The sequence below is a fragment of the Actinoplanes sp. KI2 genome (assembly GCF_025630775.1).
Taxonomy (GTDB): domain Bacteria; phylum Actinomycetota; class Actinomycetes; order Mycobacteriales; family Micromonosporaceae; genus Actinoplanes.
Window position 1 is genome coordinate 1 of sequence record NZ_JAOSZE010000048.1, and the last position, 57,671, is coordinate 57,671.

Below are 57,671 nucleotides of genomic sequence, written 5' to 3' on the forward strand. Positions count from 1 at the left end.
GTAAGCACCTCGTCCATACCCGGCAGGTGGTCCCAAGAAGGCAGTTGCCTTTTCGGGACCACCCGCCGGCCAGGGTTATTGCGTGAAGGTGCCGCGGTGAGGCCACGCCGCGAGGGATGAATTGAGCGGTGGACGATCCTGGGAGTTGCAATGATGCTGCCGTGACCGTCGTCCTGACCCGTTCGCAAGTGGACAGCCTGGTAGATGTGAGTCAGGTAATGGAAATCCTGCGCGAGGGCTTCACCGCACCGGTCGCGCAGCAGCCACCGCTGCGTATCCGCACGGACCTTCCCGGCCCGGGGACCGCGACCTGTCTGATGCCGGGCCTTCTGCCGGGCATAGCGGCCTACACCGTCAAGGTGAACGCCAAGTTCCCTGACGCCACGCCGGCGTTGCGCGGGGTCGTCTGCCTGCATGACCTTCGGTCCGGCGAGCTACTCGCCCTGGCCGACTCCTCCTCCGTCACGGCGTGGCGCACCGGCCTGGCCGCCGCGCTGGGCACCCACCTGCTGGCCACGCCCGGCGCCGACACGCTCGGCCTGGTCGGAACCGGCGCTCAGGCCACCAAGACCCTGGCCGGTCTGCGGTACCTGCGCAGCTGGCGGCGGCTGGTGGCGTGCGATCTGGACCCGGCCCGCGCGGCCGACCTAACCTCGTACGTCGTGGGCGACGCCCGCGAGGTGTGCGCCCAGAGCGAGGTCGTCGTCCTTGCCACCTGGTCCCGGCAGCCCCTACTGAACGCCTGCGACGTGCTGCCCGGACACCACCTGACGACCCTCGGCGCGGACGAGCCGGGGAAGATCGAGCTCTCCGCCGACCTGCTCCGCACGGCGCGCGTAGTCGTCGACGACCTCAATCTTGCCGCCACCTCCGGCGCGCTGGCCAACGCCGGCCTTGAAGTCAGCGCCGCGGCCGGAACACTCTCCGACGTTCTGCAGGGCAGGATCGCCGGCCGGGACGCTGAGGATGCAGTCACGGTCTATGCGCCGGTCGGACTTCCGTGGCAAGACCTCGCACTGACCTGGGCACTGTACTCACGTGCGACAGCCCCGGATCAGACGACTATTGATCTTCTCGCCTGACGCGAAGTTTCGCACCTGCGCCACGCAGAGCGCTGGCTTCATCAGTGAGTTAGGGGCGATCCTGGACGGACATCCGCCCCCGACCTGGGCGGCGGCGTGCAGATCGCTCGAGATGCGGTCGCACCGGTGACCTGGTTGACAGCCATTCCATAGGACCACGATGCCTGCTCGATTCACGATCGTCGTAGACTGCAGAAATCCTGAACCGCTTGCCCGCTTCTGGGCGGCCGCCCTGGACTACGTCCTCGAGCCGCCTCCGGAAGGATTCGAAACCTGGGACGACTGGCGGCGCGATATCGGGCTTCCCGAAAGTTATCTCGGAGTCGGATTCGACAGTATTGTCGATCCGCGCGGGGAGGGTCCGCGAGTCTGGTTCAACGTGGTGACGGAAGCCAAGGTGGGCAAGAACCGCCTCCACTTCGACGTACACGCCAGCGGCGGCAGCCCGACGGCGAGCAGCGACGTCCCGCTCGCCATCCGTAAACAGCGAATCGACGCCGAAGCGACGCGATTGGCCGATCTCGGTGCCACGATCACCGGGGCTCTGACTCCCGAGGGATCCGACCACTACGCGATGGGAATGAGGGACCCGGAGGACAACGAGTTTGACATCAACTGACGGAAGGGAAAGAGTGCGCCGATTCTCGCGGCAATGTGACCAGGCCTGATCGATGCGGCGAGGATAGCGCCGACGGTGTTGAGAACGTGGGCGCGCCGTGTCGGTGATAAACGACGCACCGGGCTCCGGACCGCGCGGTCGGTTGCGGCAGTCGTGGCGACGAGAAGAGGACGCGTGTAACTCCCAGGCGTATCTGTCACCGAGCCGAAATTCGATTCTCGGAGGTACGACATGTCAGGAGTACAGCGCAGATCCCTGCTCCTCGCCGGTGGCGTGGCCGCATCGCTGCTGGCTACCGGCACTTCGGCGCAGGCAAGCGATGCCCAAGAGCACAACCCGGGCCCCCGAGGCCCGATGAACGCCGACGGTCGGATCGTGGTCGAATGGAACAAGCTCTTGCTGACGATCGTCCGCACGCCCGGATTGCAACCGGCCACCGTCCACCCAACCCGCAGCTTCGCGATGACGCACCTCGCGATGCGCGACGCGATCCTCTCGAGAGACCGGCGGACCTCACCGGTCGCAGCAGCGGCACAGGCGGCCCATGACGTCCTCGTCGCGCTCTATCCCAGCCAGGCCGGCGATCTCGACGCTCGACTCGTCGCGAACCTGATCGGGATTCCCGACGACGCCCGCCGGCGCGGCATCCGAGCCGGGATGCTCGCGGCTGCCGCGATCCTGCGCGCCAGGGCCGGCGACGGCTCGGACGTCACGCCGCCGCGGCATCCGGCCGGCACCATGCCCGGACAATGGCGGCCGGCGCCGCCCGCCTTCGCCGCGGCCGCCTTCACCCACTGGCCGGCGGTGAAGCCGTTCGTCATAACGTCGGCGCAGCAGTTCCGCCCCGCCGCGTATCCGTCGCTGAACAGCCGGATCTACGCGGCGGCCACCGATGAAGTGCGGCTGCTCGGCCAGGACACCAGCACCGCGCGTACCCCCGAGCAGACGCAGCAGGCGAAGTTCTGGGCGGCACCGATCTGGAACTACTGGAACGAGATCACCCAAGGCCTGACCACCCGGCACAACCTCGGCGTAGATGCCGCTGCACAGGTGTTCGCCAGGCTCGGCGTGACCCTGGCCGACTCGGTTGTCGCGTTCTACGAGGCCAAGTACCACTACTCCATCTGGCGGCCGGTGACCGCCATCCAGCAGGCGGTGGCCGGCGGTGACCCGACGTGGCTTCCACTGGCCAACACGCCCGCCGACCCGTCGTACCCCGGTGCGCACAGCGTCGTGAGCCAGGCCGCGGCAGTCGTGCTCTCCAAAGAGTTCGGCTCGCACCCGTCCGTGACCGTCACCTCTGAAGCGCTGCCCGGCATCACCCGTTCGTTCGGGTCACTCCAGAACATCGCCGATGAGGCCGGCCTGAGCCGGATCTTCGCCGGCGTGCACACCCGACTCGACCACACCTCCGGCCAGACACTGGGTCAGCGCTTGGCCGTGTTCGCCGAGCGGCACACGAGATGAACGAGGCGGCGCAGCCGGATTGACACGAGATGAACGAGGCGGCGCAGCCGGATTGCCGACAACCGAGCGGTTGTGGCACCGCAGGCCACCGATTCGTTCCGCCGTCGGGCTTGGCCGCCCGACGGGAGAGTATCGGTCACCGGTAGATACAGAAGGGGTTACCGCGGACCGACGGCTCCACGTGGCGTGCCCGACGCCGGGTGCGGATCGCGCCGCACCTCCCGGCGGCGGGCCATCCGGACCCGGCGGACGACCGAGGGCCGGTTCAGACCGCGCCGACGGTGGCGGCCGGGATCGGGGGTGCGTCGATCGGGCGCGGCATCCGGCGATCGCGAACCAAATCCATGGTCAGGAGTGCCAGGTTGCCGCCGAGGACCGCACCGACCAGCGTCGTCAGCGCGCCGGTCAGCCCGTCAGCGGCATGGCCGGCGGCCCAGCCGCCGAGCAGCGCTCCGGTCACAGCCACGAACAGGCTCGCGTAGCCGAGTCGGCGCGTCCAGTCGCGCCGGGTCCTGGCGAGGTGAACGCACAACCCGACGGCGATTCCCGTCGACGGCACCACGACCGCCGGGCTGCCGATGAACAGCGCCGGCCACCCGGTCATCGCGATCAGGACAGCCAGGAACCAGCCGCCCAGACCCACCGGCACCGCCGCCGCGCTCCGCAGCCATGCGCTCGCCGTACGGCCGAAGCCGCCCCGGCGCCGCACCCGCAACGCCATCCAGCCGAGCATGGCGACGGCGAACAGCGCGCCGCCGAGCAGCGCACCGAGGAGAATCTTTGCCATCGCCGGCATGGTCAGGGCGCCGGCGTCGAAATTCGCCTTCTGCACCCGGAAGCCGGACGTGTCGACCTGGCCGCGGTCGAAGAACGCGGTCACGAGTTGCTTACCGGCGTCCGGCTGGTAGCTCCAGAAGTCGGGGACGTGCCCGTACTCGGCCAGCACGACCTGATGACCGTTCGGCATCGCCGGCAGCGCCTCGGTCTCGGCCGCCTGCGCCGGGGTGGAGAAGTCGACCGTGCCGCCGATCAGGAGCGTCTCGACGTCGGTCGGCCGCATCCGGCGGTATCCGTTGTAGTCGGGGCTGACCGGCCACGCCTTGGCGAGTTGTCCGCCGCCCCAGAGCAGATCCGAACCGGCATTGCGCAGGATCGAGCCGTGGTCTCCGCCGGCGGCGTAGTAGGCGTCGACCGCGTCGGCGTCGATCATGCCGGCCCCGGCGAACTCGCCCCAGGTAAAGGCGGTCGGCATGAACAGCTTCATCAGCGTCGACACGGCCCACAAGCCGCTCGGATCGCCGGCCGCGGCGGCCTGCCACGCGTCGATCATGGTCGGGGCGTTCAGCGGCGCGGCCGAGGGTGTGGTGTTGAACAGGCCGAGGAACGTCCCCGCCCGCACGTTGCCCGGTTCGATCGGCAGGAACCCCCACCTGCTCGGCATGTGCGCCGAGGTCGCCCGCATCGCGGTGGTGAGATCGCCCGTCCGGGCGGCGCACCGCTCGTCCTGGGAGCACAGCTCGCCGTAGTGATCGAGTTGGGCGTCCGTCAACGCCGGATCCCACAGGTAGTGCCCCGGAGGATTCACCCCGATCATGACCGATCGCTTCACCGCATCCGGGTGGCGCCAAGCGTAGATCATCGCGGTGCGTGTCCCCGCGCTGTAGCTGATCAGGTCGACCTGCCGGTAGCCGAGCGCCTGGCGTGCGGCCTCCATGTCCTCGACCTGCTCGGGCTGGGAATAGCCGGCCAGGTCGACGCCCTGCCCGGCCAGCCGGTGCGCGCAGGCGGCGAAAGCTCGGCCGTAGCGTCGGTAGGAGGCATCGCTCACCAGCTCGGCCGACTTGCGCAGCGCCGAGGTGACCTCTGGGCAGTTCAGCACCGACGATCCGTCGACGCCGCGATAGCCGACCAGGACCACATCGTGGTGATCGGTCAGCCGATCCGCGGTCGGGAAGGTCATGTTCGTCTGGCCCGGTCCGCCCGACAGCTGGAAGATCGGCTCGGCCGGACGACTGCCGGTGGCCCGGATCCGGACCACCGGCAGCCCGATCAGCCGCGACGGTGGGCGCCGGCGGTTCTCCGGAACCACCAGGGTGCCGCAGTCGGCGGCGAGGTGCTTCGCCCCGGTGTCGAAGGTGCACGTTTGCAGCCGCAGGTCGCCGGCTCGCGCACCGGCCGGCACCGACGCCTGCGGGTCGGCGGGCCGGCCCACGTACACCAAACCGAGAGTGATCATTGCGATTGCTGTCAGGGCCGCGATCCGGCCGCGGGTGAAGCCCCGTGATCTCGTATGCATGGTCTCCCGCCCTCCCAAGGCGTCTTCCTTCACCTGAGCCGAGTCTGTTCGCGGGCACCGCCGAATTCGCTGACGCCTCCCGGTGGATATCCGGTAGGGCTAGCCGCAGGGAGGGCCCGGCGTGCGGATTCGAGCGGCTTTCAGGGCCCATGCAATGGACGTACCGGCAAGGTGTCCGATGTGTCCACTGCGCCGACGGCGACAATGGCGGGCCGCGCCGACCACGTACGGCGGATGGGAAGGTGATGTGGGAGGAGTCGCACAACCTCCAGGGCCACCGCTCCGAAGGCACCTCCCTCGTTCAGGACCTGGCCAGTCACGGGTACGTCGTGGTCACCGTCGACCACGTCCACGACGCGTTCGCCGTCGAGCTGCCCGCCGGCCGGCTCGAGGGGTCCTTCATCCCCGATCCCTCGACCGACGAGATCCGGGTGACGAGCGAGATCGTCGTGTCGCGGGTCGCCGACGTACGGTTCGTCCTCGACCAGCTCCGATACTGGACGGCTCGAAGCACCTCACGTTCACGGACTTCGCCACCCTGGTACCGCAGATCGCGCCGATCATCGGCGAGGGGCCGGAATGGATCAACCAGGGGGTAGGGACGATCGACGGGCTACGGGCCGTATCGATCGAGCGCACCTACCTGGGCGCCTTCTTCGGTCGGTACCTCCGGGGTGAGCCGAGCCGCCTGCTCACCCGTCCGTCACCGCGCTTTCCCGAGGTCACTGTCACTCTGTGACCCCGCAACCAGTTTCCCCTGGCGAGGGCGGCTCACTCCGAGTGTGATCGGAAGGTTCCGCGGTACGCCTGAGGGGTGGTGTTCAGCCGCTGGGTGAAGTGGTGCCGCAGGGTGGCTGCGCTGCCGAAGCCGGCCCGCTCGGCGATCGTGTGCATGCCGAGGTCGGAGTCCTCGAGCAGCCGGCGGGCGAGCAGCAGCCGCTGGTGGGTGAGCCAGTCGTGCGGGGTCGCGCCGGTCTCGTTGCGGAACTTGCGGGCGAAGGTGCGCGGCGCCATGTGGGCGAACTGGGCCATCGTGTCGACGCTGTGTGGCTGGTCGAGCGTGCCGAGCACCTCGGTGAGCACCGGCTGCAGGGTCTCGCACTGTACCGGCTGCAGCGGGGTCTCGATGAACTGTGCCTGGCCTCCGTCGCGGTGTGGCGGCACGACCAACCGCCGGGCGAGGTGGGTGGCGATCGCGGTGCCGTGCTCCTCGCGTACGAGATGGAGCCCGGCATCCAGGCTCGCGGCCGTGCCCGCGCTGGTCAGGATCTTGCCGTCCTGGACGTAGAGCACGTTTGGGTCGACCTTGGCGGCCGGGTAGCGCTGGGCCAGCTCGTCGGTGTGCAGCCAGTGCGTGGTGCAGCGGCGGCCGTCGAGCAGGCCGGCCTCGCCCAGCGCGAACGCGCCGGTGCACACGCTCATCACCCAGGCGCCCCGCTCGTGCGCCCGGCGCAGCGCGTCGCTGACCTCGGGGTCCACCGCGTAGCCGTGGTGGTAATAGCGTGCGACGGCGACCAGGTCGGCCGCCTCCACCCGGGACAGGTCGGCCCGGACGCTGAGGTCGAAGCCGGTGTGGGTGGGCACCGGGCGGCCGTCGAGCGAGCAGACGGCGAAGTCGTAGGCGGGCAGGCCCTCGTCGCTGCGGTCGTAGCCGAACAGCTCGCAGAGCACGCCCAGCTCGAAGGCCGCCACCTCGGGGAGGGCGATCACGGCCACGTTGCGGAGCATGTGACGCAGCTTTCCGCCGGTTGGCAGGATTTTGAAGGAGTATGGCATCTCTGCCACTGTCTGACCATCGGTGATCGGACGAACACTTACTGTCATGCTATTCGCAATTCTGCTCTTCTTCCTGCTCATCGCCCTCGCGTCGACGGCCGGCAAGGTCGCCTTCCGGACCGAAGGGCTCGGCGATCTGATCACCGCAGGGGTCGAGCGCAGCGTATTCATGGGAGGGGAGCCGATGCCGGCAGAGTCTGAGAGTCTTGGTGACTCCGGCGTTGCGCCGCCGCGCCTTCCGGCCGTGCTTGCCGCGGCGTTGGAGGCCTATCTCGCCTTTGACGCCACCGGGCGGGTGCTCGCCTGGAACCCCGCTGCGGAGACGACGTTCGGCTATACCTCAGCGCAGGCGTGCGGCCGGTCCGTGGTAGAGCTGATCATGCGGCCAGAAGCGCGGGCCGCCGGCCGTGCGGAAATCGCGGCACTGGCCGGCGGGCTGGCCGGGCAGTCGCGGGGCCGGCGGCTGCAGTGGGCCGCCTGGCACGCCGACGGTCACGAGGTACCGATCGAGATGACGATGACTGCCACCGACGAGCCCACCGGCCGGGTGTTTCACGTCTTCGCCCACGACATCACCACCACCCAGCGAGCCGGCCGCTTCGCCGCCACCGAAGCCGCCGTCGCCCGCGGCCTGGCCGAAGCCGACTCCAGCACCACCGCCGCGGCCCGGGTTGTCGAGGCCCTCGGCGTCAAGATGGGCTGGCCGGTCGCCGAGCTGTGGGTCGTCGACGACGACCGGCAACTGCTGAACTGCACCGCCCGCTACACCCATCCCGGCCGACGGCTGCACGACTTCGCCGTCGACACCTTGGAACCCGGCATCACGCTGCCCGGCCGGGTCTGCGCCGAAGGCGCGGCACACTGGATCCCCGATCTGGGCGCTGACACCGGATCCCCGCGCAGCCGGGCCGGCGCCCGGATCGGACTACGTGTCGCCATCGGCGTCCCACTGTGCGCGGCCGGCCGCGCCATCGGCGCGCTGTGCGTCTACGGTGACCGCGTCGAAGACCCGGAAGACACCCAGTTGGGCCTGTTCAGCGGCCTCGCCGCCCAGATCGGGCAGTACGTGGAACGGCGCCGCGCCGAAGAGCTCGCCATCGAACTGGCCCGCACCAAGGACGAGTTCCTCGCCATGGTCACCCACGAGCTACGCAACCCACTCGCAGCGATCACCAGCACTGCCACGCTCCTGCAAGAGGCGCCCGACGACCTGACCCACGACGAACAACAGCACTACCTGCGCGTCGTCACCCGTAACGCCGAACGACTGTCGGTCATGGTCGACGATCTGCTCGACCTGGCCCGGCTGGAGTCCGGGCATCTGGCCATCAACCCCACCAGCACCGATCTGTGCGCCATCATCCGACAAGCGGTGGACGCCGCCTCACCGGCCGCCGAAAAAGGCCTCACCATCACCACACAGCTGCCGGAACATCTCGAGGTGCACGCCGACCCGGACCGGCTACGCCAAGTCGCCGACAACCTGCTGTCAAACGCGGTCAAGTACACGCCGGCCGGCGGCACGATCACCATCACCGCCGCCCTCGACGACGCCGGCCGGAACATCACCTGGTCCGTCGCCGACACCGGTATCGGGATCCCCGCCGCTGAACGACCCCGCCTCTTCCGCCGTTTCTACCGCGCCTCCAGCGCGCTCGAACGACGCATACCCGGCACCGGCCTCGGCCTGGTCATCGCCCGCACCATCATCGAACGCCACCAAGGCACCATCGCCCTCAGCGACCACGACGGCCCCGGCACCACCTTCACCATCGAAATTCCGATCAAACCGAAATAGCGGATTCGGGCGTCGGCCTGCTGCGGGTTTAGGCGGTTTCGTGGGGGTATTCGGCCCGGCTATGCAGACCCCAGCCCGAGCCCGGGCGGAGGGAGGCATCTACCACGAGGGGGCAGTCGTGAAGGCAGTGGTTTATGAGGGGCCGCGGCAGGTCAGCGTCAAGGATGTGCCGGACGCGCGGATCGAGCGGCCGACCGATGTTCTGGTGCGGATCACGTCGGCGAACATTTGCGGTTCGGACCTGCACATGTACGAGGGCCGGACCGATTTCGAGCCTGGCCGGTGGTTCGGGCACGAGAACCTGGGTCAGGTGGTCGAGGTCGGCGCCGGGGTGGACAAGGTGCGGGTGGGCGACTGGGTCGTGCTGCCGTTCAACATCGCGTGTGGGCATTGCAAGAACTGTGAGCGTCAGCTGACGAACTACTGCCTGACCGCTCAGCCGGAACCGAAAATGGCCGGCGCCGCGTACGGCTTCGCCGACATGGGCCCGTACGGCGGGGGACAGGCCGAGCTGTTGCGGGTGCCCTGGGGTGACTTCAACTGCCTGCGGCTGGACGAGGATGCCCAGCAGCGCCAGAGCGATTATGTGATGCTCGCCGACATCTTCCCGACCGGTTACCACGCCACCGAGATGGCCGGCGTGCAGCCCGGGGATCAGACGGTCATCTACGGTGCCGGCCCGGTCGGTCTGATGGCTGCGCTTTCGGCGACCATCCGAGGGGCGAGCAAGGTGATGGTCGTCGACCGGCATCGCGACCGGCTGCGGCTGGCCGAGTCGATCGGCGCGATCGCCATCGACGACTCGAAGGTCGATCCGGTGCAGGCGGTCCTGGACGAGACGATGGGGCTGGGCGCGGACAACGGCTGCGAGTGCGTGGGCTATCAGGCGCACGAGCCCGACGGGCAGGAGCGGGCCAACCTGACGATGAACCGGCTGGTCGCCTCGGTGCGGTTCACCGGCAGAATCGGTAACGTCGGTGTGTTCGTGCCGCAGGATCCCGGGGCCGGCGACGAGCTGGCCAAGCAGGGCAAGCTTGCCTTCGACTACGGCATGTTCTGGTTCAAGGGCCAGCACATCGGCAGCGGTCAGGCCCCGGTCAAGAAGTACAACCGGCAACTGCGTGACCTGATCGCCGCGGGCAAGGCCGAGCCGTCTTTCATCGTGAGCCACGAGCTGCCCCTCGACCGGGCACCGGAGGCCTACGAGCACTTCGACAACCGCGACGACGGCTGGACGAAGGTCGTCCTGCACCCGGCAATGGCAGGGGCCGGTGCCTGACAGGGCGGTCTGTGAGGTTTCGTAGCGACATTCTCGCTCCCATTCGCTTGGGTCAATAGGCTGTGATCGTTCCGAGTCACTCCCGGAAAGGGAACGAGCACACGATGCGACTCCCAAGAATGGCGGGTGCCACGGCGCTCCTGCTGATGGCCGCCCTGACCCCGCAATTGGCCCCGACCCCGGCTACCGCCGCAACCCGGACCACCCCGTGCAGCAACGACCCGGCCGCCCACCTCGGCACGGTGCCGAGCCCGGAGACCTTCCTCGGCTTCCCGCTCGGCCTCGGCCAGCAGCGGGTGGTCACCAACGCCGAGATCCGTGACTACCTGAGCGCGGTGGACAAGGCGTCCGACCGCGTGGTCAGCGGCACGCTGGGCACCAGCGTGCTCGGCCAGCCGCTGCCGTATGCGGTGGTGTCGAACAAGCCGGGCGCCGTCGACCACCTCGCCGCCGAGATCCGGGGCCTGCGGGATCCGCGCACGATGCGGGTCGACCGGGCGCGCCGGATAGCCGCCGACCGGCCGGCCATCGTCTGGATCGCCGGCAATGTCCACGGCGGCGAGAAGAGCGGCGCCGACGCCTCCCTCAAGACGCTGTACGAGCTGGCCGCCGGCCTTTCCTGCGCGGTGCGGCAGCGCAATGACAACCTCATCACGGTGATCCTGCCGACCCAGAACCCGGACGGCCGGGACGCCGGCCGGCGACAGAACGAGTTCGGCTTCGACCTCAACCGGGACTGGTTCGCACGTACCCAGCCGGAGACCGACGCCAAGATCGAGCTGCTCCGGAAGTACCCGCCGCAGGTCTTCGTCGACGCCCACGAGATGGGCGGCCAGAGGTATTTCTTCCCGCCGAACGCCGACCCGATCCATCACGAGATCGCCGACGCGCCGGTGGACTGGATCAACCGGATCGGCGCGGCGAACAAGGCCGGATTCGGCTACAACGGCGCGTGCACCGACACGGTCACGACCGAGTGCTACTTCAACTACGACACCTACGACCTGTTCTACATGGGATACGGCGACACGGTCCCGGCCACCGGGTTCGGCGCGGCCGGCATGACGTACGAGAAGGGCAGCGCCTCGGCCGTCCAGGACCGCGTGCAACAGCAGTTCAACACGCAGTGGTCGACTCTGGGCTGGGCCGCCGCCAACAAACGTGAGGTGCTGACCAGCTACTACAAGATCTGGGCGGACGCGCTCGCCGAGGGCCGGGCCGGCGCGCTCGAGCCCAACGAGGTGGTGCAGCCGACCAACGAGGTCCAGTTCCCGGTGCCGGACGTCACGATCAGGTCGTACTTCCTGATGCCGAACCGCCAGCTGGCGGACGTGCGCCGGCTGGTCGAGCGGCTGCGGCGGATGGACGTCGAGGTGTACGAGGTGAAGAAGCCGCTCACCGTACGGAACGCCCGGATCTTCGGGGGCCGCAGCGCCCGGAACGTCACCGTGCCGGCGGGCGCGTACTGGATTCCGATGGACCAGCCGCAGAAACACTGGATCCAGGCGACCCTGGGCGAGGACCCGTACGTGCCGTTCCCGTACTTCTACGACGTCTCGTCGTGGAGCAATCCGCTGCTGATGGGCGTCGACACCATGTACACCGGCGACGCCGTACGGCCACGGGCCGACCTGGTCCGGCGGATCGAGGGCGGCATCTTCTTGGCAGCGCCGCCGACTGGCTCGTACACGTACCCGCTGGACTCGGCCTCGGCCGCCCAGCTGACCTTCCGGCTGCTCGGCCAGGGTGTCGCGGCCGTCCGCGCCGGCGATGCGGTGCGGATCCCGGCCACCGCCGGCACGCCTGCCGTTGACCGGCTCGCCCGGTCGCTCGGCGTCACGCTGACCCCGCGCCTCCGCCCCGCGACCGGGACGGCGATCGAGCTGCCCGACGTCGGGCTGTTCCGGGGCACCGGCATCTCCACCACCTCCGGCTCCTACGGCGAGGCCCGGTACGTGCTCGGCCAGCGCTGGGGCCTGACGCTCTCGCCGGTGACCACGGCCGACATCAACGACAACACGCCGGCGTTCACCGGCCGGACGGTGCTGCTCGTGCCGGACGGCGGCAACGCGACCGGCGGGCTCACCGCGACCGGCCAGGCCAACCTCCGGAACTGGATCGCCCAGGGCCACACCTACGTCGGCCTGCGCAACGAGGGCACCCGCCTGGCCCGGGCCGCCGGGCTGACCTCCACCACGGAGAAGCCGAAGCCGGACGACTACCTGGTGATCGGCTCGCACCTGCGGGTGAACACGGACGCAAACAGCCCGGTCGCGGCGGGCCGGCCGGCCGAGGACTTCGAGTTCAACAACGACGACCCGATCCTCAACCCGAGCACCACCGGGGTCAACGTCGCCACCTATTCGAGCGGCGACACGTTCTGGTCCAACGGCTACACCGTGCACGCCGACGTCCTGAAGGGGACGGCGACCGTGGTGGACGAGCCCACCGGCTCCGGACACGCGGTGCTGTTCGCGTACAACCCGCTGTTCCGGGCGTACAACGAGAGCGGCCTGCAGCTGCTCGCCAACGCGCTGCTCCACCCGGGGTCCGACGCCCAGGCCCGGCTCAGCACGCCCGGCGTCGACCCGGCCCGGGCGGCCGCGGCGGCCCAGCCGGCGCCGCCGAACCTGGGCGGGGAGTGGCGGCCGAGCCGCATCGAGGTGGCCGCCGGTGACCTGGCCCGCACCCGGAGCCTGGTCGACCGGTACACCTCCGCCGCGACGGTCGCGGTGGTGGGCGATTCCGCGTACGTGACCATCCCGAACCCGCTGGGCCTGCCGTTCGACGAGCACCCGTTCCTCCGGGACCTGGTGGCCGACCTGCGGACGGCCGGGATTCCGCTGCGCTCGGTCGTCGGCTGACGGTGTTTGAATGCAGGGATCCGAGGTCACCGAAGGGGAGTGTTTCGATGAGCCGACGCGCACGCGCCCTGCTGCTCGCCGCCCTCGCCGCCGCGGCCACCGCCACCGCGATGTGGCTGGCGTCGGCAGCTCAAGCCGGCATTCAGGGCTCGGGCTTCACGCACTGATCGCACGCCGGCTCGCCGGGTTCGCTCGTCCGGCGAGCCGGCCGGCAACGGGGAACAGCGTCTGGTGGGTGGCGACGCCGGCGGTCCCGGAGGGCTGCCGCTGGGGTGAGCGGTCCGTTGCGGGCCATCCTGCGGGGGCCGGGCGCCGACCTCGGTCATCACCGACGCCGGCATCGCGGCCAAGCTCCTGGACGAGGAGCCGCCCGCCACGCGGCGGCGATGACGATCAGGCCGGGCTTTTGCTCACCTGTCGGCCGATTGGTGGGCGGCGGTCTCGTCGACGAGTCTGCCGGCGATGTTGGTGAGGGCGTGGTGGATCAGGGCCCGGTCGTCGGGATCGGTCATGGTGATGTCGTCGAGGTGGGCGTCGAGCCATTGCAGCCAGGCGTCTTGGACGCGGTCGAGCTGTTGCTGTCCGCTGGGGGTCAGGGTGACGAGGTCGTCGGCCTGCTCGGCGTAGCCGGACTGGCACAGGTCGGTGAAGACGGGTTGCAGTACCTCGTGCGGCAGCCGGTGCGTCCGGGCGATCGCGGTCAGCTCGGCCCGGCCTTTCGTGCTGGTGTGCAGGTGGGTCTGGCCGATCGCCCAGGCCTGCGCGGTGCTCAGCGCGCCGCCGGCGCCGGCCACGACGTGGTCGAGGACGACCCGGGCGCCGGCCTGGCGCATGATGTCGCTGACCTCTCGTTCGAGTTGGGCGACGCGGTCGGCGGGCGTGGGGGCGGAGAAGCCGTCGCCGACGTCGGTGGCGGCGGCTCGGGCGCTGCCGCGCAGCGGCACCTCCTTGAGGAAGCAGGCAACGATCAGGCCCAGCAAAGCGACGGGCACGACCCAGCGGAAGACGTACTGGAACTCGACATGTCGGAAGTCTCGCCCACGACGCCGCGCGGCGTCGCCAGTACCGGAAATCTTGCTCCGGCACGACCCTGCCGCGCATCGACGACCCTCGGCTGACCAGCGATTCGTGCGGCCGACGCTTCTCCGGGGTCTGCCTCGGCCGTGTCAGAGCTACAGCGTGGAGACCAGCTGTGCGGTCGTCGAGCCGGTGGCGTACTTGCTGTAGAGAGCCTGCAGGGTGGCCTGGCTGATCGAGTTCCAGCCGGTGGTACCGCTGCCGGAGCCGGTGCTCTGCTGGTCGAACATCAGCCGGGCGAACTGCCCGTCCTGCTGCCGGCGCTGGGCCGGGCCGGCGATGATGTGGTCGGCGATCGAGTCGGCCCGATCGGGGGTCAGCGCCGAGTCGGCCTTGGCCAACGCCGTGGTCAGGGTGGTCTTGAGGGTGTCCGCGTCCATGCCGTGCGCGGCCGCGACGTCGGTCAGGCTCTGCCCGCTCTGCAGGCTGGACTTGAGCTCGTCCGTGCTGATCCCGAGCGTGCCGGCCAGCGAGTCCATCGCGGCGCCCAGCGGCGGCCGGCCGCCCTGGCCGGCGGGCGGCGGCCCGTCCGGGCGGCCCGTGCCACCGGCGGGCGGCCCGGCGACGATCCGCTGCGCCATCTCGGTGGCCTGCTCGCTCGACAGCGACGAGTTCGCGCCGCTGATCGCGCTACTGATCGCGGTGGTCAGGGTGTCGGTGTCGACGCCCTTGCTCTGCGCCAGCTCGGACATGCTCTGCCCGCTCTGCAGCGCGCTGCGCAGGTCGCTGCCGCTCATCCCGAGGGTCTGCGCCGCGGCGTCGAGCGCCTTGCGCATCGCGGCGCGGTCGCCGTGGCCGTGGCCGGTCTTCTGGGTCTGCCAGGTCGTGCTGCTCTGGCTGGTAGCGCTGAGGGCGGTGATGCTCATGTCAACTCCAAGGGCTGGTCGTTCTTGTCGGTCGCCCTCACCCATCGGCGCGGCACCGGCCGGCCCCGCGTGATCCACAGGAACGCACAGCAAGACACAGGTTCCTGACAGATTGGCCCGGCTCGGGCTCACGGCGCCCTGGCGAGGCGCAGGAGGCGCCGCGCACGCCTGGTGGGCAGCCCTGGCCATCCTCGAGCCGCTGCACCACCCGGAGGCCTCCCCGGTGCGCGAACGCCTCGACGCGCGGCGGCCCTGCCTCGGCTGCTGATCCGTTTCAGCGGCGCGTCAGCTTCGTTCCAGGCCCCGATGGCACCGTACGCCGATGGCTGGCGGCAGGACTGGCTCTACTCGGTGGCCGTGACCACCGGGCCCACCGTCTTCGCCGCCGGCACCCGCTGGGACCTCAACGAGACCGGCTCGCTGAGCGACCGCACCCTGTCGATGCGCGGCACCGGAAGCTGAAAGGAAAAGATCAATGAGACGTACGCTTCTGAACGTCACCGGATCGGCGGTGGTCGCCGGCGCGGTCATCGCCGGCGGCGGCCCGGCCTGGGCCGCGACCGTCACCCAGGTCCCGGCGGCCTCGGCCGGCGCCATGGGAGGCTTCGCCGACGCGGTCGCCGTCTCGGCAACCGACGGCTGGGCGGTCGGCGGCAACGGCAGCGGGGTGATCCAGCGATTCAACGGCGCCCGGTGGAACCTGACGACGATTCCCGACCTGCTCAACGGCGGCGCCAACAACTGGGCATATCTCGCCGGCGTCGACGCGACCTCGGCGGGCAATGCGTTCGCCGTCGGCCAGTCCACCGCCGCGACCGGCGGCGCGAAGACGGCCGTGGCCCTGCACTGGAACGGCACCGCGTGGAGCAAGCAGGCCACGCCCAAGCCGGGCGGCAACGACACCGAGCTGACCGCGGTGAAGGCGTTCTCGGCGAACGACGCGTGGGCGGTCGGCCAGCAGGCCACACCCGGCTCGACGTTCCGTAACACCCTGGCGATGCACTACAACGGCACCGCGTGGTCCGCCGTGCCGACGCCGAGCCCCGGCACCCGCACCAACTTCGTCACCGGCGTGGACGGCGTCGCCGGCAACGACGTCTGGCTGGCCGGTTACTCGCTGAACCTGCCGTACGGCAACCGGTTCCGCGAGTCGCTGATCGAGCACTGGAACGGCACGGCCTGGACCCAGGTCAGCACCCCGAACAACGGAAGCACCTACCTGTACGACGTCTCGGCCGTCTCGGCGACCGACGCCTGGGCGGTGGGCTACGGCTCCACCGGCGGCGCGTTCGTGATCCGCTGGAACGGCACCGCGTGGAGCTCGGTCGCGGCGCCACCGCTGGCGTCGCTGCAGAGCGTGGCGGCGCGGTCCGGCACCGACGTCTGGGTGGCCGGCTCGGACGCCGCGGGCGCGGCCGCCCTGGCCCACTGGGACGGCGCGACCTGGACGGTGACCCCGGTGACAGCCAGCGGCGGCGTGGCGACGCCGACACTCGGCGCGGTCACCCTGGCGACCGCATCCACGGAGTGGGTGGTGGGCTCCCAACAGGACGCCACCACCGGCCAGTCCTCGTTCCTGGCATACCGAGTGGGCTAGCCCCCGAGGGCCCGGCGGCGAGACGGGACCCGCCGCCGGGCTCTCGGTAGGGTGCTGCACCCGAAACTCCGGGCCCCCGGAGGACCCGTTCTCGGTCATGTCATAGCGTGTGGAACCGATGTCGACTGCCTCGAATCCCGACCCCTTGGCAGTATGTTCCGGCCACCACGAGATCGTCTGGGCGGTTGCCTTCGACCACGCTCCGGACGGCCGGCGGCTGCTCGCGACGTCCGGCTGGGACGGCTCGGTGCGGCTCTGGGATCCCGCGGCCGGCACCTGCCTGTGGGCGGCGGAGTTTCCCAGCCCGGCGCTTTCCGTCTTCTCGGTCGGCATGGACGCCGGGCTGCTCGCCACCGGCAGCGCCGACGGCCGTACGTCGGTGTGGAATCTGACGACCGGCGACCAGCTCTACGCGATCACCGGCGAGCCCCCGGTCCTGTCCGTCGCACTGGGCGCCGGGCTCCTCGCCACCGGCGGCGCCGACGGCCACGTCAAGTTCAAGGACCGGGCCGACGGCACGGTGCTGCGGGAACTGATCGGCCACACGGGTCCGGTCTGGTCGCTCGCGTTCGCCGGCGACACCCTGCTGGCCAGCGGCAGTGCAGATCGCACCGTACGAGTCTGGGATGTCGCCGGCGGCGAATGCCTGCGCGAGCTGACCGGCCACCGATCCACCGTCGGTTCGGTCGCCTGCCACACCTTGCCGGACGGCACCGTCCTGCTCGCTTCCGGCAGCGCCGACGCCGGCGGCCGGATCTGGAACGCAACCACCGGCGAACTCCTGCACACGATCTCCCGGCACACCGCCTGGCTGCGCTCGGTGGCGTTCGCGACGCTGCCGGACGGCACCGCGCTGCTGGCCACCGCGAGTGACGATCACACCGCGGTCGTGTGGCAGGTGGCCACGATGACCGAGGTAGCGGTCTTCGAGCACCCGTCCGGGGTGAACGGTGTCACGTTCGGCAGCCTCGAGGACGGCCGGCAGGTCCTGGCGACCGGCTGCACCGATCGCCGAGCGTACGTCTGGGGTCTCGACATCGATTAGCCGCGGCTGCCTGCGCCGGCCGACGCACATTGGACGCTGAGCCGACACCTCCTCAGCGCCGTCAGCAGGGCAGTGAGCAGACCGGCGCCTGGCCGGTCGGTTCGGCCGGGTCGGTTCGGGTGCCCGTTCGTGCCTTCTTCCCGGGCAGTTAACAAACTTCCTTGACAGTTAACAATGCTGTCATGAAAATCCGAGCTTGAGAGCGCTCTCTCACCCCCTTCTCTGCTCGTTCCCCTGCCGTCCCATCCCCCTGGGCGGACCGGTGCCGGCTTCCCGCTGTCAACTCGGCCGTCCCTGCTGTCCGGCCTCGTCCCCCTGCCGGGCAGGTACAAGAAAGTAGGGAAGCACATGAATGCTGTTCCCCGATGGCGTCGCCGCGGGTTGCTCGCGGCGCTGGTGCTCACCGTGGTCGCCGCACTCGGCGTCTTCGGTACCACTCAGTTCGCCTCAGCCGCCGCCATTGTCGGTAACACCATCGCCGGCCCGGCCGGCAAGTGCGTCGACGTCAGTGGCGACGACACCGGTGTCAACGGCACGGCGGTCCAGCTCTGGGACTGCCAGACCAACAGCGCGGATCAGCACTGGACCTGGAGCGGCACCGCACTGACCACCATCGGCCGCTGCCTGGACGTGACGAGCGGCGGCACCGCGAACGGCACCCAGCTCCAGCTCTGGGACTGCAACGGAACCGGTGCGCAGCAGTGGGTTCAGCAGGCCAACGGCAGCCTCAAGAACCCGCAGTCCGGCCGCTGCATGGACGCGCCGGGCGGCGCCACCGCCAACGGCACGCGATTGCAGATCTGGGACTGCAACGGCACCGGCGCTCAGACGTTCACGGTCACGACGGGTGCGACCGGCACCTGCCCGACCTACTCCGACACCCCGGACTTCGGGCCGAACGTCCACATCTACGACCACTCGATGTCGGACGCCGCCATCCAGTCCTCCCTGGACAGCATCTTCAACGCGCAGAAGGACACGACGTCGGCGCAGTTCGGAACGCGCCGGGACGCGGAGATCTTCAAGCCGAGCACGACGCCGTACAACGTCGGCGCGAACATCGGTTTCAACACCTCGATCCTCGGCGTCGGGCAAAACCCCGATGACGTACGCATCAACGGCGCCGTGACGGTGGACGCGTTCAACGCCAGTGACGCCGGCAACGCGACCCAGAACTTCTGGCGGTCGGCCGAGAACCTGTCGATCAACACGCTCGGTGGCACCGACCGCTGGGCCGTCGCGCAGGCCGCGCCGTTCCGCCGGATCCACGTGATCGGCGGGCTCAACCTCTTCCCGGCCAGCTACGGCTGGGCCAGCGGTGGCTACATCTCCGACTCGAAGGTCGACGGGACCACCGAGTCCGCCTCTCAGCAGCAGTGGTACACCAAGGACAGCACCCTGGGCGCCTGGAGCGGCTCCAACTGGAACATGGTGTTCTCGGGCGTCGGCGGCGCCCCCGCGACGAACTTCAACACCGCCGCGGCCGGACCCCGCTACACGACTCTCGCCACCACGCCGGTGTCGCGGGACGTGCCCTACCTCTACCTCGACTCGGCCGGAAAGTACCGCGTCTTCCTGCCGTCGCTGCGCACCAACGCCTCCGGGCCGAGCTGGGCGGGCGGGAGCACCCCCGGCTCCTCGCTGCCGATGAGCAACTTCTACGTCGCGCACGAGGGCGACTCGGCAGCGACGATCAACGCCGCACTGGCCAACGGGTGCAACATCTTCTTCACGCCCGGCATCTACCACGTCAACCAGACCCTGCACGTCACCAAGGCCAACACGACCGTGCTCGGCATCGGCTACCCGACCATCATTCCGGACGGCGGTGTCAACGCGATGGACGTCGCGGACGTCGACGGCGTACGGCTGAAGGGTCTGCTCTTCGATGCCGGCACCACCAACAGCGACACGCTGCTCAAGGTCGGCACCGCCAAGTCCGGGGTGTCGCACGCGGCCAACCCGACCACGGTGCAGGACGTGTTCTTCCGGATCGGCGGCATGGTGGCCGGCAAGGCCACCAACAGCCTGGTAGTCAACAACAACGACACGATCGTCGACCACACCTGGGCCTGGCGCGCCGACCACGGCGCCGGGATCGGCTGGACCGTGAACACCGCGGACAACGGCCTCACCGTCAACGGTGACAACGTGCTCACGACCGGCCTGTTCGTCGAGCACTACCAGAAGAACGAGGTCGTCTGGAACGGCGCCAACGGCAAGATCGTGTTCTTCCAGAACGAGATGCCGTACGACCCGCCGAACCAGGCCGCCTGGATGAACGGGTCGCAGAACGGTTACCCGGCGATCAAGGTGGCGTCCGGGGTCACCACGTTCGAGGCCTGGGGTCTCGGCAGCTACTGCTACTTCAACGTCAACCCGGCGGTCGTCTCGCTCCACTCGTTCGAGGTGCCCGCGGTCGCGGGAGTGAAGTTCCACGACATGGCGGTCGTCTCCCTCGGCGGCGTCGGCACCGTCTCGCACATCATCAACAACACCGGTGGCCCGGCGAACTCGACCACCAACAACGCCTACCTGGTCTCCTTCCCGTAGGCCGCGCCGGCGCCATCTGACCTGCCGGTGGCCGGCCCAGAACGACGGGGCCGGCCACCGGACATCGACCAAATGCGATGCTAATCACCGCGGCCGGCCGATCGGACAAATTGAAGCGCGACTTGGTGAGGGGCTAGGGTGATCTTACCGACCACATGAGATGGACGGTGCCGGCGACGATTCCGCGACGACCCGTAAATGACGGACCGAAAAGGGGCCCGATATGTCGTCGAAAGTAATCGTCGTTTAACCTCCGCGAAAGGAACATCCGGCATGCGTACGCGTCGCGGCCTCGGCGCCTTCGGGCTGCTGTCCGCATTGCTCCTGTTCGGCACGGCGGCCACCGGCCCGGCCGCCGCAGCGGGCAATGCCGGGCACACGCAAGCCGGCGACCACGTCCACGTGCATGCTCACGAGCATGCCCACGGGCACGACGACTCACCCGAGCACATGGCCCAGGACCTGGTGGGAACGCCGATGCGGGTCATCGAGCAGCAGACCGCCGGGAACGCGGCCCGGATCCGGCGCGCGACCGGGTTGCGCCCCGGATCGACGCGCACCAAGGCGGCGGTGGTCACGGACCCAGGGCGGTGGGGATCGTGGAGCCAGGTCGTCGACACGCCCGTCGTTCCGGTATTCCAGGCCGTGCTGCCGAATGGCAAGGTGCTGATCTGGGACTCCGTCGGCGACAATGCGGCCGAGAGCTATCCCGATCACAGCTTCACCCGCGCGATGGTGTGGAATCCGGCGGACAACACGTACAAGCGGGTCGACCTACAGGGGTCCAACCTCTTCTGCGCCGGTTTCGCGCATCTCGGCAACGGAAACATTCTGGTCGCCGGCGGAAACGCGAACGCGGCACTCGACGGCACGGTCCGGACCCACATCTTCGACTGGCAGACAGAAACGTGGACGCGGGGCAATGACATGGCCGGCGCGCGCTGGTATCCCTCGGTCGCCGAAACGGCGAACGGCGAGGAGGTGATCATCGGCGGAGGTCCGGCGACCGCCGAGGTCTACCAGACCAACGGCGCCATCCGGGCTCTCAACGGCTTCACCCAGTACAACGCACGCATCTATCCCTTCCTGGGCTCTCGCCCGGACACCCAGCTCGGGCTCTTCGGGCCGTACGACGCCGGATACACCATCAACACCGCCGGCGACGGCGTGATCACGGCAACCAGCACCCGCGACGGGCTCGCCCGGGAGTACGGGAGCTTCGCCACCTACAACATCGGCAAGTCCCTCGTCGTCGGGGGCGGCAAGACCACCGAGGAGGGCATCGCCAACGTGCCCACCCGGACCGCCGTCGTCGTGGACAGCGGGACCGGGCAGAACCTGTCGATCGCCGCGACCGGCTCCATGGCGACCGGCCGGCGGCAACTCAACGCGACCCTGCTCGCCGACGGCTCGGTGCTGGCGACCGGCGGCATGACCAGTGCCGCGACCTCGGACCTCGTCGACCTGAACCACGCCGCGACGGCGGCGGAACGCTGGGATCCGGTCACCGGCCGCTGGACGCTGCTCGCGAACGCCGGCCGCATCCGGCAGTATCACTCGACGGCCTCGCTGTTGCCGGACGGCCGGGTGATGACCGGCGGCGGCGGCGTCTGCGGCGTCTGCATGGACGCCGGTTACCTCGAGAAGAACATCGAGTACTTCACCCCGCCGTACCTCTACAAGCAGGACGGCAGCGGTCAGCCGGCGGCGCGGCCGGTCGTCGCCGCGGCACCGGCGAGCATCGACATCGACACGACGTTCACGATCTCCTCGCCGCAGGCGGCGAACATCAAGAAGGTCGCGCTGGTCGGGCTGAGCGACGTGACCCACGGCGTGGACCAGGGGCAGCGGTACGTGCCGCTGACCTTCTCGGCCTCCGGCACGACACTGACGGTCACCGGCCCGCCGACCGGTGGGGTGGCGCCGCCCGGCTTTTACATGCTCTTCGTTATCGACGCCGACGGTGTCCCCTCGGTCGCCAGGACGGTTCAGGTCGCCAAGAGCCCCAACCCGGTGATGAGCCCCGTCAGCAACAGCACCGGCCGGTGTGTCGACGTGCCGGCGGCCACCACGGCGATCCGCACCTATCTGCAGACGTACACCTGCAACAGCACCAAGGCGCAGGCGTTGACGCGGCTGCCCGACGACAACTCGCTGCGCGTGCTCGGCAACTGCGCCGACGTGCCGGGCAGGAACTTCGCGGCGGGTCAGCAGATCTGGACCTACACGTGCGACAGCTCCGAGGCGCAGACCTGGCAGTTCGACCCGGACGCGACGATCAGGCCGATCGCGAATCCGGCGCTGTGCCTCGCCGCGGATTCGCCGGAGGAGTACGCACCGATCAGGCTCGCGACGTGTGACGGCAACCCGCTCCAGAGATGGGCGTGGTAGCGGGGCGTGCCGCCACGCATTGCTCGAGATCCGGAACTCTGGCTCCAGAGGTTCGGTAAAGCACCTCGTTCCAGAGTGGACGCCGTGTTCCGGCCCTGGACGCGGGTACGGTCAAATTCCGTATCGCAATGAGAATTGCCGAGTACGGGGGACCTGTGATGCCAAATATGCAGGATTCGAGACAACTTCTGGTCGAACAAGTCGAACCGCCGCCTGCCGGGGGTGCGGTGGCCGGCCCGCCACTGATCGTCGGATGAGGTTCACCGCGCCGCCGGCGGCGCTCGGCGGGCATGCGCTGCTCGTCTTTCTGGTCGCCATGGTGACGCTGCTGCTGGTCGCCCGCCTCCTGGCCGCGTTCGCGGAGCGGGTCGGCCTGCCGGCCATCGTGGGGGAGCTGGCCACCGGCGTCATCCTCGGACCATCGCTGTTGGGTCACCTGCTGCCCAGCCTGACCGGCTGGATCTTCCCGCGGGCCGCCGAGCAGATGCACCTGCTGGACGGCATGGGCCAGATCGGCATCCTGCTTCTGGTCGGACTCACCGGAACGCACCTGGACGTGGCCATGGTCCGGCGGCGCAAGGCCACCGCGGCCCGGATCAGCGTGGGCGGCATGCTGGTGCCGCTCGCTCTCGGCCTGGTCGTCGGCTATCAGATGGCAGCCTGGATCAACGGCACCCCGGCCCGCAATCGGCTCCTGTTCGCCGGCCTGATCGGCGTGGCGATGTGTGTGACCGCCATTCCGGTGATCGCCAAGACGCTCTCCGACATGCGGCTGCTGCACCGCGACATGGGCCAGCTGACGATGGCGGCGGGCACGATCGACGACGCGGTCGGCTGGTTCCTGCTGTCGGTGGTGTCGATGGCCACCGTGGCCGGGCTGAGCATCGGGCACGTCGTGACGGCCGCCGCCTACCTGCTCGGCTTCGTGGTGCTCGCCGTGCTCCTGGGCCGGCCCCTGGTCCGCCGGGTCATGCGCCTGGCCGACCGGAGCGCGGCGCCCGGCCCCAGCATCGTGGCCGCCGTCGTGATCGTGCTGACCGGAGCGGCGATCACGCAGGCCCTGGGCATGGAGCCGGTCTTCGGCGCCTTCGTCGCGGGCATCCTGGTCGGGCTGCCCCGGGCCGCGAACGGCGCGAAACTGGCGCCCCTGCGCACGGTCGTGCTCAGCGTGCTCGCGCCGATCTTCCTGGCCGCGGCCGGCTTCCGGATGGACCTGACCGCGCTGGCCCAGCCCAGGGTCGCGTTCGCCGCGCTGGTCGTGCTGACCGTGGCGACCCTCGGCAAGTTCGCCGGGGCGTACGCCGGTGCCCGCCTCAGTCGGATGAGCCGGTGGGAGAGCCTCGCCATCGGCGCGGGCATGAACTCCCGCGGCGTGGTCGAAGTGGTGGTGGCGCTCACCGGGCTGCGGCTGGGCATCCTGAACACCGGCAGCTACACGATCATCGTGTTGGTCGCCATCGTCAGCTCGGTGATGGCTCCGCCGATCCTGCGCTACGCCTGCGCCCGGATCACGGAGAACGAGGACGAGCGTCTTCGCAAGATCGACCACGACACCTGGAGCGGTGTCCCCGCCGCCCGGCATTCCCCGTCGAACGCGGAAGAGTCCGCATGACCCGCACCGCGAAGCAGGCCCGACTCGATCCCCGGAGACGACACGGGCTGCCTCACCGGGGCCGGTGAAAGTCCGATCGGCAAGCCGACGCAGTACGGGTGCCGGACTTGACGTAGTTGCGGCCAGTCTCGACCCGGCGATCTGATTCGCGTTTGCTCGTGGGTAACGTCCAATTTGTTTTGATTTTCGCGCCATCGGAGGACGAAGATGCCCACTGCTATCGAGCTCGCGCAGGGCTGGGTCGACGCTGCGAACAACGCCGACCGCGCCGCGTTTCGTGCCCTGTTCGCCCCCGACGCCGTGGTGGTCGACACGGGACGGGAATTCGAGGGGATCGAGGCCATCGTGGGATGGTCGGATCGGGAGTTCATCGGCGCCGGGATGCAGATCGAGGTGCGACGCATCGAGCCCCGGCCGGACGGCGCGCTGCTTCGGTCGAAGGTGCACTCCACCGGGTTCAACGGACGCGCCAAGGTGGAGTTCACCGTGCGCGACGGGCTCATCCAGCACGTGCGCATCTGACGGCATGGTTTCCGAGGGAGCTGACTCATGACCAAGCCGCTCTATGTCGCCGCCGACGACTCTCCGAACGCCCGCTGCGTCCACCTCGGGCAGGCCCGGGCGGTCGAGCCGTCCACCACCGACGGCTGCGAGGACTGCCTGCGGGAGGGCACGATCTGGATGCACCTGCGGGAGTGTCTCGTCTGCGGTCACGTGGCCTGCTGCGACAACTCGCCGCGGCGGCACGCCACCCGGCACTTCCACGAGACCGGCCACCCGCTGGCCCGGTCCTTCGAGCCCGGGGAGGATTGGGCCTGGTGCTACGTCGACGAGCTCTTTCTGCTGCCCGCGGGGCAGCGATGACGGCACCGGCGGTCCGTGACTGGTGCAAAGTGCTCGCCTCCGTCGTCGACGGGGCACCGCTCGGCACCCGGTACGCGCGCCTGCTGCCCGATCTGCCGCCGCTCGTCGTCGGCGACGACGTGCTGCGAACGCTGGGAGAGGCCGGCGGGGTGTGTGACGCCGGGCCGGCAGCGGCCTGGGTGGACGGGTCCGACGACGGTGCGGAGGCGGCCGGCTGGCCGTTCTTCGGCCAGTTCGTCGCGCACGACATCACCGCGGACCGCTCGCCGATCGGCACCCGCGCGGATCTCGCCGGGCTGCGTAACGCACACAGTCCGTGCATCAACCTGGAGGCGCTCTACGGAGCCGGGCCGGTCGGGGCGCCGTACCTGTTCGACCGGAACGACCCGGCGAAGCTGCTGCTGTCGGGGAGCGGAACCGATGTGCCCCGCAATGCCCAGGGGGTCGCGGTCCTCGGCGACCCTCGCAACGATGTGCATCTGTTCGTCAACCAGCTGCACGTGGCGTTCCTGCATGCGCACAACGCCCTCGTCGACCGGCTCCGCGCGGACGGGATGGGCGAGGACGACCTGTACGTGTCGGCCCGTCGTGCGCTGCGATGGCACTACCAGTACCTGGTGGTGAACGACTTCCTGCCGAGGCTGGCCGGTCCGGATCTGGTCGCGGAGTTGCTGCGCGACGGCCCGCAGCTGTTCCGCCCGCCGCCGGGAGGCGTGTACCTCCCGGTGGAGTTCGCGCACGGCGCCTACCGATACGGCCACGGGCAGATCCGCCAGCTGTACCGCCTGCGCCTCGGCGGCCCGCAGTACCAGATCCTGCCCGACCTCATGGGGTTCGGGCCGGTCGGCCCCGAACACGCGGTCGACTGGGCGGAGCTGTTCGACTTCCCTGGTGCGGCCCGCGCCCAGCGGACGAGGAAGCTGGACGGGCGGTTGCCCTCGAGCCTCATCGGCCTGCCGCACGAGGTGACCGGGAACGTCCCGGTCGCGGCGTACCAGTCCCTGGCCGTTCGGGACCTCGAGCGTGGCGCCGCGCTCGGGCTCCCGTCCGGAGAGGCGGTCGCGCGGGCCATGGGCCTCGAACCGCTGGACCCGTCCGAGGTAGGCCTGCCGCGCTCGGCCGGCGGCACTCCACTGTGGTTCTACGTCCTCAAGGAGGCGCAGCACAGGGCGAACGGCGACCGACTCGGGCCGGTCGGCGGCCGGATCGTCGCGGAGGTGCTGATCGGCCTCGTGCGGGCCGACCCGGACTCGTACCTGTCGGTGGACGACGGCTGGCGGCCGACGCTGCCGTCGGCGAGCCCGGATCGGTACACGCTCGTGGACCTGCTCGCGTTCGCCGGCCGCGGTGCGACGGTGCCGGTGGCCGGCTGAGAGACACCGCCGCACCGCACCCGACGCGGGTCATCCGGCCCGCGTCAGCACGACTACCGGAATTCTCCGCGTCGTCCTCGACTGGAACGACGCGAAAATGGGGGCGCGCGCGACCTGGCGGGCGAAGAGCCGGTCCCGCTCGTCGCCGGTGGCGACGTTCGCGACGACGTCGAAGCTCTCGGTGCCGAGCTCGACGAAGGCCCGTGGGTCGGCCCGCAGATTGTGATACCACGCCGGATTTCCGGGGCCCCCGAAATTGGATGCGAAAATGACGATCCGGTCGCCGTCCCGCAGATATGTCAGCGGCGATGTGTGACGGCGGCCGGTTTTCGCTCCGGTGTGGGTGAGTAACAGCAGCGGCACACTTCGAAAATCGCCGCCGACCCGGCCGTGATTCGCCCGGAATTCTTCGACGATCGCGCGATCTGTGTCCAATCGGCCAGTCATCTCGTCACGATAATCGTCGTCGGGAGGATCCGGTGCCGGCGCGGACGGAACGCCCGGTACTTGTACAAGTAATGGAGCTCACCGCTGGAGGTCGACGGCGATGGCCGCGCCGAGCAGGACGAAGCAGAGGTTCCACCCGGCGATTGCCGGGTAGCTCGCCCCGCCCGCGAGCGTCTCGGCCGGGTACAGCACCGCGAAGACGTACAGCCCACAGAGGAGCGGTACGAACCGGCGGGGGCCCGACCAGCGGCCGGCCCGCAGCACGCCGACGCCGCCGAGGACCAGGCCGACGCCGGCCAGCGGCGTGCCGATGCCGAAGAACACCTCGCCGAGGTCGAACGCGAACCGCAGGATCAGCTCCGCGGCTGCGATCAGCAGCGCGCCGCCGGCGGCGACCAGCAGACCGATCCGCGACAGCGGCCCGGAGCCCGCGACCCCGCTCCGGGCCAGCGCGAGGATGCCGGCGAAGACGAGCAGGTGACCGGCGACCAGGACGATCCCGCTGTAGCGAAACGCCCAGGTGCCGGGGCGGCCGAGGCTGTCGTCGAGCACGGTGATCAGGCTGACGACGACCATGACGGCCGCTCCGGCGGCACACCAGAGCCCGGCCGGGCGGACGAGACGTGGGGAAGCGACAGTGGTCATCCCCCGATTCAAGACGCCGCGGCGGCCGCATGGGCCGGTCGCGCGGCGACCGGCCGTGACTTGCCGGGGAACCGGCCGGTACTTCCCGAGGTCGCGTGGTCCTCCCGGATCGGCTTCCGCCGTGCGGGTGAACGGGGGACTGCCGGGCACGACTTGACGAATTCCGGCCGTCAATGCCTTGCCATGCGCGCCGGGAACGGCCACGCCATTGACCGCTTCACCCGCCCGTGGTGACGATCCATTTTGAATTTCCCGTGGTACGCAGAAATCGGGCCGGAGGCGAGAATGGTTGATCACGCGTTGTATCTCGGCCGCGAGTGGAATGTCGAGCACGACCGGCGGGCCAAGGTCGACAATGCCGAACTCAGGTACGCGGTGCTGGGCAACGGGGAACCGGTGTTGTGCATTCACGGCACCAGCGTCGCCGACAGTCTCATCACCCCCATGAAGTTCTTTCCACCGCTGCTGGACGAATACCAGCTCATCAGCTACTACCGCGCCGGGTACAACGGCAGCACCCTGGACAAGGACTCCCTCAGCATCGAGGAGGGCGCCGACCACGTCCGGCAGCTGCTGGATCACCTCGGCATCGACAAGGCGCACATCCTGGCCTTCTCCTTCGGCGGGGTCATCGCGTTCCAGTTCCTCCTGTCCTACCCGGAACGGGCGCACTCCGCGGTGCTGCTCGAGCCCTACCTGCCCCGCGAGGAGCCGGCAGCGGTTCAGGCGAACATCGACGCGTATGTCAACGCGATGAAGCTGTTCGAGAACGGCGACAAGCTCGGCGCCGCATTCCAGTACATGGAGGCGGTGTGCGGGCCGCGCTTCCTCGGCGCGGTGGAGATGACCGGGCCGCTGGACGTGTGGCAGCGGGTCGAGCAGTGCGTGGACACCACGTTCCAGGTCGACTTCCCGGCGGTCGCCTCGTGGGGATTCAAGATGTCCCAGGCCGACCAGCTGGTGGACCGTAAGCCGGGGATGCCGGTGCTGGCGGCGATGGGCCTCGACAGCGAGGCGGCCATGCCCGGCTTCCGGGAGACCCAGCGGTTCCTGATGAGCTGGTTGCCGCAGGCGGAGCGGTGCGGCATCCCGTTCGCCACGCACGGCATGCAGAGCATGAACCCGGTCGCGGTGGCCGAGGCCGCCTACACCTTCTTCAAGAAGCACCCGATCGGTTAGGGGCGACGCGATGGCCCAGCAGGACTTCGTCCGGCTGCTGCGGGACGCCCGCTACGACCGGGCGACTCTCGCCCGGTACAGCCGGCGCGACCTGGCGCAGCTCGTGTTCCACGCCAAGAACGACGGTTACGACTTCACCCCCGACGAGGTGGCGGACGTCGTCGGCCGGCTGGAGGCGAACGTCATCGTGAACAAGGACCAGGACGCCTTCGACGGCGGTAGCCGGCTGTGGCGCCAGATGTGGGGGCGGTATCACTTCGAGTACCTGGTGGAGTGTTGTGTGTCCAGGCACACCGACGAGGAGCTCGCCGCGCTCGCCGCGGGTGAGCCGACGTGACCGCGGCAAATGTCATCGAGTTCCTGCGTAAGGCGGCCGCCCGTCCCGATGTCCTCGACTCGCTGAAGACGAGGAGCAAGGACGAGGTCATCGACGCGGCCATCCACTTCGGATACCCGTTCACCGCGGCCGAGTTCGACTCGGTCGTCTGGGATCTGGAGGCGAAGCTCGCCGAGACGCGGGGAGAGCCGTTCGACCCGCGTTTCGGCCTCTGGCAGACGATGTGGGGCAAGTACTACCTCGAGTATCTGGTCGTCGACCTGGTTCCCAGCTTCGTGGAAACAGGTCTGGTCTAGCAACGGAAGGGCGTACGAGATGGACACCTTCAACCTTGGCGACTTCACGCTGCGAAGCGGCGTCACGTTGCCGAACGCAAGCTTGGCGTACACCACCTTCGGAACGCTCAACGCGGCCCGGAGCAACGCCATTCTCTTCCCCAACTTCCTCGGGGGCGCCCCGGAGGCGCTCGAGACGTGGATCGGCGAGGGCCGCCCGCTGGACCCCGCCGAATACTTCATCATTCTGCCCGGCCATTTCGGGCTGTTGCCCTCGTCGTCGCCCAGCAACACGCCGGCGCCGTTCGACCGGGGCGCCTTCCCGGCGGTCCATATCGCCGACGACGTCATCGCGCAGCGCCGGCTGCTCAGCGAGCAGTTCGGCATCGACCAGCTCGAGCTCGTGCTCGGCTGGTCGGTCGGTGCCCTGCAGACCTATGAGTGGGCGGTCCGCTACCCGGAGGTCGTCAAGCGCGTCGCGTCCATCGCGGGTGCGCCGCAGCCGTCGCCGTGGACCCGGTTGTGGCTGCGCAGCGTCCTGGAGGAGCCGCTGACCGGCGATGCGGCCTACCACGGCGGCTTCTATCCGGACGCGCAGTCGATGCAGGCCGGGGTGCGGCGGATGGCGCACGGCACCGCGGTCACCCTGCCGCCGCTCGGTTTCTACCGCGAGGGGGAGGAGGCCTGGAAGGGTCTCGGCTTCTCCTCGATGGAGGACTTCATCATTCGCTTCTGGGAAGCGTTCTGGCTGCCTCACGACCCGAACGACATCATCGCCCAGGCGCGCAAGGCCCGGGCCGCCGACCCGTCCGGCGGCGGGGATCTCACCGAGGCACTGGGGTCGATCAAGGCCCGTACGGTCGTGGTGGCCTTCACCGGCGACCCGATGTTCCCACCGGCGGAGTGCGCCCGTGACGCCGAGCGGATTCCTGGCGCGCTGTACCGCGAGGTCGTGAGCAACTTCGGCCACCTCGCCACCTTCGCGCTGTCCGAGGCGGATGTGAAGACCGTGGACGGCATCCTGCGGGACCTGCTGGCCACCTGAGCACGACCGAGGAGCGCCGAGATGGACTTCGCAAGCAGTTACGACTACGTCGTGGTGGGCGCCGGAGCGGCCGGGTGTGTCGTGGCCCGGCGGCTGCTGGACCGTACCGACGCCTCGGTCCTGGTGCTCGAGGCGGGCGGCACCGACGACCGGGACAGCGTCCACCACACGGACATCGCCTCGATGACGTCGATGTGGGGCGACCCCACCGTGACCTGGCCGTACGAGACGGCCGCGCAGCCCGCGCTGAACGGCCGCACCGTGCACCTCCCGCAGGGCCGCCTGGTCGGCGGCGGCACGTCGGTCAACGCGATGATGTACGTGCGGGGCAACCGCCGGGACTTCGACCACTGGAACTTTCTCGGTAACGAGGGGTGGAGCTACGAAGACGTCCTGCCGTACTTCCGGCGCTCGGAGAACTATCACGGCGCTTCCTCGCTGTACCGGGGCGCCGATGGCCCGCTTGATGTCGTGCCCTACCCGGCGCCCTCGGAGGCGTCGCTCGCCTTCCTGGATGCCGCCCGGGAACTCGGTTTCGACGGCGGCGCCGACTGGGACTACAACGGCGAGCGCCAGGAGAACGCGGCGTTCCTCTACCAGTCCACCCGGACGCCCGGCGACCGCCGCGCGAGCACCGCTACCGCGTTCCTCGACCCCCTCCGGGACGATCCCCGGCTGACCGTCCACACCGGTGCGACGGCGACCCGGGTGGTGCTTTCCGGAGGGGTGGCGGTCGGGGTGGAGTACGTGGCGGGCGACGCCCGCCACGTCGTCGGCGCGACCTCGGAGGTGGTCGTGTGCGCCGGCGCGCTCGCCTCACCGAAGCTGCTGATGCTCTCCGGGATCGGCCCGGCCGCGGAACTGGCCCGCCACGGCGTCGACACCGTCGTCGACCTGCCGGGGGTCGGGCGCAACTTGCAGGACCACCTGCTGTTCGGCGTGGCGTATCAGAGCCTGCGGGATCTCGCGTTCCCGCAGCTGCTCTCGGAGGCGGGAATTTTCGTGCACACCCGGGAGGGATTGCCGGCCGCCTCCCCGGACCTGCAGTACTTCTTCGGCCCGGTGCAGTTCGTCGACGACCGGTACCGGGTCGACGGGCCGGGATTCACCTTCGCGCCGATCCTGGCCCGCCCGCACAGCCGGGGCACGGTCTCGCTGCGGTCGGCCGACCCGCTCGACCTGCCCGTGGTCGACCCCGGCTATCTGACCGCCGAGGCCGACGTCGACGTGCTGGTGCGCGGCATCACCCTGGCGCGCGAACTGGTCGAAACGTCCGCCTTCTCCGCGCTGCGGGGCCGCGAGCTGGCCCCGGGCGGTCACTTGACCGATCGCAAGGATCTGGCCGGCTACGTGCGGGAGTCGGCGTCCACGGTCTGGCACCCGGTCGGCACCTGCCGGATGGGTGCGGACCGCGACGCGGTGGTCGACGCGCGGCTGCGCACCGTCGGTGTGGACCGGCTGCGGGTGGCCGACGCGTCCGTCATGCCGACGATCACCGCCGGCAACACCAACGCGGCCACCATCATGATCGCGGAAAAGGCGGCGGACCTCATCGTCGAGGCCGCCGGCTGAGGCCGGCCCGCGGAAGGAGCGACAGACATGCCTGACACGTACGATTTCGTGGTCGTCGGCAGCGGCGCGGCAGGTGCGGTGATCGCCAGCCGGCTGAGCGAGATGCCGGACGCCACGGTCCTGCTGCTGGAGGCCGGCCGGCCCGACATCACCGACGCGGTGGTCAGCCCGTCCCGCTGGAACGAGGTGCTGCTGACCGACCTGGACTGGGCCTACATGAGCGAGCCGCAACCGGGGCTCGACGGGCGCCAGGTCTACAACGCGTCGGGCCGCGGGCTCGGCGGCACGTCGAACATCTATCACATGATCCACACCTGGGGCCGCCCGGCGGACTACGACTCGTGGGCGTACGGGGGCTGCGCCGGCTGGTCCTACCCCGACGTGCTGCCGTACCTGCGGAAGCTCGAGAACCAGAAGGACGGCACCAACCCGGACGCCGGCCGGGACGGCCCGATCACCGTCGTGGACGCGGCGGACACCGGCAACCCGATCTCGGAGACGTTTCTCGAGGGCTGCGCCGAGCTGGGCTACCCGAGGGTCGCGGACTTCAACGCCGAGGCGTTCGGGGCGGGCTGGCACCACGTCGACATCCGGGACGGGCGGCGGTGCGGTGTGCGCGCCGGCTACCTCGAACCGGCACTGGGCCGTCCGAACTTGACCGTGCTGACCGGCGCCCTCGCGACCGGGCTGGTCCTGGACGCCTCGCGGTGCACCGGCGTCACCTACCTGCGGGACGGCCAGACCCACACGGTCGGCGCCACCCAGGAGGTGATCGTCAGCGCGGGCGCGGTGCAGTCGCCTAAGCTACTGATGCTCTCCGGCATCGGCGACCCGGAACATCTGCGCGAGGTCGGCGTTCCGGTGGCGGTGGACCTGCCCGGCGTCGGGCAGAACTTCCACGACCATCCGCTGATCATCGGCCCGATCGGGTACATGTCCAAGCCAGGGGAGGACCCGCGGGGCAACGTCACCGAGGTGGCGCTCTTCTGGGGCTCCCAGCCCGGGCTGCCCGTGCCCGATCTGGAGATCTGCCTGGTGCACCGGGCGCCTTTCGGCGACCAGTTCTTCGCCAACGTGATCCGGCGCGTGCAGACCGGGCAGCCGGTCGCGTCGGTGCACGAGCTCGTCGACCCGCACGTCATCCTCGCCCTGCCGGGCCTGGTCCGCCCGCTGTCCCGCGGCTGGGTGCGGCTGGCCGGGACCGACCCGACCACGTACCCGAAGGTCAGCGCGAACTACTTCGGTGAGCGGTCCGACCTGGAACGCACGACGACCATGGTGGAGATGACGCGCGAGATCTACCGTACCCGTGCCTTCGTCGACGGGTGGGGGGTGTCGGAGATCGCGCCGGGGCCGGCCGTCGGCACCCGCGACGAGCTGCGGACCTGGGTTCTGAACAACGTCGGTTCCTATTACCACTACGCCGGTTCCTGCAAGATGGGCGTCGACAGCCTCGCCGTCGTCGACGAGCGGCTGCGGGTGCACGGCGTCGAAGGGCTCCGGGTGGCGGACGCTTCGATCATGCCGTCGATCGTCTCCGCCAACACGCACACCACGACGGTCATGATCGGTGAACGGGCCGCCGACTTCATCAAACAGGATCTCGCGGCGAAGACGGCGGGAAGGAGCAGCACAGGATGATTCACCAGTTTATTTTCGCGGCGCCGAAACCGGAGTTGAGCGACGCGGAGTTCCAGGATTACTGGGTCCACGTCCATGCGGTGAAGTACGCCAGCCGGATATCGCAGATAAAGCGGTACCTGATCGACACGAGAATCCCTTTCGAGGGCGATCTGGGCAAGTCGCTGCTGCCGCATCAGGGAATTGCCGAGATCTGGCTGGAGAACGACACCGAACAGCTGGCGTCTTTGCGTAGTGAAGAATTTCTGCAGGGTGCCCGGCTGGACGAGCCGAACTGGGCGGCGTTCTGGCTGACCATCGGGATCGACACGGAGGCCCACGAGATCGTGACCGGGCCGCCGCTGTCGGCCACCGAGCCCGGTGGGGTGAAGCTGACCGTGCTGATGAAGCGGCGCCCGGGGCTCGACCTGGCGACGTACCGCCGGCTGACTCTCGATCTGTACGCGCCGATCGTCGCCGGCCTGCCCGGCCTGCGGCGTTACCTGCACTGCCACACCCGCGACGGGTTCTACACGTTCGGCGAGGCGGGTTTCGACAGTGTCGAGCAGCTGTGGTTCGACGACGTCGACGCGCTGCGCGCGGCCCTCGCGTCGAGCCATTACGGCGACCGGGTACGTCCCGCCCAAGAGGCCGTCGCCGACCCGGCGCACCTGTTCTCGATGACCGCGAAGGAGCATTGGATCATCGGGCCGCAGCCGCGCTGAACCGATTCGTGCCGCCCTCCATTGTGGGAGGGGAGCGTCCCCCGCGCTCTCCTCCCACATTTTTTTGCGAAATAGCAGAAACAACTTGACGAATACCGGCCGCTCATTCCCCGCCGTGCTCGGTGACCGGCGGGCGGTCGTTGACTCGTATACGAATCCGGAATCATGATTTTCCTGTAAACCCGTCGGCTCTCCCGGAGGAGGGATCATGACTAGACGAGTCCTGGTCGTGTTGTCGGAGTACGGATATTGGGGTGAAGAACTCGTCGGGCCGTTGAGTTGTTTCGACGAGAACGGCTATACGGTGGTCTTCGCGACGCCGACCGGAAAACAGCCGCACGCGCTGCCGCCGAGCATGGACCCGAATTACCTGGATCCGCCGCTCGGCCGTTCGGTCACGTCGCCGGAGGTGGCCAAGCTGACCCGCGCCCTCGACGAGTCGGACCGGATGGCCACCCCGGTCAGCCTCCAGGCCTGGCTCCCGGAGCGTCCGTACACCAGTGACGACAACTATCTGCGCCGGCTCGAGGCGTACCACCGTGAGCTCGACAAGGTCGACCTCGACGTCGCCGACTACGACACGATGCTCATCGTCGGTGGCAGTGGCCCGATCGTCGACCTGGCCAACAACGAGCGGGTCCACGCCCTGATCCTGGCGTTCCTGCGGGCCGGCAAGCCGGTCGCGGCCGAATGCTACGGCGTCGCCTGCCTCGCGTTCGCCCGGGACTGGGAGGACCGCAAGAGCATCATCTGGGGCAAGCACGTCACCGGGCACTGCAAGGAGTACGACTACAAGGACGGCACCGGCTTCCTCGGCGTACCCGACTTCGACATGGGCCCGCCGCCGTACCCGCTGGAGTACATCCTGCGTGACGCGACCGGCCCCGAGGGCCGCTATCACGGCAACTTCGGCAAGGACACCTCGGTCATCGTCGACTACCCCTTCATCACCGGACGGTCCACTCCGGACTCTTTCCTCACCGGCCAGAAGATCGTCGATGTCCTGGAGAAGGACCTTCGCCGGTTCGGCTGGTGACCGGCCCATCCGCGTGGAGATCAGGAGGCTCGGCACATGGTCAGGCAGGGCAAAGCGGCGATCATCGAGCAGTTCCTCGCCGACGGCTTCGGCTACATGTTCGGCAATCCCGGCACCGTCGAGCAGGGCTTTCTCGACGAGGTGGACCGGCACGACGGCTTCCAGTACATCCTGGGGCTTCAGGAGACCGTGGCCGCCGGGATCGCCGACGGGTACGCCCGGGCCAGCGGTGGTCCGGCGCTGCTCCAGCTGCACAGCGGAGTGGGCCTGGGCAACGCGATCGGGATGCTGTACCAGTCCAAGCGGGGCCACACGCCGCTGGTCGCGATAGCCGGTGAGGCGGGGCTGCCGTACGACGCCATGGACGCGCAGATGGCCGCGGATCTGGTCGCGATGGCGCGGCCGGTGACGAAGTACGCCACCCGCGTGGTCGACCCGGGCTCGGTGCTGCGGGTCCTGCGCCGGGCCGTGAAGATTGCGATGACGCCGCCGCGGGGACCGGTCTTCGTGGCATTGCCGATGGACGTGCTCGACGCGCCCAACGACGAGCCGGTGGTACCCACGTCGATCCCGCAGGCCGCGGCCGCCGCCGTCCCGGAGCTGGTCGACCGGGCCGCGTCGCTGCTCGCCGGCGCCGTCCGCCCGATCGTCATCTTCGGCGACGGGGTGGTGGTGTCGGGCGCGCAGCAAGCGCTGACCCGCGTCGCCGAGCGGCTCGGCGCCGACGTCTGGGGCGCCGACTCGTCGGAGGTCGCCATCGACGGCCGCCACCCGCTCTACCGTGGGCTGCTCGGGCACATGTTCGGCGGCGTGAGCACGGCCGCGGTAGCCGACGCCGACGCGGTCCTGGTGGTCGGGACCTACCTGTTCCCCGAGGTGTTCCCGGCACTGTCGAGCCCGTTCCGGCCGGGCGCCCCGATCGTCCACATCGACCTGGACGGCTACGAGATCGCCAAGAACCACCCGGTGACGCTCGGTCTCGTCGCGGATCCGAAGGCGACCCTGGACGCGCTGGCGGACGCGCTCGATCGGGTGACCACCCAGGAGGGCCGGGACCGGGCCGCCGCCCGCCTGGAGTCTCGCCGGGCGGAGCAGCCGGGGACGCCCGTGGACGACGGCACGATTCTCAGCGCCTTCATGAGGGCGGTGGCCGAGCGGGCGCCGGACGATCTGGTGGTCTTCGACGAGGGGCTCACCTCGTCGCCGGCCATCGGTGCGCACCTGCCGCCGCGGCTGCCGGGACATTGGTTCCTGACCCGGGGCGGGTCACTCGGGGTGGGCATCCCGGGCGCGATCGGCGCCAAGCTGGCCCGCCCCGACAAGACGGTCGTCGGGTTCACCGGCGACGGCGGAAGCATGTACACGATCCAGGCCCTGGCGACCGCCGCCCGGTACGGCATCGGCGCCAAGTTCGTGATCTGCAACAACCACCGGTACCGGCTGCTCGACGACAACATCGCGGAGTACTGGCGGGAGCGCGGCATCGAGCGGCACGAGTTCCCCCATTCGTTCGATCTGTCCTCTCCGGACATCGGCTTCGTCGACCTGGCGCGTGGCTGTCGCGTCGACGCGGTCCGCGTCGAGAAGCCCGGCGAGGTCGACGAGGCCGTCGAGCGGATGTTCGCCGGAGACCGCCCGTTCCTCGTCGACCTTGTCACGGCTGCCGGTTGACGCCAGGAGGCACACCATGTCCGACATCGTCTCGAACCCGGCCGGCCCGCTCGCCGACCGGAAGATCGCGATCCTGATGGAGAGCGACTTCGTCGAGCAGGAGATCTTCTACTACGAGCGCAGGTTCGCCGAGGAGGGCGCCGAGGTCCACTTCCTGACCCGGATGTGGGACCAGCCGGCGCTGACGTTCACCGGTCACGAGTACCGGGTGCCGTTCACCGTCGACCGCAGCTTCGAGGGGGTCGACGTCGCCTCGTACGACGTGGTCATCGTGCCGTCGGGGATCGTCTCCGACCGGTTGCGGTACACCGACGACGTCAACCGGCTCGCGCCGGCGACCGAGTTCGTGCAGCGCGCGTTCGCCGCGCCGTCGGTGCTCGTCGGCATCATCTGCCACGGCATGTGGCTGCTGGCGACCGTGCCCGAGCTCATCCGGGGCCGCAAGGTCGTGGCCCACAACAACCTGGTCGGCGACGTACGCAACATGGGCGGCGAATACGTCGACCAGGACGTGGTGGTCGACGGCAACCTGATCACCGGCCGCAGCGTCCACGAGTGCCACCTGTTCGCCCACACCATCGTCGGTCTGCTCGCCGAGCGGAAGCGTTCGTGAGGCCGGCCCGACCCGTGGAGGTTCCCCATGCCTGACGACATCTACAGCCCGTTCATGGACACCATCGCGGGCTACGTCACCGAGTACGACAGCAGTCGAGGCGCGTTCACCATGGCGACCGCCGACGGCCGCCGGTTCGAGGTCGGCCTCACCGGCGACACGTCCGCCGAGCTGTTGCGCAACCTGGACGAGCCGTACGCCGACGCGAGCGGCCACATCGCGGAACTGCTCGCCCCGGGCCTGCACGTCATCGTGTACGGCGTTTTCTACCCGGAGAACAACGGCTTCACCTACGAGGCCAAGCGGCTCGTCTTCCTCGGCCGGAAGGTCGGCGAGTACAACTTCGAGAAGTCGACCTGGTGGATCGACCAGATCGGCTCGCTGGCGGGGTTCTACCGCAAGGCGCAGTTCGGCGCCGGCCCGATCGACTACCGCAGCTACCGTACGCAGATCCGGCTGGGCGGCGAGAAGGCCGCCAGCCACGTCCAGGAGACCGACACGATCTCCCGGATGGTCTACGGCATGGCCTCGGCCTACATGCTCACCGGCCACGACGAGTTCCTCGAGATCGCCGAGAAGGGCACCCAGTACCTGCGCGACCACATGCGGTTCGTGGACCCGGACAACGACATCGTGTACTGGTACCACGGCATCAAGGTCGACGGAGACCGTGAGGAGAAGCTGTTCACCTCGGAGTTCGACGACGACTACGACGCCGTGCCGATGTACGAGCAGATCTACGCCCTCGCCGGGCCGACGCAGACCTTCCGCATCACCGGCGACAAGCGCATCCGTTCCGACATCGATCACACGATGCGTCTTTTCGAGAACCATTTCCGTGACCACGAGGGCGGCGGGTACTACTCGCACATCGATCCGATAAGGCTGAGCCCGCACGCCGACACGCTCGGCTACAACAAGTCGCGCAAGAACTGGAACTCGGTGGGCGACCACGCGCCCGCGTACCTGATCAACGCGTTCCTCGCCACCGGCGACCCGGGCTACGCCGAGATGCTGGAGCGGACGTTCGACACGATCGTCACGCACTTCCCCGACTACGAGAACAGCCCCTTCGTCAACGAGCGGTTCTTCACCGACTGGTCACCCGACCACGGGCACAGCTGGCAGCAGAACCGGGCGGTTGTCGGGCACAACCTCAAGATCGCCTGGAACCTGATGCGCATGCAAGCGCACCGGCCGAAGGACGAATATCTGCGGCTCGCCACCCACATCGCCGGCATCATGCCGCCGGTCGGCAGCGACCGGCAGCGCGGCGGCTGGTACGACGTCGTCGAACGCGTGCGCGGCGACGACCAGCAGTGGCACCGGTTCGCCTGGCACGACCGCAAGGCGTGGTGGCAGCAGGAGCAGGCGATCCTCGCGTACCTGATTCTCTACGGCAGCCTGGGCGGCGACGATCTGCACCGCGAGGCCCGCCAGGCCGAGGCCTTCTACAACACGTTCTTCCTCGACCACGACGAGGGCGCCGTCTATTTCAACGTGCTGGCCAACGGGATGCCCTACCTGCTCGGCACCGAGCGGCTCAAGGGCAGCCACTCGATGAGCATGTACCACTCGGCGGAGCTGTGCTACCTCTCCGCCGTCTACAACAACCTGCTCATGAACCGCCAGCCGCTGACCCTGTGGTTCAAGCCGCGGCCGGACGCCGACCGCACGCTGCGGGTCGCGCCCGACCTGTTGCCGAAGGGCCGGGTGCGGCTGGACAAGGTCGAGATCGACGGCAAGCCGCACGAGGTCTTCGACCCCACCGAGATGACCGTCGAGCTGCCGGGCTCCTCCGACGACCTGACCGTCAAGGTCCAGCTCGTCGCCGCTGGTTGACAGCGCGCCACGGGGAAGCCGGCAGGCGAGTATTGGGAGTGCATTGTGGATATCCAGAGACACGTCGTTGACTCGATCATGGTGATCAGCCTCGCCGGCGACCTCGATGGGCGCTTCGCCGCAACGGTTCAGGAGGAGGTGCTCCGGTCGCTTCCGCGCGACGAGCGCATCCTCCTGGACCTGACGAGCGTCCCCTTCGTCTCCAGCGCCGGCCTGCGCACGATGTTGCTGATCTACCGGCAGGCGCAGGTGGTGAACAGTTCGGTCGCCCTCGTGGGTCTGTCCGCCGAACTGAGTTCCGTCCTGTCCGCCACCGGCTTCCTCGGATTCTTCGTCGTGGCGGACACGGTCGCCGAGGGCGTACGGGCGTTGAACAAGTCTGAGTTGAAACGGAGCAGCCTGACATGACCAGTCCGCTCGTGCTCCGGGACCGGATCGATTCGTTTCCGACCGATCAGATCGCCGGCTACGACGTCCGTCCCGGGCGTGCCTTCCCGTTCGGCGCGACCCTCGTGCCCGGCGGCGTCAATTTCTCGATCTTCTCCAGCGGCGCCGAGGCCATCTCGCTGGTCCTGTTCCGGCGGGGCGCCAAGACCCCCGTCGCGGAGATCCCCTTCCCCGACGAGTACCGGGTCGGCGGGGTCTGGGCGATGACCGTCTTCGGCCTGGACTTCGAGGACATCGAGTACGGCTACCGCGCCTTCGGTCCGGCCGATCCCGAACCCGGCGACCAGTACGACTCGACCCGGATTCTGGCCGACCCGTACGCGAAGGCGATGTCGGGTCGCGACGTGTGGGGCACGCAACCGGACTGGGACGACCCGTACCCGTACCGATCCCGGCTGACCTTCGACGACTTCGACTGGGACGGCGACCATCCCCTCCGCATCCCGGCCGAGGACCTGGTGATCTACGAGGCGCACGTGCGGGGCTTCACCCGGCACCCGTCCGCGGGCGTCGCCGAGCCGGGCACCTTCGCCGGCCTGGTGGAGAAGATTCCGTACCTGCGTGAGCTCGGGGTCAACTGCGTCGAGCTGATGCCGGTGTTCGAGTTCGACGAGTTCGAGAACAGCCGGATCCACCCGGAGACCGGCGAGCGGCTGTTCAACTACTGGGGCTACTCGACCGTCGGGTTCTTCGCGCCGAAGGCCGGATATGCCGCGACCGGCAAATACGGAATGCAGCGCGACGAGTTCAAGAACATGGTCAAGGAGATGCATCGGGCCGGCATCGAGGTGATTCTCGACGTCGTCTTCAACCATACCGCGGAGGGGAACGAGAACGGCCCGACCATTCATTTCCGTGGCCTGGACAATCGCACCTACTACATGCTGACCCCCGACGGCTATTACTACAATTTCAGTGGCACCGGGAACACGTTCAACTGCAACAACCCGGTCGTCCGGGACTACGTGCACTGGTGCTTGCGGTATTGGGCCAGCGAGTATCACGTCGACGGTTTCCGATTCGACCTCGCGGCGATCCTCGCCCGCGGGCTCGACGGCGCGCCCATGCAGAATCCGCCGCTGCCCGAGGCGCTGGCCTACGACCCGCTGCTGCGGGACTGCCGGCTCATCGCCGAGGCGTGGGACGCCGGCGGTCTCTACCAGGTGGGCTCGTTCCCCAACTACTTCCGCTGGTCGGAGTGGAACGGGAAGTACCGCGACACGCTGCGGCGGTTCCTCAAGGGGGACATGGGTACCGCGTCCGAGCTCGCGACCAGGATGGTCGGCTCGCCCGACCTGTACGAGCACCGCAGCGCCCTCGCCTCGATCAATTTCATCACGTGCCACGACGGGTTCACCCTCGCCGACCTGGTGTCCTTCAACGACAAGCACAACGAGGCCAACGGCGAGGACAACCGGGACGGCGGCAACGACAACAACAGCTGGAACTGCGGCGTCGAGGGGGCGACCGGCGACCGGGGCGTGCTCCGCCTGCGCCGCCGGCAGATGAAGAACGCGCTGCTCCTGCTGCTGCTCAGCCAGGGGACCCCGATGATCCTCGCCGGCGACGAGATCGGCCGTACCCAGCAGGGCAACAACAACGCCTACAACCACGACTCGGAACTGACCTGGGTGGACTGGTCGCTGGCGGACGAGAACTCGGAGCTGTTCCGGTTCGTCAGCCGCTGTATCGACTTCCGGATGGCGCACGCCGTGCTGCGCGGCCGCCACCACCCGACCGGCGACGACCGGTCCGGCACCGGGTACCCCGACGTGAGCTGGCACGGGGTCCGGGCGTGGCAGCCGGACTGGTCACCGACCAGCCGTCTGATGTGCCTCATGCGCAGCGGTCGCGGGGCCGATGGCACGAGTGAGCACATCTACGTGGCCGCGAACTCCCACTGGGAAGACCACGAGGTCGAGCTGCCGGTGCTCCCCGACGGGATGCGCTGGCATCTGTTCGCCGACACGGCAGCGGAGGAGCCCGCCGACGTGAACGTCCCGGGCGCCGAGCCGGTGCTGGCCGACCAGCAGTGGATCAAGGTGGGCGGGCGGGCGACGCTGGTGCTCGTCGGCCGTTACGCCGGCATCTGACCGGCCCAGCATCCGTTACCTGACAAGGAGTTACGCAGATGGGATTCAACGCAACACTGAGCCGCGACGGGCGGACCGCGCTGATCACGCTCGAGGGCGAGCTGGACACACTGCATGCGGAGAACTTCCGGGACCAGGTCGAGGAGGCGGCCACCGGCGTCGAGGTCGAGCAGTTGGTCCTCGACATGACCAACCTGACCTACATCTCGTCCGCCGGCATGCGCGGCCTGGTGTTCGCCCGGCAAAAGATGGGCGACGGCGTCCGCATCGTTCTCGTCCGCACGAGCCAGGCCGTCGAACAGACCATCCGGCTCGTCGGATTCCACCAGAGCGTCGTCTTCAGTGACGAGGTACCCGACTAGGAGGTTTCGTGGAACGGCTGACTCTGCCGGCCGTCCTCGACTCGCTCGAGGAGGTAGTTGCGTTTGTCGGCGGGCTCGCCTGCGTGGCGGGCCTGTCCGAGCCGCAAGCTCGGCGACTGCGACTCGCGACGGAGGAGTTCGTCACCAACATCGTGGTCCACGGCCACGACGGCGGCGTGGCCACCGCCGAGATGGAGATCGCCGGGGGTGTCGAATCCGACCGGGTCTGGCTGATCCTGATCGACCGGGGACCTCCGTTCGACCCGGACACCGTGGGCCCGCCGGACGACCTCAACGAGCCGCTCGCCCGGCGGCGCCTCGGAGGGCTCGGCCTGTTTCTGGCCAGGGACGCGGCAGACCAGATCACCTACGAGCACAGCGGTGGCCGCAACCGCACCACGATCGTCGTCAACCGGCGGTGACACGCCGGCCGGGTCGTGGCCGCGGTCGCGGTCCACGTGCCAAAAGAAGGGGGATGCCGTGTTGCACGGGCTCACGTTGGTGGTGAGTGAGCGATCGGTCACGGCGGACAACCTCTGCGCGGCGGTCAACTCCGACGGGTTGCCGGCTCGGGTGGTCAGCCCCGCCGAGGTGCTCGCCGGCCGGTACGCCGACGAGGACTGCGCCGACTTCCTCCTGATCAACGCCTCGCTCCGGTTGCACGTCGTGGGGCGACTCACTCAATGGTTCATGCAGCGCAACAGCCGGTTGCCGACCGTGGTCATGTTCGCGGAGAGAGACTTCCGCGAGCTCGAGGAGCACGTGACGGCCGGGCTTGACTACATCATCCCGCCGTTCCTGCCGGGCCTGGTCGGCAGCCGGCTGGCCGCCTTTCACGTCCGGCAGGTCATGTCGCGGACGGCTCGCGACATCCAGTTCGCGGCCAACCTGGTCAAGTACGAGCGTGAGCTGCACATCGGGCGCGAGATCCAGGCCGGGTTCCTGCCCGACGTGCTGCCTGCCCCGGAGGGCTGGCAGCTGACCGCGCGGTGTCAGCCCGCGCTCGAGGTGGGCGGCGACTTCTACGACGCGTTCGAGGTGCTCGGCGGCACCCGGATCGGACTGGTCGTCGCCGACGTCTGTGACAAGGGCGTCGGCGCGGCGATGTTCATGGCGCTGATCCGGAGCCTGATCCGGCACACGGCGGGCTGTCTCGACCCGTGCCTGCAGCCCGGTGCACCGGCCGGGCCGGAGCGGGACGCGGCGGGAACCCTGCTGTCGCAGGCGATCGTCACGACCAACCGGTACCTGACCACCAACCATCTCGCTCAGGGGTACTTCGCCACGATGTTCTTCGGCGTCCTGGACCCGGCCGACGGCTCGCTGGTGTACGCGAACTGCGGCCACAACCCGCCGGTGGTCCGCCGTGCCGACGGCGAGCAGAGCCGGCTCTGGCCGACCGGCCCGGCCCTCGGGCTGGTGCCGGGTTCGGTGTTCGACCTGGGCCGGATCCGGCTCGGGCACGGCGACCTGCTCTTCGCCTATACCGACGGCATACCGGAGGCGAAGGACGTCAACGGCCGGTTCTTCGGCGACGACCGGATGCTCGCGCTCATCCAGGCGAAGGACTCCGGCGCCGATGAACTGGTCGAGATGTTCGAGCGCCGGCTGGCTGCCCACGTGGGGTTCGCCGAGCGGTCCGATGACATCACGATGCTCGCGCTGCACCGTCGGCCCGACGACCGGGACGCCGAGGCGCGCGGCAAGGCAGCAGCCGGGCCGCCGTGGAGGTGGGGCCGCCCTGTGGACGGCGGGCCGGCGGGCCGATGACCGTCTTGCGGACCCAAGCCGCACGCGATGCCCGGACAAGATCAGCACACGTCCGTTGGGAGGATGCGCGTGGTACGGAGTGGGGCAACCGCAAGCGACGTGGTCGCTATCGGGCTGGCGGGCGGGCAGGGCATTCGCGCCCGTCCGCTGACCCTGGAGGCGTTCGGATATCTGCGGAGCAAGGCCACGATGAGCTTCGCCGGCCGGCCGCTCATCGATTGGCAGGTGGCGGCCTTCCGTGACCAGGGCATTGACAACTTCTACGTGGTCGCCAACGGCCGGGAGAACCGGTATCAGGTCAAGGAGGTGCTCGGGCACGGCGACGAGCTGCGCGTACGGGTGCGGTACTCGAGGCCTCGGATGGACCGGCACAACACCGGCTCGGGCGAGGCGACGCTGAGCGCGCTGGACTACTGGGACCTGCGCGGTCTCGCCCTGATCTTCCCGACCGACTCGCTGTTCGAGTTCGACCTGGCCGATCTCGTCCGCCGGCATCGGGCCGGCGGTGCCCTGGTGACCATGGCGACCGTCGAACGCACGGCGGCCGAGGTGGCCGGCACCTACGGCACCATGGTGACCGACCACACCGGATGGATCCGCGAGTTCGTGGAAAAGCCGCCGCTGGATCGGGCACGAGCACTCGCCGGCCGGACCGGCCGGATTCCCATCAACGCCGGCCTCTACCTGGTGGACGCCGCCGCGCTGCGGCGGCTCGCCGCCGGCCCGGAGCTCGCCGCGGCGATGCGCCATCGACTCGACTGGGGCAGTGACCTGCTGCCGTGGCTGGTCACCCACGGCCATCGGGTGCTTCAGGTCCCGATCGGCAAGGCGGGCGACCTCGGCAACCTGCGCGAGTACCTGACGACGCTCACGGACGTGCTCGGCGGCGGGTACCCGCACATGCTCAAGCGACTCGACCCGCCGTACGCCGGCAACATCTGGATCCACGAGTCCTCGCTGCGCCAGCGTGATCCGTTCACCGGTATGACCCTGAGCGCGAAGTTGAACGCCGGCCTGGTCAGCATCGGCCCGAACGTGCGGATCGGCCGCGACGTGGAGATCGGTCCCGGCGTCACGATCAAGGACGCCTGCGTCGGTGACGGCGTCGACCTCCATCCGCGCTGCCACCTGGAGCGGACCACCTGCCTCGACGGTGCCGTCGTCGGGTGGGGCGCGCGGATCACCGACGCGCACATCGGCGTGATGGCCACGGTGGAGTCGACGCACGAGGCGATCACGGCGCTCGAGGGGTACACGGCGCTGGGCCACGAGGCCACGGTGCGGGCCGGAGCCCGGCTGACCGGTACCGTGGTGTATCCGCGATTCACCGTGCCCGCCGGGGCGACCACGCCGAACGGTACGGTCCTGGTGACGGCCGCCGATCTCATCGCCGGTGACCTGGCCGCCGCGGCGTCACCGTCGAGCCTTCCGCCGGTCGCGGGGCCGTAGTCGACGCCTTCGCCGGTCGGGTCCCCGTGCTCGATGCCTCGCCGATTGGGTCCCCGTGCTCGATGCCTCCGCCGATTGGGTCCCCGTGCTCGATGCCTCCGCCGATTGGGTCCTCGTCCTCGATGCCTCCGCCGGTCGCTTCGGCGGAGGCATTTTCTCCGGTCACCGGTGGCGATGCGGAGCGGTGACGGATACGCCCGGGCCGGTCAGCCGTGACGCTCGCTCAGGGCGAACACGTCGCTGCGCGGGCAGCAACCGCCGGGGCCGGCGGTCGTGTCGGCTGCGAGCGACGGAACGAGAGTGAGAAGCGCCACGGCAACGGCGGTGACGATTGCGGTTCCCAGCCACTTTACATTCTTCATAATGGTTTCCTTTCTTTGCAAATAATTTCCGGTGATTCGAAACTATGCAGTTGCCGATCGTGATTCAAGTGAATGCGCACGGTCCGGGGTGAATTAGTAATATCGCCGGACGGCATTCAGGAAAAAGGCATTGGTATACGGGGTGGTAGGCTGCGAAATGGAAGAAAAGGAAACGTGTGCCGCCGGCCGCGATCGGCTCCCGGCCGGCGGGCCGGGCTCGCGGGTCCCGGGGAGTTTCACGCCGACTTGACGAAGTCTGGTGAGGACCTGACGAAAGGGGCCGGACGAAGCCGAGTTGACCGGTGTTGGCCGAGGTCAAGGGCATTGTTACGGCGAGGTTAAGGTGACGGCGAGTTGCCCATCGCGTATCCTGAATGTGATTGACAAGACACGCGGGGCGGTGCAATCGGATGTATACGGGCGGCACGGGCTGAGTTGAGGACGGCATGGTGCGTTCGCTAGGCGATCGGGTGCGTGAGATGCGGCTGGGAAGAGGCCTCAGCCAGAGCGGCCTTGCTCGCGGGCTCGTTTCCCCGAGCTATGTCTCACTGATCGAGGCCGGCAAGCGACTGCCGGAGCAGGAGATCCTTGAGGCCTTCGCGGAACGGCTGGGAACGACGCCCGAGTTCCTGGCGACCGGGGTGGACGCGGGCACGGCCCGGGAGGAACAGCTCAGCCTCCAGTACGCCGAGCTCGCCCTGGCCAACGGCCAGACGGCGGAGGCAAGGGCGCAGTTCGAGACGCTGGCCGGCAGCAGCCTGTTCAGCCGCCACGCGGCGACCTGGGGAGCCGCCCGCGCCCGTGAGTTCGACGGCGACCTGCCCGGCGCCATCGAACAGGTGGAGTGGCTGCTCGATGAGCACCGTGCCGGACGTGCCGACGCCCCGGGCCTGCTGATCCTGCTCAACACCCAGTGCCGGCTCTATCGTGAGGTCGGCGACCTCAGCCACAGCATCTCCCTGGGCGAGCAGGCCCTAGCCGAGGTGCGTCGGCTCGGCCTCACCGGTTCGGAGGACGAGATCAGGCTCGCTTCGACGCTGGTCGGCAGCTACTGGGAGCGAGGCGACTGGTTCCGGGCGAACCTGCTGGCCAAGGAGGTCGTCGCGCGGGCCGAGGCGCACGGTTCGCCACGGTCACGGGGCTCGGCGTACTGGAACGCGAGCCTCGCGGCGTCGTCGGCGGGCGACGTCGGACTCGCCGTCGAGCTGGCGCAGCGGGCGGTCGCGATGTTCTCCGAGACGGTCGACGAACGCAGTCTCGCCCGGCTGCGTACCGATCTCTCCTGGATCCTGCTCGGCCGGCGGCCACCTGACCTGGATACGGCCGGCGACCTGCTGAACAGGGCGTACGCCGCGCTGCGGGAGATCGGCGTCACCACCGACCTCGCCTATTGCGAGACCGAGCTCGCGCGATACCACCTGGCGAAGGGCGACCCGCGGACCGCGGTGGAGCATGCCGACCGGTCACTTGCCCGGATCGCCGGATCGGACACCGTGGAGGCGGTCCGGGTGCGGATGGTACGGGCATACTCCCTCGCCGCCATGGACGACCCCGGGGAGAGCCTGCGCTGCTGCGAGCAGGCCATGCGGATGCTTCGTGCCCGGCGGCCGTCCAGGCAGCACATGGCCGTTTGGCGGGAGGCCGCGGAGCTGCTGGTGCGGCTCGGCCGCACCGATGAGGCGCTCGACGCCTATCGGGCGTTGTCGGACTGCGGGGGAGCGCCGGCGCCGGCCTGGACGACACCGCCGGAGCATGCGGTCCCGGCGACCGGCGAGGTGCTGGAGATGGACGAGCGCGACACCGCGGGCGGGCTTTCCGATCCACACTGGGCCTCGTGAGCCGGCGTCCCGGCGCCGGGCGCGGTCACGCCAGCGCGAGCCTGGTCTGCGGTGGGTCCGCGTCGACGGCGCTGAGAATGTCGTACACGTACGCCGCGCTCGCGAGCGTCACGTGATGATGCCAGCCGGCGAAGGTCCTGCCCTCGTAGTCGCGCAATCCGAACCTGTCCGCGAACGTCTCCAGGTGGGACCGCACGTTCTGCCGCAGCTTGGCGAGCGCGACCAGGTCGCCCAGCGGCCGGTCGGTAAGGTTGGTGATCCAGTAACCGCGGGGCCGCGGCTTGCCGAGCGGCCACTCGACCAGAAGCTGCCGGGCCGGCGAGCCGGCGTGTGCCCCGGTCGTCGAGTCGGCGGCGGGGGACCGGACCGGTATCTGGATGAACTGGGAGCGGCGGACGATGCTGTCGTTCTCGGCGTCGGGCCAGCCGACGGTGGTACGCGGAGCGTCCGCGAACAGCCGGATCACCTGATCCACCGCGCCGTTCCAGCTGGGGCGGGGTGCGAGCGGACCGGTCGGGCCGGCGACCGGCCGCACCCGGCCGTCAAGCCGAACCCCCAGGCTGGGGCTGACCTGGGCGAGATAGGGCAGCTCCCGATTTTCGAGCGCGGTGAACAGAACCTCGGCGGTGGCGAGCTGGCGAGCGTCGACGGCGACCGGCGCGGCCGGCATCCCCCAGTCCAGCACCATGTCGTCGATGACCTCGAGCTGGTACTGCCAGTACGGGCGGGGGCGCTCGGCGGCGGGCATCCGCGCCCGGCTGCGACGGTCGGTGTCGTCGCCCCATGAATCGGGTACCACCAGCCGCCAGTTGACCGGGATGCTGAGCCGCTCGCCGGTGAGCGTGACGGTGATCGCCAGCTGACAGTTGCAGACTTTCTCCAGGGATCGCACATACTGGCGTTCCACGCCGGCGGAGTGCCGGCCGTGCTTGGGGAACGCGACCTCCTCGATGGCCCAGGCGACCGGTCGCATGTGGCGCGACAAGCGGCTCATGAGGCGCTGCCTGATCGGCTCGTGATCCCACGGGCTCTGGTTGACGAACTGCTGCAGCGACTGTTCCGAGTGCCGACCGGGCATGATGGCGGCCATTCTTCGGATCGACTTACGGCCCGGACAATTCAGCAGGCCATGGAGATAAGTTTCTCCGGCGCGGCGCTGGTCGGCGCGGTACAGCGTACCGAAAACGTAGCCGCAAAATTCCTGAAAATCGTCGCTCAAGTGGACCGAGGAAGTGTCTTCCCATGCAATGGCTGTCATCTTTACCCCGATTGAAGGCAGTCACGGTCTGTAGTCAAGGCTTGATCCCCCAGTTGTTCTAGCCGACGCAGATAAACGATCGCAAGGGGGAATGCGACGAAGTGCGGACCTGGATGGGCCAAGTTCCTGTCCATTTTGTCCGCCCGGGCAACATACGTGAGGGTTCCGGTGATCCAATTTCAACGATTGTCAATAATCGACTCCGAGTTGTGACGATGGTGAGTCATGAGTGTCGTGACTGACAGTCAAGACACCGAGTCAATAAGACCGGCGATCCGATCTTAATGGATGACCCGGATACCCGGTCGGCGGGAGGCCTGCCATCGACGGACGGTTATGGAAGATCGTCATTCGCGGTTGCCCTGGGCAAACGCGAGCCGCGGCCCGCCAGTCAAGTACTGGCGGGCCGCGGCCGGAGATCTGAATCTGTGCCGGCGGGCCGCGGGTGATCGGCGGGCCGCGGCCGGGAGTCGTCAGACGGCGCCGGAAGTGCGCTCGCTGTCGAGGGTCGCCATCACCGGCGCGGCATAGCGCTCGCCGGCGGCGGAGCCCCGCGGCACGGCCAGCTCCACCTCGGCGAGATCGCCGGCGGTCAGCGTCAACTCGCGCGCGGGCAGGGCCTCGTCCAGCCGGACCCGGCTGCGGGCGCCGACCAGCGGCACGATCTCGTCGCCCCGCGACAGCACCCAGGCGATCGCGACCTGAGCGACCGTGACGCCCCGGTTCGAGGCCACCTTGCGCAACGCCTCGACCAGAGCGAGGTTCCGGTCGAGGTTGTCGCCGGTGAAGCGCGGGCTCGACGCGCGGAAATCGGCGGGTGGCAGCGGGCGGTCGGCCGACCAGTGCCCGCTGAGCAGGCCGCGCGAGAGCACGCCGTACGCGGTCACGCCGATGCCCAGCTCACGGCACACCGGCAGGATCCGCGCCTCGACGCCGCGCGACAGCAGCGAATACTCGATCTGCACGTCGGTGATCGGGTGCACCGCATGGGCTCGCCGGATCGTGTCCGCACCGGCCTCGGACAGGCCGATGTGGCGCACGTACCCGGCCTGGACCATCTCGGCGATGGCGCCGACGGTCTCCTCAACGGGCACCGCCGGGTCGAGCCGGGCCGGCCGGTAGATGTCTATGTGGTCGGTGCCGAGCCGGCGCAGGCTGTACGCCAGAGAGTTCTTGACCGCCGACGGCCGCCCGTCGCTGCCCAACCAGCCTCCGGCCGGGTCGCGCAGCACCCCGAACTTCACGCTGATCACCGCGCGGTCCCGGTCGCTGCCGCGCAGTGCCTCGCTCAGCAGGAGCTCGTTGTCGCCCATGCCGTAGAAGTCGCCCGTGTCGAGCAGCGTGACGCCGGCGTCCAGCGCCGCGCGGACGGTCGCGATGCTCTCCTCCCGATCGGCCGGGCCGTAGAGATCGGACATGCCCATGCAGCCCAGGCCGATGGAGGACACACGCACCTGCTCAGACCCCAACAGTCGCTCGGTCATGGCGTCCTCCCTCAGGCCGGAATCAGACACACCATACCGGTGTCAAAGGCCGATTAATAGCGTTTCCAACGGCATTGTCGTGGCGGTCGCCCATTCGGGTCGCGACTTGACGAAATGTTGTTGCCGACCCGCGGAAGACCGATCTGGACTCGGCGCCGAGAGGAGCGGCGGCCGGTTCTTCGAATAGGATTTTCAAATTTGGGACTCGAAGGGAGGAAGGTGCGTGCCGACGCCCGAATCGGAGAGGACGGTGGAGAGCGGTGACTGACGCGACGGCATCCAAGAGGGTCTCGTGGATCGAGATGTTCTATGATCTCGTTTTCGTTTTCGCGGTGACGCAGATCGCCGATTTCCTGGCCGACGACGTGTCGTGGCGAGGGCTGCTCGAGGCGTGGGTTGTCTTCACTCCCTTCTGGTGGTCGTGGGTCGGTACCGCGATCCTTTCCAATCTCACCGATCTCGAGGACACCTGGCATCGGCTGAACATGTTCGCCATCGGCCTGGTCACCCTCCTGATGACCGTCGCCGCGCCGACCGCCTTCAGCCACAACGGCGTCTTCTTCGCGGCGAGCTTCGTGGTGCTGCGACTGATGCTGGTGTCGTGGTCGACCGGCCAGTTCCGCGGCCTGCACTTCAATCCGTTCACCGCGTCGGCCTTCATCACCGCGCCGCTGTTCCTGGTCACCGCGTTCCTGCCCCCGGAACAGAAGCTCGCCGCCTGGACCGTGTTGATGGTGGTCGAGCTGTCGACGTCGTGGCTGTTCCGCAAGCGGCTCAAGGCCCTCCGGGTGGACACCAGCCACCTGCCCGAGCGGTTCGGGCTGGTCATCATGATCGCCTTGGGGGAATCCGTCATCGTGGCCGGCCAGGCGGTGGGCGACCATTTCGACGCCGCCCGGATCGTCTCGCTGGCGACCTGCTTCGCGTTCGTGTGCGGCCTGTGGTGGACCTACTTCAACTTCTCGGTCAAGGCGGTGGCGTACAAGCTCAGCTCGGAGGACAACCAGAGTCGGATCATCCGCGCGGTCCTTTCGTACGGCCATTACGCGCTGATTTGCGCGATCATCGCCATTGCCACGGGGATGCGGCAGGTCGTCGCGGAGCCCGGCGCCCGCCTGCCGACGGCCGAGGTCTGGCTGCTGTGCGGCGGGACAGCCCTGTACCTCGCGGCCTTCGCCTGGCAGCGGTGGGGCACGCTCTGGATGCTGTCCGCTGTGCGCGCCCCGGCGGCCGCGGTGTCGTTGATGCTGGGCCTGGCGGGCAGGCAGCTCTCCGCTGTGGTCCTGGTCCTGCTGCTCACCGCCATCCTGGCCGTCCTGGCCGCCGTGGAACTGGCCGCCCTGTCGGCGGACCTGCTGCGGCCGGCTGCGGAGCCGGCCATGGCGGACCGGGACGCGTCGGGCTGAGCCCGTCCGCGGCGGAAACCTACGACCAGGCCGTCCCGCGTCATTAGTCGTCGTCGCGACGGGTGGCGAGACCCAGAGCCCAGACGCAGTTCGCGGCGTAGGCGTGCATGCCGCAGGCCAGGTCGACGCTGAGGCCGACGGAGAGGGCGGGCCGGCCGGCGACGCGTGACGGATGGTCGTACACGTCGAGCGGGTGGGACCGGGCGGTGCGTTCGATGGCGTGCATGAGTCTCCGATGGGCGGCGGCCAACTCGTCGTTGTGGTCCACGACGGCCTGCCGGGTCCCGGCGCCGACCGGCATCTGCACCAGCGGGAGATGCGCGGCCGGTGCCCGGAGCAGGCGCGACGGGAGTGTCACGGCCGGCTCGGACGGCGGAACGTAGCCCCAGGCCGCGTATATCGCCGTGATCAGCGTCGCGTACGCGACGAACGTCGCGGCCGTCACGGTGTAAACGGCGGTGATCTGCTCGCCGAAGCTGACGGCACAGTCCAGCAGCTGGTGGGCGAGGCCCGTGCGGTACCAGCCCCCGTCCGCGCACGCCGCCGCCGAATCGATCTCGGCGGCGGCGTACCGCTGCTGCAGGTACGCCTGGTCGGCGGCGAGTGCCGCCCGGTTGCAGGCGGTCCCCATGTCCAGCAGCCGGCCGCGGACCGCCTCCGGAACCGCGAGCTGCCAGGACACCGGCAACAGGTCATGGATCTCCAGCATGTTCCCGACGTCCCATCCCCGCGCCGCGGCCGGGCCCGCCGCGGTGCAACCTTCCGGCCGCGAATTAGCCATCGATTCGCGTGCCTGGTGTGGTCGTGACGCGCCTCCCGAAGGCCGCCTCGCCGTCCATTGATCCCGAAACGACCGGCCTGTCGGCTTCGTGGGGTCGCATCGAGAACGCTAATTCAACTCTCCGCACAGGACATCGCTCGACCTAGTTACAGCCGTCGACAATCTTGTAGCGTCGCTTGTAGGCCGGACGGCGACGCGCGGGATCGACCAACCCGCTGCGGTCCCGGTCAGTTCGGCGAGCGGGCGGGGGTGGCAGGGCGATCGTGGTGCGGATGAGATCGAGGGAGCTCGTCGGCCGTACCGCGGAACTCGCACGGCTGGATCGTTGTCTCGATGCTCTCACCGACGGGAAGGACCCGCCGCTGGTGCTGCTCATGGGCGACGCCGGGATGGGCAAGACCCGCTGTCTCACCTGGCTGGCCGAGCGCGCCCGATCCACCGAAGTCACCGTGCTGTCCGGCGATTGCCTGCCCCTTTCGGGCATGCGGACGCCGTACGGGCCGATCGCCGAGGCGTTGCGCGACGCCGGGCGGCAGGCCGGCGCCGCACGGATCGGCGAGTGGCTCGGCGGGCGAACGGACGCCGTGGCAGCGCTCGTGCCCGAGTTCGCCACCGGCGCGACGACCGAGGGCGCGCCCCGCCCGGGGTCGCCGGCACAGTTGGTCACCGACGTCCTGCGGATCATCGAGCGAATGGCCGCCGACAGCCCGCTCCTGCTGGTGGTCGAAGACATCCACTGGGCCGACGAGGCCAGTCGCGACCTGCTGTTGTTGCTGCTGCGTGGCATCGTCGGGCATCGTGTCCTGCCGGTCCTGTCGGCCCGCACCGACGAGCTGGCGCCCACCCACCCGGTCACCGGCTGGCTGGCCGACCTGGGCCGGATCCGGCCTACGGAGCGCATCGAGCTGGCACCGCTGAACCACGACGAGATGGTCGCGCTGCTGATCGGTGTCCTCGGCCGGGGTCCCGAACCGGACCTCGGCGAGCGGATCATCGAACGGTCGGGCGGCAACCCGTTCCTCATCGAGGAGCTGCTCGCCGCGGATCCGCGTGCCGGCACGCTGCCGGCGACCGTCCGAGACGTGGTCCTGAGCCGGGTCGGCGCGCTCGGAGCCGGGGCGATGCGCCTCGTCCAGGCGATCGCGGTGGCCGGAGGTTCCGGCCCGGACGTGCCGCATGAACTGCTGCGCGCGATCCTGGGCTGGCCCGACTTCGTGGTCTTCGCCGCGGCCCGCGCCGCCGTCGAGGCCCACGTGCTGGTCGGCACCGCGACCGGGTACGCCTTCCGGCACGCCTTGGCCCGCGAGGCGGTCGAGAGCGCCCTGCTGCCTATGCAGCGGGCGCGGCTGCATCTCGACGCTGCCCGGGCCTTCGAGCGGACCGGTGCGGAGCCGGCCGATCCGATCGTGCTGGGCCGTGTGGCGTACCACTGGCATTTCGCGGGCCGGCTGTCCCGTGCGCTCGCCGCCGCGGTGGCCGCGGGAACCGCTGCCTCCGCCGTCCACGAGTTCCGGACCGCCCTGGAGATGTTCGCCCGGGCGATCACGTTATGGCCGTCGGTGCCGTGCCCGGAGACCGTTGCGGGCATCGACGAGACGTCGCTGTACGAGAAGGCGGCCGACGCGTTCTACCGCGGCCTGCACCACGAGCGGGCGGAGAAGCTCGCTTACCGGGCACTCACCCGGCTCGATCCCGCCCGCGAGCCCGAGCGGGTGGCCCGCCTGCACCTGCTCGCCGGCGCGGCCCGGTGGGCCCATCGGGCCGACGCGCACACCGCGCTGCGGGCCGCCCGTGCCGCCGAGGCGCTGGTGGCGGACGGCACCGCCGCGCTCGCCGACGCCCTGGCGATGCAGGCCCGGTTCCTCGTGCTGCTCGGCCGCCCGGGGGAGGCGGTTCCGGTGGCCGGGCGGGTGCTGAATCTCTCCCGCGTGCCCGGTTCCGAGCAGGCCCGTGCGAGCGCGCAGATCAGCCTGGGCGTCGCGCATGCCGACCTGGGCGACGAGATCACCGGCCTGGCCGAGGTTTTGGCCGGTCGGCGCCTCGCCGAGCGGGCCGGCGACGGCATCTCGGTCGGCTGGTCCTATGTGAACGCGGTCGCCATCCACGCGCGGCAGGGGCGGTTCGGGTACCTGCTCGGCGAGGCCCTGGCAGGTGAGGCCGTCACGGTACGGCTGGGCGTCGACCGCACGGCCGGGATGGCGCTGCGCGCGAAAACCGCTTCCGCGACGGTGTTGAGCGGCCGGTGGGCCGATGCCGAACGGTTCAGCGCCGACGCGATGATGTCGGTGGGTGTCTCGCGCATCTGGGCCGTGCAGGCCCGGGTCGAGCTCTGCATCGCCCGCGGCGACTTCGACATCGCCGACAGCCTGCTGGCCGAACTGCTCGTCCTGGTGAACGGCCCGGCAGAGCCGCAGATGCTGGAGCCGACCTACGCCGCGGCCGCCGAGCTCGCCCTGCTGCGCGGCGCCGTCGACGACGCCCGCCGGTACGTCGCGACAGCCGAGGAACTCCTGCGCGGGCTCGGCGAGCCGGGGGTGCCGGCCGGCTCGCACCGGCTGCGCTGGCTGGCGCTTCGGGCGGAGGCCGACGCGGCCGGGCAAGGCAGCGGGCCCGAGCGGTCGGCCGTCGAGCGGCTGCGCCTCGCGACCCCGCCGCCGAAATCACCCGGGGAAGCCTGCTATGCCGCGCTCGCGGACGCCGAGATCGCCCGCGCCGACGGCGGGTCGGACCTGGCATTGTGGGATGTGGCGGTCAAGGGGTGGGATGCCCTGGACGCCATCTACATGACCGGATACCCGACGTTTCGGGCGGCTGAGGCGGCCGTGCTGGTCGGCGCACGCCAGGAGGCCCAGCTACGGCTTGCCGCGGTGTGGCGCCTGGCAAGCGGCCTCGGCGCCCGTCCGCTCCGCGACGCCGTGGCGGACCTGGCCCGGCGGGCCCGGGTCGGCCTGGCGGAACCGGCGTCCGCCATCGGCGGCAGCGCCCTGCCGTCGGGCCTGACCGAACGCCAGGCCGAGGTGCTGAAGCTCATCGCGATCGGCCTGACCAACCGCGAGATCGCGCGGCGGCTGTTCATCAGCGAATACACCGTGGGCGTGCACGTCTCGCGAGTGTTGCGGAAACTCGGCGTCTCGCGCCGGGCGGAGGCGGCCGCGGTAGCCGAACGGCTCGGCCTGGTGCAGCGCCGCGACCGCGGCCGGTAGCCCAACGCCGTGCCACACGGCGAGGCACGAACACCGACTCGACGTACTGCGGCGCCACTGCGCACAGAGTACCGGCCCAGCCCGCACGATCCGGTCCGCCCGTGCCCGTCGGGTGGCAGTGTCGTGATGGATGGCATCGGCTTCGAGTCATGGGAGGACGAGGGTGCCGACAGCGACCGATATCGTACAAGGCTGGGTGGATGCGACGAACAACTCGGACCCGCAGGCGTTGCGGGCGTTGTTCGCCCCGGACGCCGTGCTGGTGGACACAGGGCGCCGCTTTCACGGTGTGGACGCCATTATGCGCTGGTCCGACAGCGACCTGATCGGCGTGAACGCACGGATTCAGGTCGACCGCATCGACCCGAAGTCCGACGGCGCGACGCTGCACTCGACGGTGCATTCCAACGGATTCAACGGTCACGCGAAGATCGGCTTCAAGATCAGCGACGGTCTCATTCAGAACGTCCACATCTGACGCCGGCTTCCTCATCAACCTCGGCAGGAGGACTGCGATGCCCTTGCTCGACTTTGCCCGCCGGTTCTTCGACGCGATGAACAAGCAGGATCTCGACACCGTCGCGTCGATGATCAGCCCGAAGGCCGATGTCCGGACGCCCATCGGTTCCTTCATCGGCAACACGGCGTACAAGGACTGGATGGCAATGCATTTCCGGGCCTTCCCCGACTTCACCCACGAGGTCCGTGGGCTGTCGCTCGTGTCCGAACAGGACCAGACCCTCGCCTTCGAACTACACGCCACCGGTACGCACGCGGGTCCGTTGCCGCTGGCGACCGGGGAACTCTCGCCCACCGGGCGGCGGCTCGACGTGCCGGCCGCCGACTTCTGGCGCCTCGAGAACGGCCTCATCGTCGAGTATCGGCTGTACTTCAACCTCCTCGACTTCCTCGAGCAACTCGGGGTCGCGCCGACCCCGGCAGTCTCCGCCGCCTGAGCCCCCTGGGGGCCGAGTCTGTCGGCGCGCGAGGCCGCGCAGTCACACACTCACCGGAGCTGGCCGGGCCGGAGCGTCGACGCCGCGGCGGCGGTGAAAGGCCCGGCGACGGAAACCTCTCGTCGCCGGGCCTCGCGGCTCGGAGAGCGCTGCGGATCACCTACCAAACACAACATCAATGACCGCTCTCACTGATCCGGGCCAGGACGAACCCGTCGTACCCGCGGCCGCCGACGGTCTGGACCGCGACCGAGTCGACGTCGCCCCGGCCGGCGAGCGTGTCGACGAGCCGGCGTACGCCCGCTGATGCCTCGTCGGCGCCGTGAAGCACCCGGCCGCCGCGGACCACGTTGTCGACGACAATGAGAGTTCCCGGTCGCCCGAGCCGTACCGCATAGTCGAAGTAGACGGCGTTGGACGTCTTGTCCGCGTCGATGAAGGCGAAGTCGAACGGTTCGGGCCGCTCGTCGAGCAGTGCCCGCAGGCCGTCGGCGGCCGGCCCGACCCGAATGTCGACGAGGTCGCCGACGCCGGCCCGGTCGACGTTGGCCCGGGCCACCTCGGCGTGGTGGGGCTCCAGCTCAAAGGTGACCAGCCGGCCGGGCCGAGTGATCGCCCGGGCCATCCAGACGGCGCTGTATCCGCCGAGCGTGCCCACCTCCAGGACCCGTTGCGCGCCGACACTGCGGACCAGCA

48 protein-coding genes (1 of these 48 running past the window's edge) are annotated in these 57,671 nt (G+C 69.4%); 38 read left to right on the forward strand and 10 right to left on the reverse strand.

The window, feature by feature from the left end; all coding sequences use genetic code 11:
* Positions 1-161 precede the first annotated feature (161 nt).
* From ODJ79_RS37935 to ODJ79_RS37945, 3 genes are all read left to right on the forward strand, one after another.
* The gene (locus ODJ79_RS37935; protein WP_263028520.1) at positions 162-1,082 is read left to right on the forward strand and encodes an ornithine cyclodeaminase family protein; all 921 of its coding nucleotides are present in this window, start codon (positions 162-164) and stop codon (positions 1,080-1,082) included.
* A 160-nt stretch (positions 1,083-1,242) separates the two neighbouring features.
* Positions 1,243-1,701 carry a VOC family protein gene (locus tag ODJ79_RS37940; RefSeq protein ID WP_263028521.1) on the forward strand — a complete coding sequence of 153 codons (459 nt, stop codon included), beginning with the start codon at positions 1,243-1,245 and terminating at the stop codon, positions 1,699-1,701.
* A 273-nt stretch (positions 1,702-1,974) separates the two neighbouring features.
* A complete protein-coding gene (locus ODJ79_RS37945) occupies positions 1,975-3,168 on the forward strand; it encodes a vanadium-dependent haloperoxidase (protein WP_263028522.1) in 1,194 nt (397 codons plus the stop codon).
* Positions 3,169-3,433: 265 nt separating this feature from the next.
* Here the strand turns inward: ODJ79_RS37945 and ODJ79_RS37950 are convergent, their stop codons facing one another.
* Positions 3,434-5,404 carry an alpha/beta hydrolase gene (locus ODJ79_RS37950; RefSeq protein ID WP_263028523.1) on the reverse strand — a complete coding sequence of 657 codons (1,971 nt, stop codon included), beginning with the start codon at positions 5,402-5,404 and terminating at the stop codon, positions 3,434-3,436.
* A gap of 302 nt (positions 5,405-5,706) precedes the next feature.
* Between ODJ79_RS37950 and ODJ79_RS37955 the strand changes: the two genes are divergently transcribed.
* The gene (locus ODJ79_RS37955) at positions 5,707-6,063 is read left to right on the forward strand and encodes a hypothetical protein (protein ID WP_263028524.1); all 357 of its coding nucleotides are present in this window, start codon (positions 5,707-5,709) and stop codon (positions 6,061-6,063) included.
* Positions 6,064-6,235: 172 nt separating this feature from the next.
* On the opposite strand, the gene ODJ79_RS37960 is transcribed toward ODJ79_RS37955, so the two are convergent.
* A complete protein-coding gene (locus ODJ79_RS37960) occupies positions 6,236-7,192 on the reverse strand; it encodes a GlxA family transcriptional regulator (protein ID WP_263028525.1) in 957 nt (318 codons plus the stop codon).
* Positions 7,193-7,286: 94 nt separating this feature from the next.
* On the opposite strand from ODJ79_RS37960, the gene ODJ79_RS37965 reads away from it, so the two are divergent.
* The 3 genes from ODJ79_RS37965 to ODJ79_RS37975 all read left to right on the forward strand — a co-directional run bounded on the left by ODJ79_RS37965 (position 7,287) and on the right by ODJ79_RS37975 (position 13,181).
* Positions 7,287-9,038 (forward strand): ATP-binding protein, encoded by a 1,752-nt coding sequence (locus tag ODJ79_RS37965; protein ID WP_263028526.1) that lies wholly within the window; start codon positions 7,287-7,289, stop codon positions 9,036-9,038.
* Between the two features lie 118 nt (positions 9,039-9,156).
* Positions 9,157-10,317, forward strand: coding sequence for a glutathione-independent formaldehyde dehydrogenase (locus ODJ79_RS37970; RefSeq protein ID WP_263028527.1), 1,161 nt, complete (start codon positions 9,157-9,159; stop codon positions 10,315-10,317).
* 104 nt (positions 10,318-10,421) lie between these two features.
* Complete coding sequence (locus ODJ79_RS37975) at positions 10,422-13,181, forward strand: M14 family zinc carboxypeptidase (protein WP_263028528.1); 2,760 nt, start codon at positions 10,422-10,424, stop codon at positions 13,179-13,181.
* 410 nt (positions 13,182-13,591) lie between these two features.
* On the opposite strand, the gene ODJ79_RS37980 is transcribed toward ODJ79_RS37975, so the two are convergent.
* A complete protein-coding gene (locus ODJ79_RS37980; protein ID WP_263028529.1) occupies positions 13,592-14,173 on the reverse strand; it encodes a hypothetical protein in 582 nt (193 codons plus the stop codon).
* A 180-nt stretch (positions 14,174-14,353) separates the two neighbouring features.
* Entirely contained in the window at positions 14,354-15,124 is a 771-nt protein-coding gene (locus ODJ79_RS37985) for a hypothetical protein (RefSeq protein WP_263028530.1), read from the reverse strand.
* Positions 15,125-15,430: 306 nt separating this feature from the next.
* Between ODJ79_RS37985 and ODJ79_RS37990 the strand changes: the two genes are divergently transcribed.
* The 9 genes from ODJ79_RS37990 to ODJ79_RS38030 all read left to right on the forward strand — a co-directional run bounded on the left by ODJ79_RS37990 (position 15,431) and on the right by ODJ79_RS38030 (position 26,559).
* Positions 15,431-15,586: a hypothetical protein gene (locus ODJ79_RS37990; RefSeq protein WP_263028531.1), complete on the forward strand. Its 156-nt coding sequence runs from the start codon at positions 15,431-15,433 to the stop codon at positions 15,584-15,586.
* 13 nt (positions 15,587-15,599) lie between these two features.
* A complete protein-coding gene (locus ODJ79_RS37995; RefSeq protein WP_263028532.1) occupies positions 15,600-16,721 on the forward strand; it encodes a hypothetical protein in 1,122 nt (373 codons plus the stop codon).
* A gap of 118 nt (positions 16,722-16,839) precedes the next feature.
* Entirely contained in the window at positions 16,840-17,766 is a 927-nt protein-coding gene (locus ODJ79_RS38000) for a WD40 repeat domain-containing protein (protein WP_263028533.1), read from the forward strand.
* 348 nt (positions 17,767-18,114) lie between these two features.
* Positions 18,115-20,319, forward strand: a complete 2,205-nt coding sequence (locus ODJ79_RS38005; RefSeq protein ID WP_263028534.1) for a ricin-type beta-trefoil lectin domain protein — start codon at positions 18,115-18,117, stop codon at positions 20,317-20,319.
* Between the two features lie 198 nt (positions 20,320-20,517).
* Positions 20,518-22,710, forward strand: coding sequence for a galactose oxidase-like domain-containing protein (locus ODJ79_RS38010; protein WP_263028535.1), 2,193 nt, complete (start codon positions 20,518-20,520; stop codon positions 22,708-22,710).
* A gap of 253 nt (positions 22,711-22,963) precedes the next feature.
* Complete coding sequence (locus ODJ79_RS38015; RefSeq protein ID WP_263028536.1) at positions 22,964-24,322, forward strand: cation:proton antiporter; 1,359 nt, start codon at positions 22,964-22,966, stop codon at positions 24,320-24,322.
* A gap of 207 nt (positions 24,323-24,529) precedes the next feature.
* Complete coding sequence (locus tag ODJ79_RS38020; RefSeq protein ID WP_263028537.1) at positions 24,530-24,844, forward strand: nuclear transport factor 2 family protein; 315 nt, start codon at positions 24,530-24,532, stop codon at positions 24,842-24,844.
* A 27-nt stretch (positions 24,845-24,871) separates the two neighbouring features.
* Entirely contained in the window at positions 24,872-25,186 is a 315-nt protein-coding gene (locus tag ODJ79_RS38025) for a ubiquitin carboxyl-terminal hydrolase 14 (protein WP_263028538.1), read from the forward strand.
* A complete protein-coding gene (locus ODJ79_RS38030; RefSeq protein ID WP_263028539.1) occupies positions 25,183-26,559 on the forward strand; it encodes a peroxidase family protein in 1,377 nt (458 codons plus the stop codon). The genes ODJ79_RS38025 and ODJ79_RS38030 overlap by 4 nt, the downstream gene beginning before the upstream one ends.
* Before the next feature lie 30 nt (positions 26,560-26,589).
* Here ODJ79_RS38030 and ODJ79_RS38035 read toward each other — a convergent pair whose 3' ends face one another.
* Positions 26,590-27,006: a nitroreductase family deazaflavin-dependent oxidoreductase gene (locus ODJ79_RS38035; protein WP_263028540.1), complete on the reverse strand. Its 417-nt coding sequence runs from the start codon at positions 27,004-27,006 to the stop codon at positions 26,590-26,592.
* A gap of 78 nt (positions 27,007-27,084) precedes the next feature.
* Positions 27,085-27,651: a hypothetical protein gene (locus tag ODJ79_RS38040; protein ID WP_263028541.1), complete on the reverse strand. Its 567-nt coding sequence runs from the start codon at positions 27,649-27,651 to the stop codon at positions 27,085-27,087.
* Between the two features lie 285 nt (positions 27,652-27,936).
* Here ODJ79_RS38040 and ODJ79_RS38045 point away from each other — a divergent pair, with 285 nt between their 5' ends.
* From ODJ79_RS38045 to ODJ79_RS38130, 18 genes are all read left to right on the forward strand, one after another.
* Positions 27,937-28,830: an alpha/beta fold hydrolase gene (locus tag ODJ79_RS38045; protein WP_263028542.1), complete on the forward strand. Its 894-nt coding sequence runs from the start codon at positions 27,937-27,939 to the stop codon at positions 28,828-28,830.
* 10 nt (positions 28,831-28,840) lie between these two features.
* Entirely contained in the window at positions 28,841-29,167 is a 327-nt protein-coding gene (locus ODJ79_RS38050) for a hypothetical protein (RefSeq protein ID WP_263028543.1), read from the forward strand.
* Positions 29,164-29,463 (forward strand): Nif11-like leader peptide family natural product precursor, encoded by a 300-nt coding sequence (locus ODJ79_RS38055; protein WP_263028544.1) that lies wholly within the window; start codon positions 29,164-29,166, stop codon positions 29,461-29,463. Before ODJ79_RS38050 ends, ODJ79_RS38055 begins: the two co-directional genes overlap by 4 nt.
* Positions 29,464-29,482: 19 nt before the next feature.
* The gene (locus tag ODJ79_RS38060) at positions 29,483-30,487 is read left to right on the forward strand and encodes an alpha/beta fold hydrolase (RefSeq protein ID WP_263028545.1); all 1,005 of its coding nucleotides are present in this window, start codon (positions 29,483-29,485) and stop codon (positions 30,485-30,487) included.
* Positions 30,488-30,508: 21 nt separating this feature from the next.
* Positions 30,509-32,059: a GMC family oxidoreductase gene (locus tag ODJ79_RS38065; RefSeq protein ID WP_263028546.1), complete on the forward strand. Its 1,551-nt coding sequence runs from the start codon at positions 30,509-30,511 to the stop codon at positions 32,057-32,059.
* A gap of 27 nt (positions 32,060-32,086) precedes the next feature.
* On the forward strand, positions 32,087-33,700 hold the full coding sequence (locus tag ODJ79_RS38070; RefSeq protein WP_263028547.1) for a GMC family oxidoreductase: 1,614 nt from the start codon (positions 32,087-32,089) through the stop codon (positions 33,698-33,700).
* Entirely contained in the window at positions 33,697-34,404 is a 708-nt protein-coding gene (locus ODJ79_RS38075; protein WP_263028548.1) for an EthD domain-containing protein, read from the forward strand. The genes ODJ79_RS38070 and ODJ79_RS38075 overlap by 4 nt, the downstream gene beginning before the upstream one ends.
* Before the next feature lie 208 nt (positions 34,405-34,612).
* On the forward strand, positions 34,613-35,440 hold the full coding sequence (locus ODJ79_RS38080) for a type 1 glutamine amidotransferase domain-containing protein (protein WP_263028549.1): 828 nt from the start codon (positions 34,613-34,615) through the stop codon (positions 35,438-35,440).
* Positions 35,441-35,476: 36 nt separating this feature from the next.
* Positions 35,477-37,111 carry a thiamine pyrophosphate-binding protein gene (locus tag ODJ79_RS38085; protein ID WP_263028550.1) on the forward strand — a complete coding sequence of 545 codons (1,635 nt, stop codon included), beginning with the start codon at positions 35,477-35,479 and terminating at the stop codon, positions 37,109-37,111.
* 16 nt (positions 37,112-37,127) lie between these two features.
* On the forward strand, positions 37,128-37,724 hold the full coding sequence (locus ODJ79_RS38090) for a DJ-1/PfpI family protein (RefSeq protein WP_263028551.1): 597 nt from the start codon (positions 37,128-37,130) through the stop codon (positions 37,722-37,724).
* A 27-nt stretch (positions 37,725-37,751) separates the two neighbouring features.
* On the forward strand, positions 37,752-39,566 hold the full coding sequence (locus ODJ79_RS38095) for an AGE family epimerase/isomerase (RefSeq protein ID WP_263028552.1): 1,815 nt from the start codon (positions 37,752-37,754) through the stop codon (positions 39,564-39,566).
* Positions 39,567-39,611: 45 nt separating this feature from the next.
* Positions 39,612-39,974, forward strand: coding sequence for an anti-sigma factor antagonist (locus tag ODJ79_RS38100; protein ID WP_263028553.1), 363 nt, complete (start codon positions 39,612-39,614; stop codon positions 39,972-39,974).
* Positions 39,971-42,106: a glycogen debranching protein GlgX gene (glgX, locus tag ODJ79_RS38105; protein WP_263028554.1), complete on the forward strand. Its 2,136-nt coding sequence runs from the start codon at positions 39,971-39,973 to the stop codon at positions 42,104-42,106. Before ODJ79_RS38100 ends, glgX begins: the two co-directional genes overlap by 4 nt.
* Before the next feature lie 38 nt (positions 42,107-42,144).
* Complete coding sequence (locus ODJ79_RS38110; protein WP_263028555.1) at positions 42,145-42,468, forward strand: STAS domain-containing protein; 324 nt, start codon at positions 42,145-42,147, stop codon at positions 42,466-42,468.
* Between the two features lie 8 nt (positions 42,469-42,476).
* Entirely contained in the window at positions 42,477-42,890 is a 414-nt protein-coding gene (locus ODJ79_RS38115) for an ATP-binding protein (protein ID WP_263028556.1), read from the forward strand.
* 58 nt (positions 42,891-42,948) lie between these two features.
* A complete protein-coding gene (locus ODJ79_RS38120) occupies positions 42,949-44,238 on the forward strand; it encodes a PP2C family protein-serine/threonine phosphatase (protein ID WP_263028557.1) in 1,290 nt (429 codons plus the stop codon).
* Between the two features lie 99 nt (positions 44,239-44,337).
* Positions 44,338-45,687 carry an NDP-sugar synthase gene (locus ODJ79_RS38125; protein ID WP_263028558.1) on the forward strand — a complete coding sequence of 450 codons (1,350 nt, stop codon included), beginning with the start codon at positions 44,338-44,340 and terminating at the stop codon, positions 45,685-45,687.
* An 808-nt stretch (positions 45,688-46,495) separates the two neighbouring features.
* Complete coding sequence (locus ODJ79_RS38130; RefSeq protein WP_263028559.1) at positions 46,496-47,887, forward strand: helix-turn-helix domain-containing protein; 1,392 nt, start codon at positions 46,496-46,498, stop codon at positions 47,885-47,887.
* Between the two features lie 25 nt (positions 47,888-47,912).
* Here the strand turns inward: ODJ79_RS38130 and ODJ79_RS38135 are convergent, their stop codons facing one another.
* Positions 47,913-49,145 carry an IS701 family transposase gene (locus tag ODJ79_RS38135; RefSeq protein WP_263028560.1) on the reverse strand — a complete coding sequence of 411 codons (1,233 nt, stop codon included), beginning with the start codon at positions 49,143-49,145 and terminating at the stop codon, positions 47,913-47,915.
* Positions 49,146-49,618: 473 nt separating this feature from the next.
* Positions 49,619-50,629, reverse strand: coding sequence for an aldo/keto reductase (locus ODJ79_RS38140; protein WP_263028561.1), 1,011 nt, complete (start codon positions 50,627-50,629; stop codon positions 49,619-49,621).
* 260 nt (positions 50,630-50,889) lie between these two features.
* Between ODJ79_RS38140 and ODJ79_RS38145 the strand changes: the two genes are divergently transcribed.
* Positions 50,890-52,035, forward strand: coding sequence for a low temperature requirement protein A (locus ODJ79_RS38145; protein ID WP_263028562.1), 1,146 nt, complete (start codon positions 50,890-50,892; stop codon positions 52,033-52,035).
* A 43-nt stretch (positions 52,036-52,078) separates the two neighbouring features.
* Here the strand turns inward: ODJ79_RS38145 and ODJ79_RS38150 are convergent, their stop codons facing one another.
* Positions 52,079-52,744, reverse strand: coding sequence for a hypothetical protein (locus tag ODJ79_RS38150; RefSeq protein WP_263028563.1), 666 nt, complete (start codon positions 52,742-52,744; stop codon positions 52,079-52,081).
* 344 nt (positions 52,745-53,088) lie between these two features.
* Between ODJ79_RS38150 and ODJ79_RS38155 the strand changes: the two genes are divergently transcribed.
* From ODJ79_RS38155 to ODJ79_RS38165, 3 genes are all read left to right on the forward strand, one after another.
* Positions 53,089-56,019, forward strand: a complete 2,931-nt coding sequence (locus ODJ79_RS38155; RefSeq protein ID WP_263028564.1) for a helix-turn-helix transcriptional regulator — start codon at positions 53,089-53,091, stop codon at positions 56,017-56,019.
* A gap of 163 nt (positions 56,020-56,182) precedes the next feature.
* Positions 56,183-56,497 carry a nuclear transport factor 2 family protein gene (locus ODJ79_RS38160; protein ID WP_263028565.1) on the forward strand — a complete coding sequence of 105 codons (315 nt, stop codon included), beginning with the start codon at positions 56,183-56,185 and terminating at the stop codon, positions 56,495-56,497.
* A 37-nt stretch (positions 56,498-56,534) separates the two neighbouring features.
* Positions 56,535-56,975, forward strand: coding sequence for an ester cyclase (locus tag ODJ79_RS38165; protein WP_263028566.1), 441 nt, complete (start codon positions 56,535-56,537; stop codon positions 56,973-56,975).
* 175 nt (positions 56,976-57,150) lie between these two features.
* Here ODJ79_RS38165 and ODJ79_RS38170 read toward each other — a convergent pair whose 3' ends face one another.
* Positions 57,151-57,671 carry the 3' portion of an O-methyltransferase gene (locus ODJ79_RS38170; protein ID WP_263028567.1) on the reverse strand. 196 nt of this gene lie beyond the right edge of the window, so only the last 521 of its 717 coding nucleotides appear in the window; its start codon lies off the right edge, out of view — the gene reads right to left on this strand; it ends in the stop codon at positions 57,151-57,153.

Excerpts from the sequence above, each read along its gene's own strand:
- ODJ79_RS37965 (WP_263028526.1), top strand. The coding sequence starts at position 7,287 with ATGCTATTCGCAATTCTGCTCTTCTTCCTGCTCATCGCCCTCGCGTCG.
- ODJ79_RS38025 (WP_263028538.1), top strand. The coding sequence starts at position 24,872 with ATGACCAAGCCGCTCTATGTCGCCGCCGACGACTCTCCGAACGCCCGC.
- ODJ79_RS38015 (WP_263028536.1), top strand. The coding sequence starts at position 22,964 with ATGAGGTTCACCGCGCCGCCGGCGGCGCTCGGCGGGCATGCGCTGCTC.
- ODJ79_RS38135 (WP_263028560.1), bottom strand. The coding sequence starts at position 49,145 with ATGACAGCCATTGCATGGGAAGACACTTCCTCGGTCCACTTGAGCGAC.
- ODJ79_RS38140 (WP_263028561.1), bottom strand. The coding sequence starts at position 50,629 with ATGACCGAGCGACTGTTGGGGTCTGAGCAGGTGCGTGTGTCCTCCATC.
- ODJ79_RS38130 (WP_263028559.1), top strand. The coding sequence starts at position 46,496 with ATGGTGCGTTCGCTAGGCGATCGGGTGCGTGAGATGCGGCTGGGAAGA.
- ODJ79_RS38095 (WP_263028552.1), top strand. The coding sequence starts at position 37,752 with ATGCCTGACGACATCTACAGCCCGTTCATGGACACCATCGCGGGCTAC.
- ODJ79_RS38045 (WP_263028542.1), top strand. The coding sequence starts at position 27,937 with ATGGTTGATCACGCGTTGTATCTCGGCCGCGAGTGGAATGTCGAGCAC.
- ODJ79_RS38005 (WP_263028534.1), top strand. The coding sequence starts at position 18,115 with ATGAATGCTGTTCCCCGATGGCGTCGCCGCGGGTTGCTCGCGGCGCTG.
- ODJ79_RS38085 (WP_263028550.1), top strand. The coding sequence starts at position 35,477 with ATGGTCAGGCAGGGCAAAGCGGCGATCATCGAGCAGTTCCTCGCCGAC.
- ODJ79_RS37960 (WP_263028525.1), bottom strand. The coding sequence starts at position 7,192 with ATGCTCCGCAACGTGGCCGTGATCGCCCTCCCCGAGGTGGCGGCCTTC.
- ODJ79_RS37940 (WP_263028521.1), top strand. The coding sequence starts at position 1,243 with ATGCCTGCTCGATTCACGATCGTCGTAGACTGCAGAAATCCTGAACCG.
- ODJ79_RS38070 (WP_263028547.1), top strand. The coding sequence starts at position 32,087 with ATGCCTGACACGTACGATTTCGTGGTCGTCGGCAGCGGCGCGGCAGGT.
- ODJ79_RS37995 (WP_263028532.1), top strand. The coding sequence starts at position 15,600 with ATGAGACGTACGCTTCTGAACGTCACCGGATCGGCGGTGGTCGCCGGC.
- ODJ79_RS38150 (WP_263028563.1), bottom strand. The coding sequence starts at position 52,744 with ATGCTGGAGATCCATGACCTGTTGCCGGTGTCCTGGCAGCTCGCGGTT.
- ODJ79_RS38165 (WP_263028566.1), top strand. The coding sequence starts at position 56,535 with ATGCCCTTGCTCGACTTTGCCCGCCGGTTCTTCGACGCGATGAACAAG.
- ODJ79_RS38035 (WP_263028540.1), bottom strand. The coding sequence starts at position 27,006 with ATGACTGGCCGATTGGACACAGATCGCGCGATCGTCGAAGAATTCCGG.
- ODJ79_RS37990 (WP_263028531.1), top strand. The coding sequence starts at position 15,431 with ATGGCACCGTACGCCGATGGCTGGCGGCAGGACTGGCTCTACTCGGTG.
- ODJ79_RS37975 (WP_263028528.1), top strand. The coding sequence starts at position 10,422 with ATGCGACTCCCAAGAATGGCGGGTGCCACGGCGCTCCTGCTGATGGCC.
- ODJ79_RS37950 (WP_263028523.1), bottom strand. The coding sequence starts at position 5,404 with ATGATCACTCTCGGTTTGGTGTACGTGGGCCGGCCCGCCGACCCGCAG.
- ODJ79_RS37985 (WP_263028530.1), bottom strand. The coding sequence starts at position 15,124 with ATGAGCATCACCGCCCTCAGCGCTACCAGCCAGAGCAGCACGACCTGG.
- ODJ79_RS38080 (WP_263028549.1), top strand. The coding sequence starts at position 34,613 with ATGACTAGACGAGTCCTGGTCGTGTTGTCGGAGTACGGATATTGGGGT.
- ODJ79_RS38020 (WP_263028537.1), top strand. The coding sequence starts at position 24,530 with ATGCCCACTGCTATCGAGCTCGCGCAGGGCTGGGTCGACGCTGCGAAC.
- ODJ79_RS38075 (WP_263028548.1), top strand. The coding sequence starts at position 33,697 with ATGATTCACCAGTTTATTTTCGCGGCGCCGAAACCGGAGTTGAGCGAC.
- ODJ79_RS38000 (WP_263028533.1), top strand. The coding sequence starts at position 16,840 with ATGTCGACTGCCTCGAATCCCGACCCCTTGGCAGTATGTTCCGGCCAC.
- ODJ79_RS38050 (WP_263028543.1), top strand. The coding sequence starts at position 28,841 with ATGGCCCAGCAGGACTTCGTCCGGCTGCTGCGGGACGCCCGCTACGAC.
- ODJ79_RS38010 (WP_263028535.1), top strand. The coding sequence starts at position 20,518 with ATGACGGACCGAAAAGGGGCCCGATATGTCGTCGAAAGTAATCGTCGT.
- ODJ79_RS38065 (WP_263028546.1), top strand. The coding sequence starts at position 30,509 with ATGGACTTCGCAAGCAGTTACGACTACGTCGTGGTGGGCGCCGGAGCG.
- ODJ79_RS38040 (WP_263028541.1), bottom strand. The coding sequence starts at position 27,651 with ATGACCACTGTCGCTTCCCCACGTCTCGTCCGCCCGGCCGGGCTCTGG.
- ODJ79_RS38110 (WP_263028555.1), top strand. The coding sequence starts at position 42,145 with ATGGGATTCAACGCAACACTGAGCCGCGACGGGCGGACCGCGCTGATC.
- ODJ79_RS38060 (WP_263028545.1), top strand. The coding sequence starts at position 29,483 with ATGGACACCTTCAACCTTGGCGACTTCACGCTGCGAAGCGGCGTCACG.
- ODJ79_RS38030 (WP_263028539.1), top strand. The coding sequence starts at position 25,183 with ATGACGGCACCGGCGGTCCGTGACTGGTGCAAAGTGCTCGCCTCCGTC.
- glgX (WP_263028554.1), top strand. The coding sequence starts at position 39,971 with ATGACCAGTCCGCTCGTGCTCCGGGACCGGATCGATTCGTTTCCGACC.
- ODJ79_RS38090 (WP_263028551.1), top strand. The coding sequence starts at position 37,128 with ATGTCCGACATCGTCTCGAACCCGGCCGGCCCGCTCGCCGACCGGAAG.
- ODJ79_RS38155 (WP_263028564.1), top strand. The coding sequence starts at position 53,089 with ATGAGATCGAGGGAGCTCGTCGGCCGTACCGCGGAACTCGCACGGCTG.